The sequence below is a fragment of the Streptomyces sp. ATCC 21386 genome (assembly GCF_018728545.1).
GTDB lineage: Bacteria > Actinomycetota > Actinomycetes > Streptomycetales > Streptomycetaceae > Streptomyces.
Map to the genome: position 1 here is coordinate 1,795,063 of NZ_JAAVVL010000001.1, position 57,671 is coordinate 1,852,733.

Sequence of the window (57,671 nt, forward strand, 5' to 3'; positions counted from 1 at the left end):
GACCGGCCGGACCTGCCGGAGCACAAGGCGAAGCCGGGTCAGCGGGACCTCGCTCGCAAGCAGGCCGCGTACAAGCCGGTGCGCGAGTTCAAGCGGGGTGAGGTCGAGGGGGACGCCCTGATGGACATGGCCACCGCCTTCTCGCACATCCAGGACCCGGAGGAGCAGCAGGCGCACATGTTCGCGCGGCAGCTCGCGCTCACGGTGCCGGGGGACCAGATGGTCTACGGCCCGGAGAAGGAGCTCAAACGGCCCGAACTCCTCCAGAAGAACATCCTCGCCGGGTCGGACATCATCCCGGGGCTCGTCGAGCGCGCGCTCGTGGAGATCATCCGGTTCGAGCAGGCCAACCCGCCGTTGGCTCAGCGGCTCAAGGCCATGAGCGGCGCCGAGCTGATGGACTTCCTGCTCCGGGACCTGCTGCGCCCGCAGGCGATGCTGCCCAACTCGGTGGACATCTCCAGCGCCACGGTCACGAAGGTCAAGGGCAAGGGCTGACCGCCGCCTCACGTCGACCGGGAGCCGGCACCGAGGCTGCCCCTTGAGGCACGGAAGGCTGCCCCGGCGTCTCTGACCCCGCCGCCGGGCACTGCCGTAGCGTCCCGGTGGTGAGCCTTTGGACTTCCCTCGAACCCGCCTCCGCGACCGTGGACCCGGGGAGCAGTACGACCGTACGGCTGCGCCTGCGCAACACCGGCGACGTGGTCGACGAGTACCGCTTCGAGCCGGTCGGTGACATCGCGCCGTGGACGACCGTGGAGCCGCAGACGCTCCGGTTGTACCCGGGGACGACGGGATCGGTGGAGCTGACGTTCGCGCCGCCGCGCACCCCGGACGCGACGGCCGGCCCGAACGCGTACGCGGTGCGGATCCTGCCGACCGAGCATCCGGAGGCGACGACCGTTCCCGAGGGGAACCTGACGATCACGCCGTTCACGGAGGTGCGGGCGGAGCTCGTGCCGCCCACGGTCAAGGGGCGGTTCCGGGGGCGGCCGAAGCTCGCCGTGGACAACCTGGGCAACACGAAGGTCACCGCGTCGGTCAGCGGCAGCGACAACGGCGACCAGTTGTCGTACGACATCCACCCGAGCAATGTGCAGATCGAGCCCGGCCGTGCCGCGTTCGTGAAGGCCACGCTGAAGCCCCGGCAGATCATCTGGTTCGGGTCGAAGGAGGAGCGGCCGTACACCTTCGCGGTGAAGCGGTCGGGGGTGACCCCGCTCGACGTCGAGGGCACCTACGTGCAGCGGAGTTTCCTGCCTGGCTGGCTCGCCACCTGCCTCGGAATCTTTCTGGCGCTCGCCATCACCTTCCTGACGCTGTGGCTGGCCTACCAGCCCAGGGTCGTCAGCGCCACCACGGAGCTGCGGGAGGCGGGCGTCAGCACGCTGGCGCCCTCGCCCACGCCGTCCCTGTCCGCCCCCGCGGAGCCGACGCCCTCCCCTCCGCCGGTCTCGTCGGCGCCCCCGCAGACGGAGGAGCCGAAGAACGACGGCGGCGGTGGGGGCGGTGACGACGGGGGCGGCGGATCGGGCGGCGGGTCCGAGGAGAAGCCGAAGAAGGCGCTGACGGCCGCGACCGCCGTACGGCAGCTCGCCGCGTCCGACCCGGGCGGCCGGCACGTCTGCTACCGCGCCTTCGTGAAGGGCAAGGGCTGGACGGCCCCGGAGTGCGACGGCGACACGGCCGGCACGGTGGGCCAGAGCAGGCCGCTGACGGCCCTCAACATCGCGGTGTCCGGCGTCGGCGGCACCGCCAGCGCCGCCTTCGTCCACAACCCCGACTCGACGAACGGTCAGGGCCATTACGTCGAACCCTGGTCGAACGCGCCCGACGGCCTGGACAACTACATCGGCGACTCCAAGAGGGACGCCCCCAACATGCTGGGCTTCACCATCAACGTCGACGACGGCCGCCGGGGCGTCTGCCAGTCGGTGCACCAGAAGGACCGGGGCTGGCAGAACCTGGCCTGCGACAAGCCCGGCGAGGGGGAGCACTACATCTTCGGCGGCACCCTCGACAACGGCATCTGGCTGGAAGCCGTCAAGTTCACCGTGTGACAAGGCTGTTGGGGCCGAGCCGGGTGGCCTTCGGGGCAGCCCGGCCTGCCCCGGCGGCTCCTGACCGTACGCGCGCGACCGCGTAGCGTCCCTCTGTGAGCCTTTGGACTTCGCTCGAACCCGCCTCCGCGACCGTGGACCCGGGGAGCAGTACGACCGTACGGCTGCGGCTGCGCAACACCGGCGACGTGGTCGACGAGTACCGGTTCGAGCCCGTCGGCGACGTGGCGCCGTGGACGACCGTGGAGCCGCAGACGCTCCGGTTGTACCCGGGGACGACGGGATCGGTGGAGCTGACGTTCGCGCCGCCGCGCACCCCGGCCGCGACGGCCGGGCCGAACCCGTACGCGGTGCGGATCACGCCCACGCAGCACCCGGAGGCCACGACGGTCCCCGAGGGGAACCTGACGATCACGCCCTTCACCGAGGTGCGGGCGGAACTCGTCCCGCCGACCGTGAAGGGGCGCCTGCGGGGCCGTCCGCAGCTCGCCATCGACAACCTCGGCAACACCAAGGTCACCGCCGCCGTCAGCGGCAGCGACAACGGCGATCAGCTGTCGTACGACATCCACCCGAGCAATGTGCAGATCGAGCCCGGCCGTGCCGCGTTCGTGAAGGCCACGCTGAAGCCCCGGCAGATCATCTGGTTCGGGTCCAAGGAGGAGAGACCGTACGCGCTCGCCGTCCAACGGGCGGGCGTGGCACCGCAGTCCGTCGACGGCACCTACGTCCAGCGGGGGTTCCTGCCGGGCTGGCTCGCCACCTGCCTCGGGGTGGCCGTGGCGCTGGCGATCACCTTCGTGACCCTGTGGTTCGCCTACCAGCCGAAGGTCGTCAGCGCCGCGAGCGACCTCCGGCAGGCCGGTACGACCGCCCTGCCGAGCGCCAGCCCGTCGGCGATGGCCCCGGCGCCCACCGTCTCCGCCGCGCCGCTGCCCTCCGAGACGCCGGAGGTTCCCCAGCAGGAGGCGCCCGAGCAGGCGGATCCGGGTTCCGACCCCGACTCCGGTTCGGGCGGGGGCTCCGGTTCCGGATCCGGCGGCTCGGGATCCGGGTCGCAGAAGGAACCGGAGACGAAGGAGACGAAGAAGCCGTCCACCGTGAAGGGCTTCGCGATCATCGGCCAGGGCTCGGACCGCTGTATCGACGTCACGGACGCGCAGAACGGCAAGGGCAAGGACGGCACCCCGCTCCAGATCTGGGACTGCGCCGGCTCGGCCAACCAGAAGTGGGACTTCCGGGGCGACGGCACCGTCCGCTCCCTCGGCCTGTGCATGGACGTCGCCTGGGGCTCCCGGGACGACGGCGCGGTCATCCAGCTGGCCAGGTGCAGCGGCAACCCCGCCCAGCAGTTCGTGCTCAGCACCCAGGGCGACCTGGTCAACCCGCAGGCCGACAAGTGCGTCGACGTGAAGGACAACGCCACCCGCAACGGCGGCGACCTCCAGCTGTGGACGTGCTCGGGCACACCGAACCAGAAGTGGCGTGTGAAGTAGCCACGGTCGAAGCGGCGGGGCCGCCACCGGCGGGCGGGCCCCTGCCGTCCCGGTGGGACGCCCCGCCGCCGGCCCGCCCCGCCGGCCGCCGCCCCGCTACCAGTTGCCCTCGCCCGGCACCAGCCGTCCGGCCTTGCGGTACTCGCGCTCCGCGCCCTCCCGCAGGTCGGCGGAGGTGACGGCCCCGCCGCGTCCGGCGGCGGCATAGGCGGCGGTGACCACCGCGCTGCGGATGGAACCGCCGGCCAGCTCGAAGTCGCGGGCGACCGCCGCCGGATCCGTGTCGTCGGCGCGGGGCACCGCCGCCAGGCTGTGCCGCCACAGCGCCAGCCGCTGGGCGGTGTCGGGGAACGGGAAGTCGACCACCAGATCCAGCCGCCGGGTGAACGCCTCGTCGATGTTGGCCCGCAGATTCGTGGTCAGCAGGGCGATCCCGTCGAAGGACTCCAGCCGCTGGAGGAGATAGGCGCTCTCCATGTTGGCGTACTTGTCGTGGGAGTCCTTGACCTCCGAGCGCTTGCCGAACACCGCGTCGGCCTCGTCGAAGAGCAGCACGGCGTCGGTGCGGTCGGCCTCGGTGAAGATCCGTTCCAGGTTCTTCTCGGTCTCACCGACGTACTTGTCGACCACCGAGGAGAGCTGCACGACATAGAGGTCCAGGCCGAGTTCGGCCGCCACGACCTCCGCCGACAGCGTCTTCCCGGTGCCCGACTCGCCCGCGAACAGCCCGAGCACCCCCCGGCCCCGGCCGCCCCCGGCGCTCAACCGCCAGTCGCCGAGCACCCGGTCCCGATGCCGGGCGCGCAGGGCGAGTTCCCGCAGCTGGGCGAGGGGCTTGTCGGGCAGCACCAGGTCGTCCCAGCCGACGTCGGGCCGGATCCGGCGGGCGTGCCGCTCCAGACCGGAGGCGGACTGCAGACGTGCCGCGAGCCGCAGATGGGCGGCGGTCACCTCGGTGCCGTCGAACGCCGCGAGGTCCACGGCCGCGCGGGCCGCCCGCTCGATCCGGTCACCGCCGAGCCGGTACGGGGCGACCGTGGCCGCCAGGTCGAACCCCGGACCGTCCGCCCCGGCGCCGAGCGCCGCCGACCAGGCGTCCACCGCGCCCGCGGGCGGCCGGGGCACGTCCAGGACCAGCGGATCACGGTCGCACCACTGCGGGTCGTACGGCTGCGGCCCCGCGAACAGCACGGTCACGTCGGCCACCGTCAACGCCCGGAACAACGGCCCCGGTCTCTCCGGCAACGGCGACACCACCACCGCGCACCCGCGCAGCCGGGCCTCGCGCAGCAGGCGGGGCAGGAGCGCGGAGATCTCGTCCTCGGCCGCCGGGGGCGTGAAGTGCAGCGCCCGCGTCCCGGCCGCGTGCAGGGCGGCTCCGGCGCGCAGCAGACCGTCGCCCTCGCGGGCCTCCCGCAGGTGCACGGTGACGGGGGCGGCGGCGAGCCGAGCGGCCAGCCGGGCGGTGAACCCGCCGTCCTCCGCGGACGAGGGCGCGGCCGGGGCCACCGCCGACGGCGACGCGAGCGGACGGACATGGCCGACGAGCGACGCGTCCAGGGTGTCGTCGCCGAGCAGATGCGCGACCAGCCGGTCCGGCACCCGCAACCCGCGCCCGAGGAAGGGACGTTCGGGGTCCTCGACGCTCAGCAGCCCGAGCGCGCTCAGCGGTGCCGAAGGGCTGAACCGGGCCCGCGCCCGCGCGAGGTGCACGGGCAGTCCGCACAGATCGAGCGCGAGCCCGACCGTCGCCCGGCGTCTGCTCACGTCGTCGTTCAGGTACCCGTACAACTGCTCGTAGGAGCGGTCCAGATCGGGCGCTAGGGCGATGAGCAGGATCCGCGTGTCCAGCTCGGTCAGCCCCAGCCGCCCCGCGAGCCGCTCCAGCGGACTGTCGGCGAGGGGTTCCCGGCCGGGTTCCGGGTCCGGCTCAGGCTCCGGCCCCGCTTCCGGCCCCGGCCGCGCGTCGGGGAACACGGACGCGTTCGGCCGCGCGGACGGCTCCAGCAGATGCCGTACGCCCTCCTCGGACAGGTACAGCCCACGCAGCGGATCGCTCGCCGTCGGATCACCGGCACCGCGCTCGGCCACCAACTCGGCCACCCGCTCGCGCAGTCGGGCGAGCCGGAGCAGGAGGGCATCGGTGTCCCGGGCGACGCGCACGGTCACCGCCGCCGCTCCCCGGTGATCGGCGCGGACGCCAACTGCCCCGGCCGGTGCCCGCGTTCCTCCGAGCCCTCCGGGCCGCCGTCGATACCGCGCACCCGGATCGCCGCGCCCTCGGTGACCGGGGGACCGGCGTCGTACTCGGGGAAGGCAGGGAAGGGGACCGTGACGACGAGGTCGAGGGACGGCTTCAGCTCGCCGCCCAGCGCGGACCAGATCTCCGCCAGGGAGCGGGACTCGGTGTGCAGCCCGGCCACCGACAGCGGCAGCGTCAGGCCCAGCGCGCCGAGGGCGCCCGGGAGTTCGTCCGGTGGCAACAGCTCTCGCCGCAACAGGTTGGCCAGCACCGCGGAGAGCAGCCGGTGCTCGTCCTGGGGCTGCTTCGTCCAGGCCGTCACCAGGTACGACAGCCGGAACCAGCGGGGCGGCTGACGGCGGCGCACGACGATGTCGCGCTCGTCCCGCACCGGCATGTGACCGCGCTGGCGGCGCGAGACGTCCTCACGGATGTCGTACAGATAGGTGTTGACGGCGGGCGCGTTGCGCCGGGCCGCCCAGTCGCGGGTCGGGGCCTCGAAGGAGACGTCGATGCCGGAGCCGGCCAGGGCACCACCGCCGATCAGTCCCTTGAGGACCTCGTCCACCTCGTGGATCACGGTCGTGCTCCTGCTGTGTCGGATGTCCGTCCGTCGATCCTGCCCGGCGCGGAGGCCACCTCCGTAGACGCGCCGGGGACGACCGGCGGGCAGAGTGCGGTGCCCAAGTGGCCGGGTCCGGATGCCCGTTCGATCAGATGTAGCCTTCACGCAGGGCATAGGCCACCGCGTGCGCCCGGTTGCGCAAGTGCAGCCGGGTGGTGAGCCCGTGCATCACGTTCTTGACGGTGCGTTCGGAGTAGGAGAGCTTGCTCGCGATCTCGCCGGTGTCCATCCCCTCGGCCACCAGCCGCAGGACGTCGATCTCCCGCGGCACCAGGCCCGACAGCGGCGCCCCGGTGCGCCCGGCCACCGAACGCTGCAACGTCCCCACCTGGTTGATCAGCCGGCCGAGCAGATCGGCGGGCAGATCGCCGTCCCCGCGCGAGGCCGCGAGCACGGCCTGCGCCAGCCGGTGCGCGGTCGCCTCCTGCCGCCACACGATGGCCCCGACCCCGCACTCGATGACATCGAGCAGCTCCGTCTCGCGGATCGTGCTCACCACCAGCACGGCCCGCGCCCCCTCGCTGCGCACCAGCCGGCGCAGCGCGGAGAGCAGCGGCTCGTCCGGGGTGTCCCCGACGAGCACCGCCACAGTGCCCGGCCGTACCTCGGCGTCGTCCACGAGGTCGATCACCGGGTGCCCCCGCAGCTGGCTGAGCACGCCTGCGCGGGAGAGCGGGTCGAGGGTGTGGACCACGACCGGGGTGCGGCGCCGGGTCTCCTGGGACTCCGACATGACGGTGGCCGCGGCCGGGGCCGTCGCCGGGTCCGTGGTCCGGAATGTGCTGCGCAACCGTTTCTCCCGTATGCACGAAATCGCCGCTCCTGCGAGGGGAGTGGCCGATGGGCTCGATTCACACTTCTGTGTGCCGTGTGCGCTGCGCAATCGTGGAGGACCACGAGATACACCACGAGATCGCCGCGGGAGGGACCACGGGACCACCGCGGAAGGGACCGCGGGACCGGCCACGGCGTTTTCACGCCGACCGTCCGCGAACGGTGCACCCCGACGGGCCCTGCCCCGTCTACGGAAGCGGAAAACGACCTTCCACGAAGGAGACAGCGATGTGCCCGCCGGAACCGCTTCTCGAACGCCGTGAGGCCATGGAGCTGCTGACCGCGGAGGCAACCCGTGCCCGAAACGGCGCGGGTCGCCTGGTGCTGCTCCGGGGTGCCACCGGCACCGGCCGCACCGCGCTCCTGGAGTCCGCGGCCGAGCACGCGGCGGGCAACGGCATGCGGGTCCTGCGGGCCCGCTGCTCGCCCGAGCACACCTGCGTGCCGTTCGACACCGTCTTCCAGCTCCTCTCCCACGGGCCGGAGTTCGACCAGGCCGCGGGCGAGGCGCCGGACCCGCCGGGCACCCCGCCGCACCGGGGCAGACCCGCCCGGCTGTGGCGGCTGCTGCGGTCCTACGCGGCCGAGTCCCCCCTCTTCGTCGCCGTGGACGACGTCCACTTCGCCGACCCCGCCTCCCGCCGCTGGCTGGTCGAGGCCGTCCGCCGCATCGACCGGCTGCCGGTCCTTCTGGTGGTCACCGAACGCGGCCAGTACGACATCGACCCTCCGGCGGACGGTCTCGCGCACGCCCTCTCGCCCGCCCTCGTGCACACCCACACCCTTGCCCCGCTGAGCCCGGACGCCGCCGCGCGGCTGGTCCGCACCGTCCACGCCGGTGCCCCGCCGGAACGGGTCGACGCCTGCTTACGCGCGGGCGCGGGCAACCCCCTGTGGCTGCGCGCCCTGCTGTCCGACCTCCGCGACACCGACCCCGGGGCCTTCGAGGCTGCCCTTCCGGACACCTGCGCGGCGCTCTACCCGGGCAATTACGCCGCCGCGGTGTCCTGGTGGCTGGACAGCGCCGGTCCCGCGACCGCCGAGGTCGCCCGCGCTCTCGCCGCGCTGGACGACACGCACTCCCGCGCACCGGGTGACGTACACACCTGCGCACCGGGTGACGAGAACGCCCCCTCGCCCGTCCACGAGGGCACTCCCGTGCCGATCGACGCCGACCTGCTCGCCCGCACGGCCGGTGTCGACGCCGCCCGCGTCCCCGGCTGGCTCACCGCCATGACCGGCCTCGGCCTGCTGAGCCCCGACACCGAGGGCCGGCCGCGCTACGCCCACCCGCTGCTGCGGGACGCCGTGCTCGGCGGCTGGGCCGGCGCCGACCGGCAGGCCGCCCACCGCCGGGCCGCCGAGGCGATGCTGCACCGCGGTGACAGCGCCGCGGCCGTCGCCGGCCAACTGCTGCGCTGCGGCCCAGTGGGCGAGACCTGGGCGGCCGCCGCCCTGCTCGACGCCGCCGACCTCGCCGTCCGCGACGACCGCAGCGACGACGCCCTCGCCCTCCTGCGCCGCGCCCTCGACGAACCGATGCCGCCCGCCCGCCGCACCGTGGTCCTCACCGAACTGGGCTCCCTGGAGTACGCCGCCGTACGGTCCGGCGCGGGCATCCCCCGGCTCGTCGAGGCGATGCGCCAGCCGGGCCCGCCCCGCGAGCGCGTCCAGGCGGCCGTCGCGCTCGGCACCGCCCTGGCCCGGCGCGGTGAGGCCCGTGCCGCCGTCGACGTGCTGCGCGGGCTGCACGACGAACACCTGACGGGCCATCCGGACCTGATCCGCACGGTCCAGACCGCCTCGGCGCTGCTCTCCGACCACGACCAGGGCGTACGCCAGGAGGTCTACCGCCGGCTGCGCGAGACCGCCGAGGCCTCCCCGCACCTGGTCGGCACCCCGGGGCAGGCGCTCCTGGTGCGCTACGAGGCCACCGCCGGCCTGACGTCGGCGGCCGCCGCGATGGACCGCGTCCGGGCCCTGCTCGCCCAGCCGGTCGACCCCGCGGACGAGGTCTTCCTGCTGGGCACGGCCGCCGCGGTCGCCCAGTGGGCCGACCAGCTCGACGAGGCCGAACGGCTGGTACGGCGCGGCCTCGGCGGCCGGCGGACCTCCCTGCTGCACCCCATGCACCTGGCCCTGCGCAACGTCCGCGTCGACATCACCGCCGCGCGCGGCGCATATGAGGAGGTCCTCGCCGACCCCGAGGTCAGGCGCGCGGTCGCGGGCCGCTCCGAGTCCGCCAACGCGCTGGCCCACGCGGTCATCGCCCTCGTGGAGACCGGCCGCACGGACGAGGCCGCGCGCCTGGCCGACGCCTTCGACCTCCAGAACGCCCACGACACCTGGGAGTTGAACCGCTTCCTCTATGCCCGTGGGCTCCTCCGCGCCGCCACCGGCGACCCGGCGGCCGCCCTCGACGACTTCCTCGAATGCGGTCGCCGCCAGGCGGCACGGGACGTGGCGAGCCCGGTCGTCACCCCCTGGCGCACCGCCGCCGCCGAGTGCCACCTCGCCCTCGGCCGCCCCCACGAGGCCCTGGCCCTGGCCGAGCAGGAACTCTCCCTGGCCACCGTCTGGAACACGCCCCGGGTGGTCGGCCGCGCCCTCACCACCCTCGCCACGGCCACCCGGGGCCACCGGGGCCTCCACCTGGCCGACCGGGCGGTGCACCTCCTGCGCCACGGAACGGAGGCCGCCGGGGAGCCCGGGGCCACGGCCGCGCCGTCGGGGACCGCCGCCGCCCACCACGGTCCCGCGCTGTGGGGTGCCGACGCGTCGGGTGACGGCCTGCTGCTGTGGGGTGCGGCGGCCTCGGGCGGAGGGCCGGCGACGGGGGAGGCGTCGAGGGGCGGCGCGACCTCGTGGAGCGCCGCGGCGGCGAGCGGTGGCCCTTCCCTGTGGAGTGCCTCGACGGCGGGCGGCCCGCCCACGAGGGTGACGGCGACGCGCGGCTGGGCACTGGGCGGAGGCCCGCTGCGAGCAGTGGGCGGCTGGGTTGCGGGCGGGACGTCGGCGTTCTCGTCGGCCACCGGCTGGGCGACACCCGAGACACCGGGCGGTGGCCGACCGGCAGCGGAGGCGCCGGGTGGCGGACCGGCGACGGACCCACCCGGCTTCGGACGGGCCGTCGCCGCGGGCGGGCGGTGGACCGCTGCACGGGCGGACGCGGCCCGCACCCCTGATCCCCGAACGACCAGGCCCGCCGCCCCGCACCCGGAACGGCCCGCCACCCCGTCCACGGGCGATGCGGTGCCGCCGGACGGAAACGGTTCCGCGCAGTGGGCCCGCGGCCGGGCCGTGCCGGACGGCGGTGGATCGGTGGCCGCGGACGACCGGTGGGGGATGACGCCCGACTCGTTCGCGCCCGTCGACGTGGAGCTGATACCGGCGCTCGTGGCGCAGGGGCGGGGGCTCGTCGCCGTCGGGGAGCGTGCGCGGGCCCGGGACGCGTTCCGGGAGGCGGCCGAACGCGCCGAGCGCCTCGGCGCCCACCGTATGCGCGCCCTCGCGGAGTCGGCGCTGCGCGAGGGCGGTGCGCGCCGCACGGCGACCCCGCTGACCGGCCCCTCCGCCCTGACCGCCGGCGAGCGCCGTATCGCCGAACTCGCCGCCCAGAACCGCACGAACACCGAGATAGGGCAGCTCCTCCACCTGGCCCGCCGCACCGTCGAGACCCATCTGACCAGCACCTACCGCAAGTTGGGCATCCGCCGCAGATCGGAACTGGGTGCGGCCCTCGCCGACACCGGGGAGGCCCCCTGATCCGCCCCGAAGCATCCGCCCCGTCCCGCCGTACGAGGCCCGCGCCGCGCCCGCGCCGACGTCGGCGCCGAAGTCCGTCGGAAGTCCGCGCCCGATTCCGTGAACCGGACGCCGGGCGGATGCGTAGGAAAACCGGAAGCACCGGAAGCACCCACGCGTAACCGACACACCCGAGGAGCACCCATGAGCAGCCCGCCCCGCCTGAACGACTGGCTGACGGAACGTCAGCCCCTCGTCCTGGGCCTGTTCCGCATCGTTCTGGGCCTGCTGTTCACCAGCGAGGGCGCGGCCACGGTCTTCGGCATCCTGGACCGCAAGGCGAGCCCGGTCGGCGACTGGCCCTTCTGGTACGCCGGAGTCATCGAGCTGACCTGCGGCGTCCTGATCCTTCTCGGCGTGGCGACGCGCGGCGCCGCATTCCTCAGCTCGGGCATCATGGCCTTCGCCTACTTCACGGAACACCAGAAGGACGGCCTCTTCCCCCTCCAGAACGGTGGCCTCGCCCCCGTCCTCTTCTGCTGGGGCTTCCTCCTGCTGGTCTTCGCCGGCCCGGGAGCCCTGTCCCTCTCGGGCCTCACCGGCCGAGAGCCCCGCACCAGCCCCGTACGTGGAACCACGTAGCCCGCTACGGAGCTGCACCGCCCGGACGCGGCAGGAACGAATTTTGAAGCGAGCCGGAATCCCTGAAAGTGCACATCGCTCGGAAGTAGTGGCACGAGTGTTCGTCTCGTGAGACCGGAGGCGGCGCGGCGGATCGAGGTGGTGTATAGGTCTAGTTATAATAACTGCACCCATATGTAGGAGCTGGTCTGTGGACAAGCCCGCCGAGATGTTCGACCGTGGTTTCGAATGGGGCGAGCTGACTCGGTTCGCCACCCTGCCGGGCCCGCGGGCCACGCTGGGCGTGATCTCCGGTCGCCGTCGACAGGGCAAGACCTTCCTGCTCGACGCCGTCGCTCGTGCCAGTGGCGGCTTCATGTTCACCGCCACCGAGACCACCGAGGCCGACGCCCTGCGTCAGTTCGGTGAGGCACTGGCCCGCTATCGCGGGCAGTCCACTCCGTTCCGATTCGCGCACTGGGACGAGGCGGTCGCGGAACTCATGCGCATCGCTGACGCGGGCGGCCCCACCGTGGCGGTCATCGACGAGTTCCCCTTCCTCGCCAAGGCGTCTCCCTCCCTGCCTTCGATCATCCAGCGTGCTCTGGACCCTGCTGCCCAGCACACCAACACTCCCGTGCGCCTGCTGCTGTGCGGCTCCGCACTGTCGTTCATGGGACGGTTGCTGTCCGGTAACGCTCCGCTGCGTGGCCGGGCCGGCCTCGAACTCGTGGTCCCGACCCTGGACTTCCGGCTCGCGGCCGAGTTCTGGCAGATCGACGACCCGCGCACCGCGCTGTTGACCAATGCCATCGTCGGCGGCACGCCCGCCTACCGCCGTGAGTTCACCCAGGGCGACACCCCGGCCGGGCCGGACGACTTCGACGACTGGGTCGTCCGAGCCGTCCTCAACCCGGCGCGTCCGCTCTTCCGAGAAGCCCGCTACCTTCTCGCCGAGGAGCCCGAACTTCACGACACCGCGTTGTACCACTCGGTACTGGCAGCCATCGCCGCCGGTAACGCCGCTCGTGGCGGCATCGCCGACTACCTGGGACGCAAGTCCACCGACCTCGCTCACCCGTTGAGCGTTCTTCAGGACGTCGGCATGATCACCCACGAAGCCGATGCCTTTCGCCGTAACCGCTCCGCCTACCGCATCGCCGAACCGCTCGTCACCTTCTACCACGCGGTCATGCGCCCGGCCTGGGGCGATCTGGAACGCCCCGGGCGGGCGTCCGACGTATGGCGCCGGACCCGGTCCACCTTCCGCAGCAAAGTCGTCGGTCCGCACTTCGAGCAGGTCTGCCGGGAATGGGCCCGCTGGCATGCGGCACCCGAGACTCAGGGAGGACACGTCACACGCGTCGCCGGCGGAACTGTCAACGACCCGGCTGCCAGGACCAGTCACGAGGTCGATGTCGCCGTCCACGGCGAGAGCCAAGAGGGTCGGCAGGTGCTGCTCGCCATCGGCGAAGCGAAGTGGAGTGAGGTGATGGGAGCCGGCCACCTGGAACGCCTCCGGCACATCCGTTCCCTCCTGATCAAGAACGGCACGGCTACCGAGGCGACGAGGCTCTACTGCTTCAGCGGCACGGGCTTCACCGATGAGCTGAATCACCTGGTAAAGAGCGACCCCATGATTCAACTGATCGACCTGCCCCGCCTCTACCACGGAGAGTGACTCCCGATGGGCAGCGCGGGGGACCGGCCGACCGCACCGGCCGGCGGACCCGCATGAGGAGTCCGGGCTGACCAGCCCGTCACCCTTTCCAGGGACTTTCCGCCGCGTAAGCAGGGAAGGCCCCGACAGCGCTGAAAGACACGAACGCACTGGTCAGGGCCTCTTTGCTCAGCACTCGATGATGTTGACCGCCAAGCCCCCGCGCGCCGTCTCCTTGTACTTGACGCTCATGTCGGCGCCCGTGTCCTTCATCGTCTTGATGACCTTGTCGAGGGACACCTTGTGGGTGCCGTCGCCCCGCATCGCCATCCGCGCGGCGGTGACGGCCTTCACCGCCGCCATGCCGTTGCGTTCGATGCACGGGATCTGGACGAGGCCGCCGACGGGGTCGCAGGTCAGGCCGAGGTTGTGCTCCATGCCGATCTCGGCGGCGTTCTCGACCTGTTCGGGGGAACCGCCCAGCACCTCCGCCAGCGCGCCCGCCGCCATGGAGCAGGCGGAGCCGACCTCGCCCTGGCAGCCGACCTCGGCTCCGGAGATGGAGGCGTTCTCCTTGAAGAGCATGCCGATGGCGCCGGCCGCGAGCAGGAAGCGCACGACGCCGTCCTCGTCCGCGCCGGGCACGAAGTTGATGTAGTAGTGGAGGACGGCGGGGATGATGCCGGCCGCGCCGTTCGTCGGGGCGGTGACGACCCGGCCGCCGGCGGCGTTCTCCTCGTTCACGGCCATCGCGTAGAGCGTGATCCACTCCATGGCGTGGGCCAACGGGTCGCCCTCGGCGCGCAGTTGACGGGCGGAGACGGCCGCGCGGCGGCGGACCTTCAGACCGCCCGGGAGGATCCCCTCACGGGTCATGCCGCGGGAGACACAGGCCTGCATCACCCCCCAGATGTCCAGGAGCCCGGAGCGGATCTCCTCCTCCGTGCGCCAGGCCCGCTCGTTCTCCAGCATCAGCGCGGAGATGGACAGGCCGGTCTCCCGGGTCAGGCGCAGCAGTTCGTCGCCCGTGCGGAAGGGGTACTTCAGGACCGTGTCGTCGAGTTTGATGCGGTCCGCCCCGACCGCCTCCTCGTCGACGACGAAGCCGCCGCCCACCGAGTAGTAGGTCTTGGACAGGAGTTCGGCGCCGTCCGCGTCGTGGGCCCAGATCGTCATGCCGTTGGCGTGGTAGGGCAGCGTCTTGCGCCGGTGCAGGACGAGGTCCTCGTCGAAGGCGAACGGGATCTCGTGGTCGTCGAGGAGACGGATGCGACCCGATTCCTTGATCTCTTCCACCCGGCCGTCGGCGGACTCGACGTCCACCGTGCGCGGTGAGGCGCCCTCCAGTCCCAGCAGCACGGCCTTGGGGGTGCCATGGCCGTGACCGGTCGCGCCCAGCGAGCCGTACAGCTCCACGCGTACGGAGGCGACGCCCGCGAGCAGTTCCTCGTTGCGCAGCCGGCGGGCGAACATCCGGGCGGCCCGCATCGGGCCGACCGTGTGGGAGCTGGACGGGCCGATGCCGATCGAGAACAGGTCGAAGACCGAGATGGCCACGGTGACTCCTCAGAACGGGGGAGGGTTGTGCAGGGGGTGGGGCACCGCGCTCACTCCCCAGTGTGCGCGGTGCCCCGAAAGAGCGGGACTACGGACCGGTGAACCCCGGGTTACTTCCCCAGCCCCGGGTAGAGCGGGTGCTTGTCGGCGAGTGCCTTGACCCGGGTCTTGAGCGCCTCGGCGTCGTAGGCCGGCTTCAGCGCCTCGGCGATGACGTCGGCGACCTCGGTGAAGTCCTCGGCGGTGAAGCCGCGGGTGGCCAGGGCGGGCGTGCCGATGCGCAGGCCGGAGGTCACCATCGGCGGACGCGGGTCGTTGGGGACGGCGTTGCGGTTGACGGTGATGCCGACCTCGTGGAGGCGGTCCTCGGCCTGCTGTCCGTCCAACTCGGAGTTGCGCAGGTCGACCAGGATCAGGTGCACGTCGGTGCCGCCGGAGAGCACGTCGACACCGGCCTCGCGGGCGTCCGGGGCCGTCAGCCGCTCGGCGAGGATCTTCGCGCCCTCGACCGTGCGCCGCTGGCGCTCCTTGAACTCCTCCGACGCGGCGACCTTGAAGGACACCGCCTTCGCGGCGATGACATGCTCCAGCGGACCGCCCTGGAAGCCGGGGAACACCGAGGAGTTCAGCTTCTTCGCGAACTCCTTCTTCGCCAGGATGATGCCGCCGCGCGGTCCGCCGAGCGTCTTGTGGGTGGTCGAGGTGACCACGTCGGCGTGGGGCACCGGGTTGGGGTGCAGCCCGGCCGCGACCAGACCCGCGAAGTGCGCCATGTCCACCCACAGACGGGCACCGACCTCGTCGGCGATGCGGCGGAACTCCGCGAAGTCCAGCTGACGCGGGTACGCCGACCAGCCCGCGATGATCACCTTGGGCCGGTGCTCCTTGGCGAGGCGCTCCAGCTCCGCCATGTCGACCAGACCGGTCGCGGTGTCCACGTGGTAGGCGACGACCTCGAACTGCTTGCCCGAGAAGTTCAGCCGCATGCCGTGGGTGAGGTGGCCGCCGTGCGCCAGGTCCAGCCCGAGGATCGTGTCGCCGGGCTGGGCGAGGGCGAACAGCGCCGCCTGGTTGGCCGAGGCGCCCGAGTGCGGCTGGACGTTGGCGTACTCGGCGCCGAACAGGTCCTTCACCCGGTCGATGGCGATCTGCTCGGCGACGTCGACGTGCTCACAGCCGCCGTAGTAGCGGCGGCCCGGGTAGCCCTCGGCGTACTTGTTGGTCAGGACCGAACCCTGTGCCTCCATGACCGCCACCGGAGCGAAGTTCTCCGAGGCGATCATCTCCAGGGTGGACTGCTGACGGTGCAGCTCGGCGTCGAGGGCGGCGGCGACGTCCGGGTCCAACTCGTGCAGGGGCGTGTTCAGAAGCGACATGCGTACGACCTCGTCTTCTCAGCCGGCGGTGTGGGCGACGTACTCGTCGGCGGAGAGCAGGTCGTCCGGCTCCTCCGCGACGCGCACCTTGAACAGCCACCCGCCCTCGAAGGGGGCGGTGTTCACCAGCGACGGGTCGCTCACGACGTCCTCGTTGATCTCGGTGATCTCACCGGAGACCGGCGAGTACAGGTCGCTGACCGACTTCGTGGACTCCAGTTCGCCACAGGTCTCGCCCGCGGTCACCGTGGAGCCCACCTCGGGGAGCTGGGCGTAGACGACATCGCCGAGCGCGTTCGCCGCGAACTCCGTGATGCCGACCGTCGAGACGCCGTCCTCGGCGACCGACAGCCACTCGTGCTCCTTGCTGTAGCGCAGCTGCTGGGGGTTGCTCATGGCCTGAATTCTCCTGTACGCGAGGGAGTGGTGATGAATGGGGGACTGCTGAAACCGCTGTTGAGCAGCGCGAATGTGCCCAGTGTCACGCTCGGGCCGGGCGGCCGCGCGCCCAGTGTCTACTTCTGGCGCTTGTAGAAGGGCAGCGCCACGACCTCGTACGGCTCGTGGCTGCCCCGGATGTCCACGCCCACACCGGCCGTACCCGGCGCGGAGTGCGCGGCGTCGACGTACGCCATGGCGATCGGCTTGCCCAGCGTGGGGGAGGGGGCGCCGGAGGTGACCTCGCCGATCACCTGGCCGTCGGCGACGACCGGGTACCCGGCGCGCGGCACCCGGCGGCCCTCGGCGACCAGCCCGACGAGGACGCGGGGCGGGGCGGAGGCGGCGCGCTCGGCGGCCTCGGCGAGGGCCGCGCGCCCGACGAAGTCGCCCTCCTTCTCGAACTTCACGACCCGCCCGAGCCCGGCGTCGAAGGGCGTCAGCGCGGTCGACAGCTCGTGCCCGTACAGCGGCATGCCCGCCTCCAGACGCAGCGTGTCCCGGCAGGAGAGCCCGCACGGCACCAGGCCGACGCCCTCGCCCGCCTTCGTCAGCGCCTGCCACAGCTCGACCGCGTGCTCCGGCTTCACGAACAGCTCGAAGCCGTCCTCGCCGGTGTAGCCGGTGCGGGCGATCAGCGCGGGCACCCCGGCGACCGTGCCGGGCAGCCCCGCGTAGTACTTCAGACCGTCGAGGTCGGCGTCGGTGAGGGAGGCCAGGATCCCGGGCGACTCGGGGCCCTGCACGGCCAGCAGCGCGTAGGCGTCCCGGTCGTCGCGCACCTCGGCGTCGAAGCCGGCGGAACGCTCCACGAGCGCGTCCAGCACCACCTGGGCGTTGGAGGCGTTCGCGACGACCAGGTACTCGGTCTCGCCCAGCCGGTAGACGATCAGGTCGTCGAGGATGCCGCCGTCCTCGCGGCAGATCATGGTGTAGCGGGCGCGGCCGACGCCGACGCTGCCGATGTTGCCCACGAGGGCGTGGTTCAACAGGGCCGCGGCCTGCGGTCCGGTCACCGTGATCTCGCCCATGTGGGAGAGGTCGAAGAGGCCGGCCCTCGTGCGGACGGCGATGTGCTCGTCCCGCTCGGAGCCGTAGCGCAGGGGCATGTCCCAGCCCGCGAAGTCGGTCATCGTTGCGCCGAGCGAGCGGTGCAGGGCGTCGAGCGCGGTACGGCGCGGTTCAGTGGTGGAGCTGCTGCTCATCGGATTCTGCTCCCAGTGCAAGACAGGCGACAGGCGAGGGGAAGTCCTCCCCATCTGTCATCGGAACCTGAGAGGTTCACCACGACCGTACGTACCGGTGGTCGTGACTTGCACCGTGGGTGGAGCCGACCCCCGAAGGAGAGGTACGGCCCGCTTTTCAGATGTGCCTCGCCCGCGCGGTATCTGGGCCTGAGAGATTCAAGGGAGGTACTTGCTCCTTCGGCGCCCCAGCGATCGACTGCTGGGAGCTCTCCCGCGCGGATTCAAGCGGCCGGTATGCAGTTGGCGCGGACATCATTGCACGCATCGACGCGTGGCGGCAGGGGGAGCTTCGAGAGGTGGGGGACGACGGAGGGGAGACGGACACAGCGGTCCGTAGCACTCTTGTGGCCATACGAGGACTGAACCAGGAGGGATCGGGCATTACCTTTTCTTTACGGTCTGTGGGGATGGGACCTCCATACCCCTGGGGAGGACGATCACGGTGAACAGGACCACGGCGTACGCGACGACCTCGGGGGTCGCGATGCCCAAGCAGCCCGTCGCACCGGCCGGTGCGGCCTGCGGCCCGTTCCCGAGGGCGGTCGTCCGCGACCTCCGGGGGCGGTCCGGGCGCAGTCCCCACGAGCTGTCCTTCGGGCCGGACGACCTGGTGGTCGTCACCGGGCTCCCCGGCAGCGGCAAGTCGACCCTGATGCGGCGGGCCGTGCCCGGCACCCGCATCGATTCCCAGGACACGCGCGACCGCTTCGACGCCCGCTTCGCCCGCCGGCTGCCGTACGCCGTCTACCGCCCCCTCGTGCGCCTCGCGCACTACGCCGGGCTGCGACGCGCCCTCCGCTCGGGGGAGGGCGTGGTCGTGCACGACTGCGGCGCACAGGCGTGGGTGCGCAACTGGCTCGCGCGCGAGGCCCGCCGCCGGGGCGGCACGCTGCACCTGCTGTTGCTCGACGTCACTCCCGGCGAGGCGCGGGACGGACAGCGGGAGCGGGGCCGGGGCGTCTCCCGGTACGCGTTCGCCCGGCACCGGGGGGCGATGACCCGGCTGCTGCGGGCGGTGGAGAAGGGGAGACTGCCCAAGGGGTGCGGGGCGGCCGTCCTCATCGACCGGGCCGCCGCCGATGTCCTGAAGCGGATCTACTTCCCGCGCTCCTGAAGGGCGCGCCCCCGCCCCGGGAGCAATTAAGGTGCAGGGACAACAGCATCACGGAGCAAAGCGGTAGGCAGCAGATGGACTTCCCGGCGGACTTTCCTGCACAGGCGTATCCCCATGGGCACGGCGGATGGCCCGGCAACGAGCTGGAGGAGGTGCTGTCCGCCTCGCTCGGTGTGCCCCAGGCCGGGGCGCGGATCGTGGAGGTGCTGGCCCGCAGCTTCGTGTGGGTGCCGCTGCCGGAGGGCGGCGGCCCGCAGAGCGGTCAGCTCGACCTGCCGACCATGGAGTTCGACGGGCAGGCGTACGTGCCGGTCTTCAGCTCCGAGGAGCAGTTCCGGCAGGTCGTCGGCAACCACATGTCGTACACGATCGCCCCGGCCGTCGAGTTCGCGCGGGGCCTGCCCCCGCAGATCGGGCTCGCCCTCAACCCCGACGGTGTCGTGGGCATCCCGCTGCCGCCGCCCGCCGTTGCCGAGCTGTGCCGGGCCGGCCGGACCCCGCTGGACGGATCGGCGAGCGGTGCGCGGGTCCGCCTCTTCGAACCGGACTGGCAGGACGACCCGGTGGACTTCCTGGCCGCGGCCTCCGCCGAGTTCGCCGGCACCGGAGTCGTCCTCTCCGCCCGCCGCTGCCTCGCCACCATCGAGACCGCCGACCCCGTGATGTTCATCGGCGTCGAACTTCTCTCCTGGGAGGCGGACCGCTCCCTCCCCCTCGCCGCCCTCGGCCGGGTCCTCACCAAGGCCCCCGTCCCCTGGCCGGTCAACATGGTCTTCCTCGACGTGGCCCAGGACCCGGTGGGCGACTGGCTCCGCGAGAAGGTACGACCCTTCTATCAGCAGGGGTACTGACCGGCGCCCGAAAGGGGCGCGGGGCCATGTCCCCATGCGGCTCCGCCGCGTGGGCGCGATCGACCCGGCACCACCCGCAGTCCGCAGGTCACCGCAACCTCCGAGCCCTGATCGGCTCGACCGGCACACCACCTAAGCTGTTCCCAAAACCAAGGTCCAACACCGAAGGGCGGCCAACGTGAGCGGCAGCGGCAACGTCGAGCACATGCTGCGCCAGGTGACGCCGGGGCGTTACGACGCCTACGAGGCACTGCTGCGTGCCGTCGCCACCCCGTCCTCCGGCCAGATCTGGATGCTGCTCTGGCACGGCCAGGCGGGCTCCCCGGACGCCCAGTACGGGAACATGGAGGTCGACGGGTTCAACTACGCCCCGTGCGTGACCTCCGCCCAGGAACTCTCCGCCAGCGGCTGGAACCGCAGTTACGAGGTGGTCGACGGCCTCGACGTGGCCCGCACCCTCTACCCCGACCACTACGGCCTCTGGCTCAACCCGCACGCGCCGGGCGGCGGCGTCGGCATCCCCTGGCTCGATCTGCGCCGGATCGCGACCGGCTTGGAGCGCCAGCCCGCGGGTCCCCTCAGACTGTCCGAACCGGCCATCGAGATCCCGCAGTTCTACGCCCTGCTGACCCAGAACGCCCACCGCACGCCCGCCGTGCGCTCGCTGCGCCGCGCCTGGGTGCAGCCCGCGCTCGGCGCGCCGTACCTGGCCATCGGCCTCGACGTGTACGACACCTCGCCGCCGGCCGTCGACTCGGTGCGGGCGATGATGCAGCAGTCCATCGGCGCGGTCCCGGACGGTCTGCCCGTCTCCACCGTCGCGATGTCCGACGAGTACGACCCGGTCGCCATGTGGCTGCGTGCGGGCGCCCGCCCCTTCTACGACCGCGAGGCCCACGGCGCGGCCCCCGCCCAGGCCCCGGCCGCCGGGTACGGCTACCCGGGCCCACCGTCGTACTGACGCTCCCCGGGCTTCCGCCGGGAGTGCGTGCTCTTCGCTCACGCATCGTTCCCCCAGGTGTTCCCTGCTTGTGTTCACCGCGCGCCCCGGCGTCCCGACTGCCCGCGCGGCTCCGGTGTGCAGGGGGCATCGTTCGCACACTCGGCCGCGCCCGCGAGGCGCCCGCAGGTTTGCACAGGTGAAGGTCGGTGCGGTTTGTCGGGGTCCGGCGTGCGCCCGGGGTGACGCGGATGCGCTCTCCGGCCTGTGAGACGCGATCTTCTCCTTGACGCACTCTTCGCGCGTAGAGGGCTGCGGATAGCGGTGGATTATGGCTATTCGTGCCGTATGCCCCGACTGTCTCCCGTCCGAGAGTCGCTACCCGGTGTTCGGATAACGGAATCCCCGGCGCCGCATCACGGTTGTGCATACTTTCCCCGCCAGATCTGGCGGGTGATCGCGGCGACGTTGAAGACTCCCCCAGTCAGATGCGGGATCGACGGATCCCGTGATCGATGGAAAGTCGACAAAGCCGTAATCCGCGGCGGGTGTAGGCCGGTTACCGCCGGCGAGGAGGGTCGGGTCACTGTGACCGCACCGATCGAGACCACTGGGGCGCAGACCGACGCTCAGCCCGAAGCCGTGCTGGAAGGTGTCGAGGCCAAGAAGATCGAGGGCCGTTCGCTCGGCCAGATCGCCTGGACCCGCTTCAAGCGCGACAAGGTGGCGGTCGCCGGCGGCATCATCGTCGTCCTGCTGATCCTGATCGCGGCCCTCTCCCGGCCCCTGCAGTCGATGCTCGGGCTCGACCCCAACGCCTTCAACCAGGACCTGATCGACCCCAACACCTCCCTCCCCAAGGGCGACTTCGGTGGGATGAGCTGGGACCACCCGCTCGGCGTCGAGCCGAAGTTCGGACGCGACATCCTCGCCCGCATCCTGGAGGGCTCCTGGGTCTCCCTGGTGGTGGCCTTCGGCGCGACGCTCCTGTCGAACGCCATCGGAGTGGTGCTCGGACTGGTCGCCGGTTACTACGGCGGCCGGGTCGACACGATCGTGAGCCGGCTGATGGACACCTTCCTGGCGTTCCCGCTGCTGCTGTTCGCCATCGCCATCTCCGCGACGCTCCAGGGCGGCGCCTTCGGCCTCGAAGGACTGCCGCTGCACATCTCGGTGCTGATCTTCGTCATCGGTTTCTTCAACTGGCCGTACATGGGGCGCATCGTGCGCGGTCAGACCCTGGCGCTGCGCGAGCGGGAGTTCATCGACGCCTCGCGCGGGATGGGCGCCGGCGGCCCGTACGTCCTGTTCAAGGAACTGCTGCCCAACCTCGTCGCGCCGATCATCGTCTACTCGACGCTGCTCATCCCGACCAACATCATCTTCGAGGCGTCGCTCAGCTTCCTCGGGGTCGGGATCCAGCCGCCGCAGGCCTCCTGGGGCGGCATGCTCAACCAGGCGGTCGACTTCTTCGAGGTCGACCCGCAGTACATGATCGTTCCCGGCCTCGCGATCTTCATCACGGTGCTGGCCTTCAACCTTCTCGGTGACGGCCTCCGGGACGCCCTCGACCCCCGCAGCCGCTGACGTCTGCGGCCGTCGTCCCACACAACTGTCCAACTACGAAGGGGAAACCGACCATCATGCGAAGGTCAGCAATGGCCGCTGTCGCGGTTGTGAGCAGCGCCGGCCTGCTCCTGTCCGCCTGCAGCAAGGCGGAAGACGGTACGGACACCCCCAAGGGCGCCGGCGCCAACGCCGCGACCAAGGGTGTCGTCAACGAGTCCACGCACAAGGGCGGCACGGTCACGTACGCCAGCTCCGACGCTCCCGAGTCCCTCGACCCGGGCAACATGTACTACGCGTACGGCTTCAACTTCAGCCGCCTCTACGCGCGTCCTCTGATGACGTTCAAGCCCGGTCCCGGTGAGAAGGGCAACGAGCTCGTCCCCGACCTGGCGGAGAGCGCGGGCACGCCCAGCGACGGCGGCAAGACCTGGACGTACAAGATCCGCCAGGGCGTCAAGTTCGAGGACGGCACCCCGGTCACGTCCAAGGACGTCAAGTACGCCGTGGAGCGCTCGAACTTCGCGCGTGACGTGCTCTCGCTCGGCCCGAACTACTTCCAGCAGATGCTGGACGACCCGAAGAAGTACAAGGGTCCCTACGCCGACAAGAGCGACAAGGGCATCTCCTCCATAGAGACCCCGGACGACCACACGATCGTCTTCAAGCTCAACAAGGCGTTCTCGGAGTTCGACTACCTGGCGAGCATGCCGCAGACGGCTCCGGTGCCGAAGGCCAAGGACACCGGCGTCGACTACACCAAGAAGGTCGTCTCCACCGGCTCGTACAAGTTCCAGAAGTACGAAGAGGGCAAGCAGATCGTCCTGGTCCGCAACCCCGAGTGGGACGCCAAGACGGACCCGCTGCGCAAGCAGTACCCGGACAAGATCGTGGTGAACCTGAAGGTCAACAAGGCCACCATCGACAAGGACGTCATGTCCGGCGACACCATGATCGACATCCAGGGCACCGGTGTCGACGCCCAGACCCAGGCCCAGGTCCTCAAGGACAAGGACCAGGAGGCCAACACCGACAACGCGCTCGGCGGCCGTCTCGTCTACACGGCGATCAACACCAAGGTCGCGCCGTTCGACAACGTCGAGTGCCGCAAGGCCGTCCAGTACGCGATCGACAAGGTCGCCGTGCAGACCGCCATGGGCGGCCCGATCCGCGGTGACATCGCCTCCACCGTGCTGCCGACCGACGTCTCGGGCTACGAGAAGGCCGACATGTACGCCACCCCGGACAGCAAGGGTGACGTCACCAAGGCCAAGGAGCACCTGAAGGCCTGCGGCAAGGAGGGCGGCTTCAAGACCTCCATCTCCGCCCGTACCGACCGTCAGGGCGAGGTCGACGCGGCCACCGCGGTCGTCGAGGCGCTGAAGAAGGTCGGCATCGAGGCCGACATCAAGCAGTACCCGTCGGGCAAGTACTTCTCCGACTACGCGGGTGTGCCGTCCTTCAACAAGAAGAACAACATCGGCCTGATCATGATGCAGTGGGGCGCCGACTGGCCCACCGGCTACGGCTTCCTGCAGCAGATCGTGCACGGCAAGGCCATCGGCCAGTCCGGCAACACCAACCTGTCGGAGCTGAACGACCCCGCGATCAACAAGCTGCTCGACGACGCGATCGGCAACACCGACGAGGCCGCCCGCACCGCCGCGTACACCGAGGTCGACAAGAAGGTCATGGAGCAGGCCGCCATCGTGCCGCTGACCTACTTCAAGGTCCTGCTGTACCGCTCGCCGTACGCCACCAACCTGGTGTCCTCCTCGGCGTTCAGCGGCCAGTACGACTACCTCAACGTCGGTACCTCGGAAAAGAAGTAGCCCCGGAAGGCAGGTGAAGGCATTGGCGCCCGCGGGTGAGCACACCCGCGGGCGCCGGCGCCGGTCCTCGTGATCTCGTACATCATCCGCCGGACGATCGCGGCGGTGATCCTGCTGCTCGTCGTCACCGCGGTCACCTTCGGCATCTTCTTCATCCTGCCGAAGCTCGCCGGGCAGACGGTCGACCAGCTGGCACAGCAGTACATCGGCAAGAACCCTTCGCCCGAGGACATCGCGGCGGTCAAGCGGAACCTCGGCCTGGACCAGCCGGTCTACGAGCAGTACTGGAACTTCCTCAAGGGGATCGTCTCCGGTGCCACGTACGACCTCGGGCCCACCACCGTCCGCTGCGACGCGCCCTGCTTCGGCTACTCCTTCAAGGACCACCTGGAGGTCTGGCCGCAGCTCACCGGCCGCCTTCCGGTGACCATCTCGCTCGCCGCCGGAGCCGCCGTGCTGTGGCTGGTCGGCGGTATCACGGCCGGCGTCATCTCGGCCCTGAAGCCCGGGTCGATCTTCGACCGCTCCGCGATGGGTGTGGCGCTCGCGGGCGTCTCCCTGCCCATGTTCTTCACCGGTCAGCTGGCCCTGCTGCTGTTCAGCTACCAGCTGGAGATCTTCGGCAGGACCTACGTCCCCTTCACCGAGAACCCCTCGCAGTGGGCCAACACCCTCTTCCTGCCCTGGTGTTCGCTGGCGCTCCTCTACTCGGCCATCTACGCCCGGCTCACCCGCTCGGGCATGCTGGAGACGATGAACGAGGACTACATCCGCACCGCGCGGGCCAAGGGCCTGCGGGAGCGCAAGGTCGTCGTCAAGCACGGCCTGCGGGCCGCGCTGACCCCGCTGGTGACGGTCTTCGGCATGGATGTCGGTCTGCTCCTCGGCGGCGCCCTCATCACCGAGACCGTGTTCTCCCTGCACGGCATCGGCGAGTACGCGGTCCAGTCGATCACCACCAACGACCTGCCCCCGATCCTCGGGGTGACCCTGCTCGCGGCGTTCTTCGTCGTCTTCATGAACCTTGTGGTGGACCTGCTGTACGCCACGATCGACCCGCGGGTGAGGCTCTCGTGACCGAACTGTCCAAGACCGGGGCCGCCGTCGGCGAGCCCGCACGCGCCGGGGACGCCCCCCAGGCGTTCCTCGAAGTGCGCGACCTCAAGGTGCACTTCCCCACCGACGACGGCCTGGTCAAGTCCGTCGACGGTCTCTCCTTCCAGCTGGAGAAGGGCAAGACCCTCGGCATCGTGGGCGAGTCCGGCTCGGGCAAGTCGGTGACCTCGCTGGCGATCATGGGCCTGCACCGGCTCGGCGCGCGCGGCAAGAACGTGCGGATGTCCGGCGAGATCTGGCTCGACGGCAAGGAACTCGTCGGGGCGAGCCCCGACGAGGTGCGCCGGCTGCGCGGCCGCGACATGGCGATGATCTTCCAGGACCCGCTGTCCGCGATGCACCCGTACTACAAGGTCGGCAGCCAGATCGTCGAGGCGTACCGGGTCCACCACGACGTCAGCAAGAAGGTCGCCCGCAAGCGCGCCATCGAACTCCTCGACCGCGTCGGCATCCCGGAGCCCCACAAGCGGGTCGACGGCTACCCGCACGAGTTCTCCGGCGGTATGCGCCAGCGCGCCATGATCGCCATGGCCCTGGTCAACAACCCGGAACTGCTGATCGCCGACGAGCCCACCACCGCGCTCGACGTGACCGTGCAGGCGCAGATCCTCGACCTGATCCGGGATCTGCAGAAGGAGTTCGGCTCCGCGGTCATCATCATCACGCACGATCTCGGCGTGGTCGCCGAGATCGCCGACGACATCCTCGTGATGTACGGCGGCCGTTGTGTGGAGCGCGGCCCGGTCGACGACATCTTCCACCAGCCCCAGCACCCCTACACCTGGGGCCTGCTCGGCTCGATGCCGCGCATCGACCGCGCGCAGACCGACCGGCTCATCCCGGTCAAGGGTCAGCCGCCGAGCCTCATCAACGTCCCCTCCGGCTGCGCCTTCAACCCGCGCTGCCCCTACGCGGACGTCCCCAAGGACAACATCACCCGCACCGAGCGCCCCGAGCTGCGCGAGGTCGGCGGCCGCCACTTCACCGCCTGCCACCTGTCGCAGGAGGACCGTACGCGGATCTGGACCGAAGAGATTGCGCCGAAGCTGTGAGCGAGACTGAGACCCGGGCCGCCGTGCCGGCCCCGCGCGCCGACGCCGACGAGAAACCGCTGCTCAGGGTCGAGGGCCTGGTCAAGCACTTCCCCATCAAGAAGGGCCTGCTCCAGCGGCAGGTCGGGGCGGTCAAGGCCGTCGACGGCATCGACTTCGAGGTCCGCCGTGGCGAGACCCTCGGCGTCGTCGGGGAGTCCGGCTGTGGCAAGTCGACCATGGGCCGGCTCATCACCCGGCTGCTCGAACCCTCCGGCGGGAAGATCGAGTTCGACGGTACGGACATCACGCACCTCAAGACGGCCGGCATGCGTCCGCTGCGCCGCGACGTGCAGATGATCTTCCAGGACCCGTACGGCTCGCTGAACCCCCGGCACACCATCGGCACCATCGTCTCGGCGCCCTTCAAGCTCCAGGGCGTGGAGCCCGAGGGCGGCGTGAAGAAGGAGGTCCAGCGCCTCCTGGAGCTGGTGGGCCTGAGCCCCGAGCACTACAACCGCTACCCGCACGAATTCTCCGGCGGTCAGCGCCAGCGCATCGGCATCGCCCGTGCGCTCGCCCTCAAGCCCCGGATGGTCGTCGCGGACGAGCCGGTCTCCGCGCTCGACGTCTCGATCCAGGCCCAGGTCGTCAACCTCATGGACGACCTCCAGGACGAGCTCGGTCTGACGTACGTGATCATCGCGCACGACCTCTCCGTCGTCCGCCACGTCTCCGACCGCATCGCGGTGATGTACCTCGGCAAGATCGTCGAGCTGGCCGACCGGGACTCGCTGTACGCGGCGCCGATGCACCCGTACACCAAGGCGCTGCTGTCGGCCGTGCCGATCCCGGACCCGTCGCGCCGGGGCGCCAAGAGCGAGCGCATCCTGCTCAAGGGCGACGTGCCCTCGCCGATCGCGCCGCCGAGCGGCTGCCGCTTCCACACCCGGTGCTGGAAGGCCACGCAGGTCTGCAAGACCACCGAGCCGCCGCTCGCCGAGCTGAAGCCCGGCCAGCGGGTGGCCTGCCACCACCCGGAGAACTTCGAGGACCAGCAGCCGCAGGACGTCGTCCTGCTGACGGCCGCCAAAGAGGCGGGCGAACTGGTACCGGACACGGTGAAGAAGACGGAGACGCCGACGGAGCCCGAGACGTCGGCGGAGCCGGAGACGCCCAAGTCACCGGAGACGCCCAAGTCACCGGAGGCCGCGGCGGACCCGGCGGATCCGGAAGAGCCCGCGGAGCCCGAGAAGCCCGAGGGGCCCGGTAAAGACTGACGCCGGACGGTGTGCGCCTTGCATTGCAAGGCGCACACCTGTTTACGGGGCAGAATGTACGGGTGTCCCCATACCCGCTCGACCTGATCGGCATCTTCGTCTTCGCCATCTCCGGCGCACTGCTGGCCGTCCGCAAGAACTTCGACATCTTCGGCATCGCCGTCCTCGCCGAGGTCACCGCGCTCGGCGGCGGGCTGTTCCGTGACCTGATCATCGGCGCCGTACCGCCGGCCGCCTTCACCGACCTCGGCTACTTCCTCACCCCGCTGCTCGCCGCCCTCCTCGTCTTCTTCCTCCATCCGCACGTGGAGCGCATCCAGACCGGCGTGAACGTCTTCGACGCGGCCGGACTCGGCCTCTTCTGCGTCGCGGGCACGATGAAGGCGTACGACCACGGCCTCGGCCTGACCGCGTCCGCCACGCTCGGCCTCGCCACGGCCGTCGGCGGCGGTGTGCTGCGGGACGTGCTCGCCAACGAGGTGCCCTCCCTGCTGCGCTGGGACCGGGACCTGTACGCCGTGCCCGCGATGGTCGGTGCCGCGACGGTGGTCCTGTGCATCCAGCTCGACGCCCTCACCCCGCTCACCTCCGCCCTCGCCGCGATCGCCGCGTTCGTGCTGCGCCTGCTGGCGATGCGCTACCACTGGCGGGCCCCGAGGGCGTGGAACCGGCGGTCGTCGGCCGTGGAGGGGGAGGCGTAAGGGGCCTGGGCCGCGGCATAAAGCTACCGCTTAGTAATGAGCTGTTGTACGGTTCATCCATGCCCGAAGCAGCTTCCGTGCAGGCCACCGTCGGCGACAGCGAGTTCGACCGGGACACCGCGGTCACCCGACGGGCGCCCGGCGTCTACGACATCGACCTCTCCGCCGGCTGGACGATCATCGGCGCCGTCAACGGCGGCTATCTCCTGGCCGTCCTCGGTCGCGCGCTCGCCGACGCGCTCCCGCACGGCGACCCGTTCACGATCTCCGCGCACTACCTGACCGCGTCCCAGCCCGGCCCCGCGGTCGTCCGCACGGACGTCGTCCGCACCGGCCGGACCCTGTCGACCGGCCAGGCATCCCTCCTCCAGTACGACGACGAGGGCCGCGAGACCGAGCGGATACGCGTCCTCGCCTCCTACGGCGACCTGGACTCCCTCCCGGACGACGTCCGGACGACGGCGAAGCCGCCCGCGATCCCTCCGATGGAGCAGTGCTTCGGCCCGCAGGACGCCCCCGGCCCCGTGCCCGGCGGCTCCGCGATCGCCGACCGGCTGTTCCTGAAGCTCGACCCGGCCACGCTGGGCTGGGCCCTGGGTGCGCCCTCCGGCAAGGGTGAGATGCGGTCCTGGTTCGGGCTCGCCGACGGCCGTGACGCCGACCCGTTCTCCCTGCTCCTCGCGGTGGACGCGCTGCCGCCGACCGCCTTCGAGATGGGCCTGAAGGGCTGGGTGCCGACGGTCGAGCTGACCGCGCACATCCGGTGTCGCCCGGCGCCGGGACCGCTACGGGTCGCCATCACCACCCGCAATCTCGCCGGGGGCTTCCTGGAGGAGGACGCCGAGGTCTGGGACAGCGCGGACCGACTGGTCGCCCAGTCACGTCAGTTGGCGAGGGCCAGGCTGTCGGACTGAGCAGTCGGCCTCCGGGTGCCGAGCTCCTTGTGCCCAAGAGGCCCCCGGGCAGGGGCGATTCGATGAGGGCGCGCCCCGAACACGGGGGCGCGCCCTCCCTGGCGCGTACGCGCGCCGCGGAGGAGTGTCAGTCCAGCCAGTGGCGACAGCCGATGCTGATCAGCCGCATCCGTCGGCCCGCCAGCCGGGTCACCCGCAGGCGTTCCTCCTCCGGCTGCCCCTGGGCCCCCAGGAACAGCGAGGCGGTCATCAGCATCTGGTCGACGTACAGGCCCGCGAGCATCAGCCGGTCGTCGTCGGTCCACCCCTCGGTCTCCGGCCGCCTGGCCAGCTCGCCGCGCACCTCCTCGGCGAACCGGGCCAGTTGGTCCTGGATGGCGTCCCGCACCGGCTGGACCCCGCTGTGCCGTTCGCGCGCGATGAACCGGACGTGCGCGTGGTACCCGTCGACATGGCGGGCGATCAGCTCCACGGCGCGCTCGACGAGTTCGTCACTGTCGCCCACCGCCGACATCAGATCCGCCAGCACGGGATGCAGACTGCCGAGCGCCTCCTCGACCAGCGCGACACCGAGGTCCGCGGTCGACCGGAAGTGTCGGTAGAACGCGGTGGGGGCGACGCCCACGGCGCGGGTGACCTCGCGCAGTCCCAGGCTGCTGAGGCTCTGCTCCTCCAGCAGGGCGAGCGCGGCGTCCATGAGCGCCCGCCGGGTCTTCTGCTTCTGCACCTGCCGGACGCCGAAAGTGTGACTCATGCCATGCAGTTAACAACTGTTCTCCGTAATTGCAAAGCCGGGCGGCGCGCTAGACTTGGGAGTCAGTGAACAATTGTAACTACAACCGTTCACCCAACTGTAACGAGAGGCGTTCCCACGATGTTGTTCCTCGTCGCCGCACTTCTGCTGCTGGGTGTCGTCCTGGGCACCGTGGCTCATGTGCCGCCGGCCGTCTCGACCGTCCTGGCCGTCGGCATCGCCCTCTGGCTGGCGATCTTCGCGTACCGCGAGCGTCATGCCCGCCGTGGCCGCGGCACGCACTGACCCTCCGGCGCCAGCGCCACAGCCGCCGTCACCGTCGAACGACCATCCGTCGAGAACCCGTTGGGAGCAGATCGACCATGCAGCTCACCGCCGCACGCCGGCAGACCGGAACCACCACGGCCCGTCCCCGGGGCCGGGACGCCGACGGCATGGCCGTCGCCTCCTTCGTCCTCGGCCTGTTGGGTCTCCTCGTGCTCAACCTCTTCCTCGGCCCGATCGCGATCGTCCTCGCGGCGGTGGCCCTCAAGCGCGGCACGACACGACGGGGCCGCGCCTTCCTGGGCCTCGGCCTGGGCGTCGCCGACCTGATCGTCCTCGCCACCCTGATGCAGACGACGAACACGGTCTCCTGGAGCATCTGACGGTCGAGGCCGAGAGCGCGGCCGGGGGTGGCAGGTGCTCTTACGGCCAAGTCCGGGCCGCACCCTGAGGCCGGCCGAACACGGCCCCGTAGAATCGGCTCACCATGGCTTACCTCGACCACGCGGCGACCACCCCGATGCTCCCCGAGGCGGCAGAGGCCCTGACCGCCCAGCTGAGCGTCACCGGCAACGCCTCCTCGCTGCATGCCTCCGGCCGCCGAGCGCGGCGCACCGTCGAGGAGGCCCGCGAGACCCTCGCCGAGGCCCTCGGGGCCCGTCCCAGCGAGGTGGTCCTCACCTCCGGAGGCACCGAGGCCGACAACCTCGCCGTGAAGGGGCTCTACTGGTCCCGCCGCGACGCCGACCCGGCCCGCACCCGGGTCCTGGCCAGTCCGGTCGAACACCACGCGGTCCTCGACGCCGTCCACTGGCTCGGCGACCACGAGGGCGCCACCGTCGAGTACCTCCCGGTCGACACCTACGGACGCGTCCACCCCGAAGCCCTCCGCGAGGCCGTCGCCCGCAACCCCGACGACGTCGCCCTGGCCACCGTGATGTGGGCCAACAACGAGATCGGCACGATCATGCCGGTCCGCGAACTCGCCGACGTGGCCGCGGAGTTCGACGTCCCGCTGCACGCCGACGCGGTCCAGGCGTTCGGTCAGGTTCCGGTCGACTTCGAGGCCTCCGGGCTCGCCGCGATGACCGTCTCCGGCCACAAGATCGGCGGCCCGTACGGCATCGGCGCGCTGCTGCTGGGCCGCGAGTACAGCCCCGTGCCCGTGCTGCACGGCGGGGGCCAGGAGCGCCATGTCCGCTCCGGCACCCTCGACGTCCCGGCCGTCGCCTCCTTCGCGGTCGCCGGCCGGCTGGCCGCCGAGCAGCGCGAGTGGTTCGCCCGGGAGATCGGCACCCTGCGCGACGCCCTCGTCGAGGCGGTCCGTACGGCGGTGCCGGACGCCGTGCTGGGCGGTGACCCGTCCCCCGCGGGCCGCCTTCCGGCCAACGCGCACTTCACGTTCCCCGGCTGCGAGGGCGACTCGTTGCTGCTGCTGCTCGACGCCCAGGGCATCGAGTGCTCCACGGGTTCCGCCTGCACGGCCGGCGTCGCCCAGCCCAGCCATGTCCTCCTCGCCACCGGCACCGACCCCGACCTGGCCCGCGGCACCCTCCGCTTCTCCCTCGGCCACACCTCCACGGAGGCCGACGTCGACGCGGTCGCCAAGGCGATCGGCCCGGTGGTGGAACGCGCCCGCACGGCGGGTCTGAGCTGAGCAGGTCAGGACCCGGAACCGGGCGCGGGCCCGTCGAGGCTCAGGCCGGCGTCGACGCCCCGGCCTTCGCCGCCGCGCGCACCAGCTTCATGTAGCGGTCCCAGTCCCAGCCCTCACCGGGGTCCGTGTGGTCCGTCCCCGGGACCTCGACATGGCCGAGGATGTGCTCACGGTCGAGCGGGATGTCGTACCGCGCGCAGATCCGGGCCGTCAGCCGCGCGGAGGCCTCGTACATCTCGTCGGTGAAGTCCTCGGGCTTCTCGACGAAACCCTCGTGCTCGATGCCGATGCTCCGCTCGTTGTAGTCGCGGTTGCCCGCGTGGTACGCCACGTCGAGCTCGCGGATCATCTGGGTGACATGGCCGTCCTTGCGCACGATGTAGTGCGCCGCCGCGCCGTGCGCCGGGTCCTGGAAGACCTTCACCGCGCTGTCGAAGCTGCCCTGGGTGACATGGATGATCACCATGTCTATGCCGAAGTCGTCCGGCCGGTCCGCCAGTCGCCAGTTCGCGTCCGACGCCGCGACCCACTTCGCGCCCGTGTAGTCGACCTCGCCGTCCTTGCGCGGCTTCGCCACCCCCGGCACCCGCCACCACGCGCGCGTCAGCTCGTCCCGCGCCACCACGGCCGTGCCGACGGCGGCCACGGCCGTGCCGACGAGCAGCGCGCGGCGGCCGACGCGGCGGTCCGCGTCCTTGCCGCCGGAGGCGCTCGCTCCGGCCGCGCCGGAACCGTTCTTCGAAGCCCTTCTCGTTCCCACGAGACCGTCAACGGATACTCGCGGGTTCCGGTTCCCGGCGCCCCGTACCCTGGAAGGGTTATGACTGAGACCTCGCAGCGCACCCGCCCCCTCCGTGTCCTCGCCGCCATGTCCGGCGGGGTCGACTCCGCCGTGGCCGCCGCCCGCGCGGCGGAAGCCGGGCACGACGTGACGGGCGTCCATCTGGCGCTCTCCGCGAACCCGCAGTCCTTCCGGACCGGCGCGCGCGGCTGCTGCACGATCGAGGACTCCCGGGACGCCCGCCGCGCCGCGGACGTCATCGGCATCCCCTTCTACGTCTGGGACCTCGCCGAGCGCTTCCGCGAGGACGTCGTCGAGGACTTCATCGCCGAGTACGAGGCGGGGCGGACCCCGAACCCCTGCCTGCGCTGCAACGAGAAGATCAAGTTCGCGGCCCTGCTCGACAAGGCCCTCGCCCTGGGCTTCGACGCCGTCTGCACGGGTCACTACGCCCAGGTGATCGTGCGGGAGGACGGCACGCGGGAGCTGCACCGCGCCTCCGACATGGCCAAGGACCAGTCGTACGTCCTCGGCGTGCTCGACGACCGGCAGCTCGCCCACGCCCTGTTCCCCCTCGGCGACACGGTGACGACGAAGGACGAGATCCGCGCGGAGGCCGAGCGCAGGGGACTGGCGGTCGCCAAGAAGCCCGACTCCCACGACATCTGCTTCATCGCCGACGGCGACACCCAGGGCTTCCTCGCGAACCGGCTGGGCCGCTCCGAGGGCGACATCCTCGACGAGTCCGGCAACGTCCTGGGCACCCATGAGGGCGCCTACGGCTACACCATCGGCCAGCGCAAGGGCCTGCGCATCGGCACGCCCGCCCCCGACGGCAAGCCGCGCTACGTCCTCGACATCTCCCCGGTGGACAACACGGTGACGGTCGGCCCGGCTGCCGCCCTCGACGTCGACGCCCTGACCGCGATCCGCCCCCGCTGGTGCGGCGCGGCACCCACCGGCCCCGGCACCTACACGGCCCAGCTGCGCGCCCACGGCGGCGAGACCGAGGTCCGCGCGGAGCTGGTCGACGACGAGCTCCAGGTCCGCTTCACCGAGCCGGTCCGGGGCGTCGCCCCCGGCCAGGCGATCGTCCTGTACGACGGCACGCGCGTGGTGGGGTCGGCGACGATCGCGTCGACGACGCGTGCGCGGGCGGGCGCGGTGTAGCCCCTCGGCCCCGATCGTCCCCCTCCGGGTAGCCGTCCGCGCGTGCGCGGCGCAGGCTGCTTGGTGGGCTCGTCGAGCCCAGCCGGAGGCCTCACGGGGCCGCAGGGGGACGTAGGAGGCCGTGATGACAGCCATAGATCCGTCCGGGCAGCCGGGAAACCCGTCCGAGCGGCCCGGGGATCCGTCCGAGCGGCCCGGGGATCCGTCCGGGCCGTCCGGAAGTCCGTCCGGGCTGGGCGGGAATCGGTCCGGGAGGGATTCCGGACGCGCGTCCAGGAACCGGCGGAGTCTCACCCACCGCGTCCGCTACGCGCTGCGTCACCCCCGGCGCGTGCCCGCGCACGCCCGGCGGGTCGCGCGGGACACCTGGCTCCAGCTCAAGCACCGCGACCACATCTCCTACTACCGGGCCGTCATGGCCGCCGACACGGCGCGCAGCCCGGAGGCCGCCGTCGGGCACAACCCGTCGGTCGAGAAGTGGGAACGCATGGGCCGGATGCAGTTCGAGTACCTCCTGCGGCACGGCCTGGAACCACGGCACCGGATGCTGGAGATCGGCTGCGGGAACCTGCGGGCCGGGCGGCTGTTCATCGACCACCTGGACACCGGCAACTACTACGGCATCGACATCTCGCCGGCCATCCTCATGGAGGCGCAGCGCACCCTCGCCCGGGAGGGTCTGCAGGCCAAGCTGCCGCACCTGGCGCTCGTCGCCGACCTCACCTTCTCCTTCCTGCCCGCCGGGTACTTCGACGTCGTCCACGCGCACAGCGTGTTCTCCCACTCGCCGCCGCACGTCATCGAGCAGTGCCTCGCCCACGTCGGCCGTGTCCTCGCCCCGGGCGGCTTCTTCGACTTCACCTTCGGCCGCACCGAGGGCACCGAACACCAGGTGCTGCACGAGGACTTCTACTACCGGACCGAGACCCTCGTCGAACTCGCCCGGAAACACGGCCTGTCCGCCCGACTGATGGACGACTGGGAGGACCTGCCGCACCGCCAGTCGAAGATCCGCGTGACCGTGGCGGAGGAGACCGGCGGACCAGCGGCCCCCGATGTCGGTGCCGCCCCCTAACGTGGACGCATGAACATCTGTGTCTTCCTCTCCGCCGCCGACCTCGCCGACCGCTACACGGGCCCCGCGAAGGACTTCGCCAAAGCTGATCGGCAAGGGCGGACACACCCTGGTGTGGGGCGGTTCGGACGTCGGGTTGATGAAGGTGGTCGCAGACGGTGTGCAGGAGGCGGGCGGGAGACTGCTGGGCGTCTCGGTCGAGTTCCTGTCGGCGAAGGCACGGCCCGGCACCGACGAGATGGTGGTCGCGAGGGACCTCGCCGAGCGGAAGCGGCTGCTCCTGGAGAAGGCCGACGCGGTCGTCATCATGGTCGGCGGCACCGGCACGCTCGACGAGGCGACCGAGATCCTGGAGCTGAAGAAGCACGGCCACACCGAGATGCCGGTGGTCCTGCTGAACACCGCCGGGTTCTACGACGGGCTGAAGGAGCAGTTCCGGCGCATGGAGGACGAGGGCTTCCTGCCCCGCCCGCTGACCGACCTGGTCTTCTTCGCGGAGGAGCCGGTGGGGGCGATGGCGTATCTGGAGGAGAGCCGGGGCGTCGCCTGAGGCCGGGTGAGCCTGCGGCGGGGGCAGCGTGGGGTCGGGTGGGCGTGAGGGTGCGCCCCGAATGATGCGAGCATGACCGCATGGCTACTCATGTGATCACCGGGGCGGGTTCCGGCATCGGCGCGGCCGTCGCCCGACGGCTGCACGAGCGCGGGGACGACCTCGTGCTGCACGCGCGCGACGCGGGGCGGGCGAAGGAACTGGCGGCTCAGTTCCCGGGGGCGCGGACCCTGGTCGGCGATCTGGCGGACCCGGACAAGCTGTCCTGGGCCTTCTCCCACCAGACCCTGCCCGACCGGGTGGACTCGCTGCTGCACATCGCGGGTGTGGTCGACCTCGGCGCGGTGGGCGACCTGACGCCGAAGACCTGGCGGCACCAGCTCAACGTCAACCTCGTCTCGCCCGCCGAGCTGACCCGCCACTTCCTGCCCCAACTGCGGGCCGCACGAGGGCACGTGGTGTTCGTCAACTCGGGCGCGGGGCTCAACGCGCACGCGGACTGGTCCGCCTACGCGGCCTCCAAGCACGGGCTCAAGGCACTCGCCGACTCCCTGCGCTGGGAGGAGCACGGCAACGGGGTCCGGGTGACCACGGTCTACCCCGGGCGCACCGCCAGTCCCATGCAGGCGAAGGTCCACCAGCAGGAGGGCAAGGAGTACGACCCCGCGCGGTGGATCGCCCCGGAGTCGGTCGCCACGACGATCCTCATGGCCCTGGACCTCCCCCGGGACGCGGAGGTGAACGACCTGACGGTCCGGCCGGGCGCCTGAAAGGCGACCGGGGCTGCGGGCCTGAAAAGCAAGGGGCGCAGCCCCTGCTTTACAGGGGCGCGGGGAACTGCGCGAGAAGTCCCCACCGGACCCGCACTCGACAACACCCCACCCGACAACACACCCACCCGGCCAAGCCCCCCGCAGCGGAGCCGTACGCTTCGGGGCGTGAGCGAAGACTTCAGTTTCGGCCCGGCCACCGGCGTGGGATCCATGCCGGGCGGGGACGCCCGAGAAGCCGCCAAGACAGTCACCGGCACCTTCGAGTGGCCGGAGACAGGCATGGCGCACCTCCCCGAACTCCCCGCCCGAGGCCCCGGCGCCGACATGATCGGCAGAACCGCCGGCCTGCTCGTCGAGTTGTACGCCCGCGTGGAGCCCAGCGGCTGGCGCATCGGCGACCGCCCCGGCCGGGACACCAAGCGGGCCAGGTCGTGGCTGGGCGAGGACCTGGACGCACTGGAGGAGTTCACCCAGGGGTACGAGGGCCCGCTGAAGGTCCAGGCCGTCGGCCCCTGGACCCTCGCCGCCGCGCTGGAGCTGAAGAACGGCGAGGCCGCCCTCTCCGACCCCGGCGCCTGCCGCGACCTCGCCGGCTCGCTCGCCGAGGGCCTGCGCCAGCACCTCGCCGAGGTCCGGCGACGCGTCCCCGGCGCCCGGATCGTGCTCCAGCTCGACGAGCCGTCCCTCATCGCCGTCCTGCGCGGCCAGGTCAAGAGCGCCAGTGGCTACCGCACCCACCGCGCCGTGGACCGCCAGCTCGTCGAGGCCACCCTCAGGGACGTCATCGGCGTCCACGCGGAGCACGGGCCCGTCGTCGTGCACTCCTGCGCCCCCGACGTGCCCTTCGCGCTCCTGCGCCGCGCCGGTGCCACCGGTATCTCCTTCGACTTCACCTTGCTCACTGAGCGTGACGACGACATGATCGGGGAAGCGGTGGAAGGAGGCACGAAGCTGCTCGTCGGCGTCGTGCCGACCACCGAGGGGGCATTGTCAGAGGCTGCCGGTAGCGTCATGGGGGTCAGGACGCTGTGGCGCAGGCTGGGACTGCATCCGGGGCTGCTCGCGGACGCGGTCACGGTCACTCCGACGTGCGGGCTCGCGGGGGTCTCCCCGGCGAACGCACGCCGGGCGCTCGCCCACTGCGTCAAGGCGGCGAGATCCCTCGCGGACAACCCAGAGTGACGGAGGACAACACGGTGGCCGGCGACAAGGACGCACAGCCCACATCGGTACCCGCCGAGGCAGCGGTGCCCGCCGAGGCCCGCGAGAAGCACGCGCGGCTCGCCGAACAGATCGAGGAGCACCGCTTCCGGTACTACGTGAAGGACGACCCGATCGTCAGCGACGCGGAGTTCGACGAACTGCTGCGCACGCTGGAGGCGTTGGAGGACGAGTACAGCGAGCTGCGCACCCCGGACTCGCCGACGCAGAAGGTGGCCGTCGAGTACGAGACCGACCTCGCCGAGGTGGAGCACCGCGAGCGCATGCTCTCCCTCGACAACGTCTTCGACGACGAAGGGCTCGCCGCCTGGGCCGAGCGCGTCGCCAAGGACGTGGGCACGTCCGACTACCACCTGCTGTGCGAGCTCAAGATCGACGGCCTCGCGGTGAACCTGACGTACGAGGACGGCAGGCTCACCCGAGCCGCCACCCGGGGCACCGGCAGGACCGGCGAGGACATCACGCCCAACGTCATGACGATCGCCGAGATCCCGCACCGGCTGAAGGGCGACCGCGTCCCCCGCCTGGTCGAGATCCGGGGCGAGGTCTACTTCCCGATGGAGGCCTTCCAGGGCCTCAACGAACGCCGCGTGGCGGCCGGTGAGAAGCCGTACGCCAACCCCCGCAACTCCGCCTCGGGTTCACTGCGCCAGAAGGACCCCAAGGTCACCGCCACCCTGCCGCTGCACATGGTCGTCCACGGCATCGGTGCCCTGGAGGGCTTCGACGGCGGCTTCACCCGCCTCTCCCAGGCCTACGACCTCCTCAAGTCGTGGGGCCTGCCCACCGCCGAGCACAACAGGGTGGTCGACGACCTCGACGGCGTACGGGAGTTCATCGCCTACTACGGCGAGCACCGCCACTCCGTGGCGCACGAGATCGACGGCGCGGTCGTCAAGCTCGACGAGATCCGGCTCCAGGGCCGCCTCGGGTCGACGGCCCGCGCACCCCGTTGGGCGATCGCCTACAAGTACGCGCCGGAAGAGGTCAACACCAAGCTCATCGACATCAAGGTGGGCGTCGGCCGCACCGGCCGGGTCACCCCGTACGCCCAGGTCGAGCCGGTCACGGTGGCCGGCTCCGAGGTCGAGTTCGCCACCCTGCACAACCAGGAGGTCGTCAAGGCGAAGAACGTCCTCATCGGCGACACGGTAGTCATCCGCAAGGCCGGTGACGTCATCCCCGAGATCCTCGGGCCGGTCGTGGCGCTGCGCGACGAGAACGAGACGCGTCCCTTCGTGATGCCGAGCGAGTGCCCGGAGTGCGGGACGCCGCTGCGCGCGATGAAGGAGGGCGACATCGATCTGCGGTGCCCCAACGCCCGCAGCTGCCCAGCCCAGTTGAGAGAGCGCGTCTCGTACCTGGCGGGCCGGGAGTGCCTGGACATCGAGCACTTCGGCGGTGTCGCCGCCGCGGCCCTGACCCGCCCGCTGGAGCCGGCCGACCCGCCCCTGGTCGACGAGGGCGACCTCTTCGACCTCACCGTGGAGAAGCTGCTCCCCATCAAGGCGTACGTCCTGGACGCGGACAGCGGCCTGCCCAAGCACGACCCGAAGACGGGCGAACCGAAGATCGCCACGCCCTTCGCCAACAAGGAGGGTGGGCCCCGGAAGAACACGCTCGCGCTGCTCCAGAAGATCGAGGAGGCCAAGAGCCGTCCGCTCGCCCGCTTCCTCAACGGGCTCTCCATCCGCCATGTCGGACCGGTCGCCGCCCAGGCCCTGGCCCGCGAATTCCGTTCGATCGAGCGGATCGAGCAGGCCACGGAGGAGGAACTCACCGCGGTCGACGGGGTCGGCGCCATCGTCGCCGCGGCGCTCAAGGAGTGGTTCGCCGAGGAGTGGCACCGGGAGATCATCCGTAAGTGGAAGGCGGCCGGAGTTCCCCTGGAGGACAAGGGTGCCGGCGAGGACGAAGGTCCCAGGCCCCTCGAAGGGCTGACGGTCGTCGTGACCGGCACACTCGAACACCACACGCGCGACGGGGCCAAGGAGGCGCTGCAGAGCCGGGGCGCCAAGGTGACCGGCTCGGTGTCGAAGAAGACCTCCTTCGTCGTGGTCGGTGAGAACCCGGGCTCCAAGTTCGACAAGGCGATGCAGCTCAAGGTGCCCGTCCTGAACGAGGACGGCTTCGCCGTCCTGCTCGAACAGGGACCGGACGCGGCCGCGGAAGTCGCGCTCCCGATCGAGGAGTAGGGGTTGAAGGCCACCCGTTCGGCGCATACCAGATGCATACGGGTGGCCGGTCGCATTCGGGTAACCGACACCGACCGCTGCCCGTGGAAGCCTTGTGCGGCCTACTGTTGAGATGTGCGCCTGCCGTGCCCGGACGCGTGGCGGGTTCTCGGACGCGGTGTGGCCCCGGGTAGTCCGGGAGCAACGGGCCGCGTGGCGTGGGCACCGCCGGCTGTGAGAGGGACGGGAATGGAACCGACCGAGAGCGTCGCCCCGGACTCGCGGCTGCGCCGGGTCTCCGGGGCCTGGCGATGGGGCCGCTCCCTGTTCATGGGAGGACGCCCGTTCGAGGGAACCGGGGAGTCCGGACTTCGGGAGCCGGGCGGCCGGGGACCCGCGAGCCCCGATCAGGGGAGCCGGGAACGGGGACCCGGCCGGGCGACGCGGACGGAGCCCAGGACCGGGGTCACCTGGCCGCCGGGCCGTGCGGGTTCGAGCGCACGGCGCCCGCTCGTACCCGGCCCGGCACAGCTCACCTCCGGCACTGCGGTCGACGTGGGCGGGGCACCCGCCCTCACCGGCGCTCTCGGTGAGAGCCGCGGCCACGCGCTACCGGGCCACGAAGCCGACCGCCACCTGTCCTGGCCCGCACTGCCCGCCCTGATCGTGGGCCTGGCCGGCGCCATCCTGGGCGCCGGGTTCTACCGGGCGTTCGCGGGACAGCACGCCCTCTTCCCGGCCGGAGCGGTCGGCTGGTCCCTCGCCCTGCTCACCGGCATCATCGTCGGCCACCTCGTCGCCATGGGCCGCGCCCGCTGGTGGGGCGGCACCGGCTCCGGAGCCGCCCTCACCCTCGCCGTCCTGCTGCTCTACGGCTGGGTGGCCGCCGGCATGGTCAGCCTCACGGTCGTCGTGCTCGTCGGCGTCGCCCGCCGGGGGCGCTGGCGCCAGGGCGTGCTGCACGGCGCGGTCGACATCCTCGGCATCGGTGCCGCCGCGCTCGTCCTGCGGGTCTTCGGCCGCGTCCCCTCGGTGGAACAGCCCTGGGACCCGGACAGCTGGAACCTCTACTCGGCCCCCCAGGTGGCCCTGGTCGCCCTCGCCTATCTCGTGGTCAGCCGCGTCCTGCTCTGGTACCTGGCCGCACCGCGCGGCGGTCTGCCCACCGTCGCGCGCACGGCCCTGGTCAGACAGGGTCTCGTCGCCGTCGCGCTGCTCGGCATCGCCCCGCTGGTCTGCGTCGTCGCCCTCGCCCAGCCGCTGCTGCTGCCGCTCTTCGCCATCCCCCTCATCGCGCTCGACTCCACCCTGTGGATCGCTCGCGCCCGGGCCGAGGAACAGCTGCGCGACCCGCTCACCGGACTGCCGAACCGTCAGTGGCTGCTGGAACGCACCTGGAGCGCCCTGGACGACGCCGAACGCATCGGCGCGAGATCGGCACTGATGCTGATCGACCTCGACCGTTTCCGGTCCGTCAACGACACGCTCGGGCACCTCGCGGGTGACCGGCTGCTCTTGCAGATAGCCGACCGGCTGCGGGTCGCCCTGCCCCGCGGAGCGGAGGCCGCGCGACTCGGTGGTGACGAGTTCGCCGTCCTGCTGCCCGTCGCGGACTCCACCACGTCCGCGTCGCGCGTCGCCCGCAACCTCGTCGCCGCGCTCGGCTCACCGCTCGACCTCGACGGGCTCACCCTCGTCCTGGAGGCCAGCGCCGGACTCGCCGTCTTCCCGGACCACGCGCTCGACGCGGAGGGGCTGCTGCGGCGGGCGGACGTGGCGATGTACCAGGCGAAGCGGGACCGCACGGGCGTCGAGGTCTACGAGTCAAAGCGGGACTCCAACACCCCGGACCGGCTCGGTCTGCTCGGCGACCTGCGGCGCGCCCTGGACGCGCACGAGGTCGAGCTGCACTACCAGCCCAAGGTCCGCTTCGACGGGCAGGTCGCCGGTCTGGAGGCGCTGGTGCGCTGGGTGCATCCCGAGCGGGGGAAGGTACCGCCGGACGAGTTCATAGCGATCGCCGAGTCGTCCGGGCTGATGCCGCACCTGACGGAGTACGTCCTGGAGACGGCGCTCGGGCAGGTGGCGAGATGGCGGGCACAGGGGCTGCACGTGCCCGTCGCGGTGAACGTGTCCCCGCGTGACGTCCACACCCCCGGGTTCGCGGGTGCGGTGGCCGCGCGGCTGGCCCGGCACGGGGTGCCGGCCGGGGCGTTGCAGCTGGAGATAACGGAACACGTGCTCCTGGAGGACCCGCAACGGGCCGCGGACACGCTCGCCGGGCTGACCGGGCACGGGGTGAAGATGTCGCTCGACGACTTCGGGACCGGATATTCGTCGCTGGTGCACCTGCGGCGGCTGCCGGTGAGCGAGCTGAAGATCGACCGGTCGTTCGTGGCGCGGCTGGCCATCGACAACGAGGACGCGGAGATCGTGCGTTGCACGGTCGATCTCGCGCACTCGCTGGGGCTGCTCGTCGTGGCGGAGGGTGTCGAGGACGACGAGACGTGGGAGCGGTTGCGGGATCTGGGGTGCGATGCGGTGCAGGGGTGGCTCGTTGCTGCGGCGATGCCTCCCGAGGAGGCCACGGCGTGGCTGCGGGCGCGGGGGTCTCGGGGGTGGCAGCGGCCGGCGGCGGCGCTGCCGGCGGCGGCCGAGGAGTAGCGGGGGGGCGCCTGACAGCTCGGGGGTGCGGGTGCCTGGCGGGTGCGGCTCCGGTGGGGCTTCCCGGGCCGAAAAAGCAGGGCGCAGCCCGCTTTTTCAGGGGCGCGGGGAACTGCGCGAACAGCCCCCACCGGGCGGACGTGTGGGGGTCGAAGGGGCGCAGCCCCTGGGGGACGGGACGGGTAGGGGCGGCGGGGGCGAAGAACCCGTGCGCGGACAACGCCCCGCGCCCCATAGGATTGGCGCCAAACCACACACACTCACCCCAGAGGATCGCTGCATGCCTGGCATCACGCGCGAGGAGGTCGCCCACCTCGCACGGCTGGCGCGTCTGGAGCTGAAGCCCGAAGAACTCGAACACTTCGCGGGCCAGCTGGACGACATCATCGGCGCGGTCGCCCGCGTCAGCGAGGTCGCCGACCAAGATGTACCGCCGACCTCTCACCCGCTGCCGCTGACGAACGTCATGCGCGCGGACGAGGTCCGTCCGTCGCTCACCCCCGAGCAGGCGCTGTCCGCCGCCCCGGCCCAGGAGCAGCAGCGTTTCAAGGTGCCGCAGATCCTGGGGGAGGACTGATCACGTCATGACCGACAGCATCATCAAGCTCACCGCGGCCGAGATCGCCGCGAAGATCGCCGCCGGCGACCTCACCGCCGTCCAGGTCACCGAGGCGCATCTCGCCCGGATCGAGGCCGTCGACGAGAAGGTGCACGCCTTCCTGCACGTCGACCGCGAGGGCGCCCTCGCGCAGGCCCGTGCCGTCGACGAGAAGAAGGCCCGGGGCGAGAAGCTCGGGCCGCTCGCCGGTGTTCCCCTCGCGCTCAAGGACATCTTCACCACGGTCGGGGTTCCCACCACCGTCGGTTCGAAGATCCTGGAGGGCTGGATCCCGCCGTACGACGCCACCCTCACCAAGCGGCTGAAGGACGCGGACGTCGTCATCCTCGGCAAGACCAACATGGACGAGTTCGCCATGGGGTCCTCCACCGAGAACAGCGCCTACGGGCCGACCGGCAACCCCTGGGACCTCACCCGCATCCCCGGCGGCTCCGGCGGCGGTTCCTCCGCCTCGCTCGCCTCCTACCAGGCGCCCCTCGCCATCGGCACCGACACCGGCGGTTCCATCCGCCAGCCGGCCGCCGTCACCGGCACGGTCGGCGTCAAGCCGACGTACGGCGCGGTCTCCCGCTACGGCATGGTGGCGTTCTCCTCCTCCCTCGACCAGGGCGGGCCCTGCGCCCGCACGGTCCTGGACGCGGCGCTGCTGCACGAGGTGATCGCCGGCCACGACCCGCTGGACTCCACCTCCATCGACGCCCCGGTCCCGCCGGTCGTCGAGGCCGCCCGCAACGGCAGCGTCGCCGGGATGCGCGTCGGTGTCGTCAAGCAGTTCCGCGGCGAGGGCTACCAGGCCGGTGTCGTGCAGCGGTTCGACGAGTCCGTCGAGCTGCTGAAGGAGCTGGGCGCCGAGATCGTCGAGCTGGACTGCCCGTCGTTCGACCTGGCGCTGGCCGCGTACTACCTGATCGCGCCGAGCGAGTGTTCGAGCAACCTCGCCCGCTTCGACGGCCTGCGCTACGGCCTGCGGACCGGCGACGACGGCACCAACTCCGCCGAGGCCGTCACCTCCCTCACCCGTGAGGCGGGCTTCGGCCCCGAGGTGAAGCGCCGCATCATGCTCGGCACGTACGCGCTCAGCTCCGGCTACTACGACGCGTACTACGGCAGCGCCCAGAAGGTCCGTACGCTCATCACGCGGGACTTCGAGAAGTCGTTCGAGAAGGTCGACGTCATCGTGTCGCCGACCACGCCGACCACCGCCTTCCCGATCGGCGAGCGCGCCGACGACCCGATGGCGATGTACCTGGCGGACCTCTGCACCATCCCGACCAACCTCGCGGGCAACGCCGCGATGTCCCTGCCCTGCGGCCTCGCGCCGGAGGACGGGCTGCCGGTCGGGCTGCAGATCATCGCCCCGGCGCTGAAGGACGACCGTCTTTACAAGGTCGGCGCCGCCGTCGAGGCCGCCTTCGTGGAAAAGTGGGGGCACCCGCTCCTGGAGGAGGCTCCGTCGCTGTGAGCAACGCACTGTCCAAGGCCAAGGACTTCCAGAAGTCCAAGTCCGGTACGTACGTGTCCATCGCCACCACCGCCTTCGGCGCGTGGGGCATCGCCAAGCGGATCAAGAAGGCTCGCGCCGATCAGGACACGCTGCGGCTGATCGACGCGTCCGTGGCCGCCATCGGCATCGTCACCGGCCTCGCCGTCCTCTACCGCGAACTGAAGCGGCTGGGCGACGACGACGTCCTGCTGGGCTGAGACAGCGTGCCGGGACCGTTCCATCAGGGTCCGGTCCCGGCCCCGTCCGCACCGTCCCGAGGGGCGAGGGGGTCCGCCTCCCTCGGGCAGGCACACGACCAACGACAGACGAGGTACACCAGGGAGGTGGCGCAAGATGATCACGCATATGGAGATCGAGGGGTTCCGGTCCTTCCGTGACGCGGCGTTCGACCTCTCGCCGTTCACCGTCCTCGTCGGCCCGAACGGCTCCGGCAAGACCAATCTCCTGGAAGCGGTCGACCTGGCGTCCCAGATGTGCAAGGACGCCATGCTGGGCAGCTGGGGTATCGACAAGGAGTCGCTCTTCTTCTTCACCGATCTGCGCCCCGGGGACGAGCGCCGGGGCCGGGTGCTCGACCTCTTCCACCGGGACGGCGAGGGCTCCACCACCGGCCGAATCCGGTTGGTCATCTGCTTCCTGCAGTCCCACCGCGAGGAACTGAGCCATCTGCGCCTGGAACTCCGCGCGGAGCTCGGCGACAAACGCTCTCCGAGCGTCGCCGGCCGGGTCACCCTGCTGACGGAGCCACCGGTGGGCTGGGACCTCACCCCTGGCCAGCGCGCGCACATCGCGGAGACCGCCCGGAGGGGAATCCACGCCTTCCGTTCCCTCCCCGGCGGGCGTTGGACCTGGCTGGTCCCTGAACCCGCGCTGATGCGCACCCCTCCGGACCTGACGGACGAGCGCCGGCTGGCGCGCGACGGCCACAATCTCGCGGCCGTCCTCGGCCGCCTGTTGACCGACCCCGACCGGGACCGGCACCGGGAGTTGCTGCTGCGCGCCGACGCCGCGGCCGTGCTCCCTGGCCTCGTCGACCTGCGGCCCACACCCGACCCGCACAGTGGTGTGTGGGACCTGGACCTGATCTATCGCGACGCGCCACCCGTGCCAGTCCGGCTGGCTTCGTACGGGACCCTGCATGTACTGGCCCTGCTGACCGCGGCCCACGCGGGGCTCACGGTGCCGCCCCGGAGCCGCTCGAAGTCCTCCGGCCACGGGCCCAACCACTGTTCCACACTGATGATCGAGGACGTCGAGAACGGACTGCACCCGGCTCTGGTCCGGGAACTGGTCCGACGGCTGCGGCGCTGCACCGGCGAGGGACAGACCCAGCAGCTGATTGTCACCACCCACTCCCCGGTGGTGCTGTCCGCCGTCTACGACGACCACCCTGCGGACGTGTTCTTCGTGGACACCGTCAGCCGCGTCGGCGGGGGCGGCCCGCCCTCCCGGCACAGCAGGGTGCGGTCGCTGGCCGAGTCCGGCCCGCGCGGGACGTTCGTGCCGGCCCGGGAGGCCCGCCGGTACCTGGAGAGCGCGGTGGCGAGCGGAGCGTGACCCGTTACCTGACCCTGGGGCTGCTCGCCGAGGGCCCCGAGGACGAGATCTTTCTCTCCACGCTGGCGATACGCCAGCTGACCCGGCTGGCCGCGCGAGCACCCATGCCGTTCGACGTCGCCGACACGGTCCAGCGCGGGGAGGCCAGCACCGCGCGCACGGCGCACGTGCGGCTCTGCGAGGAGGCACAGGACCTGGCCACCACCTGTGACCTGCTGCTGGTGCACAACGACCACCGTGAGCGGGGCAAGATCGACAAGCTGAGGCAGGACGCCGCACCGCCCTTCGACTGCCGTATGGTCGCCGTCGTGCCCGTGCGGGAGACAGAGGCGTGGCTGCTCGCCGACTGCGGCCTGCTGCGCTCGCTGCCGGGGGCGGTGACCTCCGCCCTGCCGTGGGCCGGCGAGCCCACGGGTGCACAGGTCGAGCGGGTGCCCGACCCCAAGGCGCTGCTGGCCGCCGTCCTGCCCGGGTACGACACCCGCACGCTCGCGGAACTGCTCGGCCAGCGCGTCGACCTCGACCGTCTCCACACTCTTCCCGGGTACCAGCGGTGGTGCGCGGAGCTGACCAACGCACTGAAGGAGTTGCACTTCCTGTGACCACGACCGACCTCGTGTCGTACGAGGACGCCCTGGCGTCTTACGACCCCGTCATGGGCCTCGAGGTCCATGTCGAACTCGGCACCAAGACCAAGATGTTCTGCGGCTGTTCGACCGAGCTCGGTCAGGGCGCCAACACGCAGACCTGCCCCACCTGCCTCGGCCTGCCCGGCGCGCTCCCGGTCGTCAACGCGATCGGCGTCGAGTCGGCGATCAAGATCGGTCTCGCGCTGAACTGCGAGATCGCCGAGTGGTGCCGCTTCGCCCGGAAGAACTACTTCTATCCGGACATGCCGAAGAACTTCCAGACCTCCCAGTACGACGAGCCCATCGCCTTCAACGGCTACCTCGACGTGCAGCTGGAGGACGGCGAGACCTTCCGCGTGGAGATCGAGCGCGCCCACATGGAGGAGGACACCGGCAAGTCGACGCACGTCGGCGGTGCCACCGGCCGCATCCACGGCGCCTCGCACTCGCTGCTCGACTACAACCGCGCGGGCATCCCGCTCATCGAGATCGTCACCAAGCCGATCGAGGGCGCGGGCGAGCGGGCCCCCGAGGTCGCCAAGGCGTACGTCCGGGAGCTGCGCGAGGTCATCAAGGCCCTCGGCGTCTCGGAGGCCCGGATGGAGATGGGCCAGATGCGCTGCGACGTGAACCTGTCGCTGCGCCCGAACGGCACCGAGAAGTTCGGTACGCGTTCGGAGACGAAGAACGTCAACTCGCTGCGGTCCGTCGAGCGCGCCGCCCGCTTCGAGATCCAGCGGCACGCGGCCGTGCTGTCGTCCGGGGGGACGATCATCCAGGAGACCCGGCACTTCCACGAGGACACGGGGTCCACGACCTCGGGCCGGGTGAAGGAGGAGGCCGAGGACTACCGGTACTTCCCCGAGCCGGACCTCGTACCGGTGGCTCCCTCGCGCGAGTGGGTCGAGGAGCTGCGGGCCGCGCTGCCCGAGCTGCCGCTGGTCCGCCGCAACCGGCTCCGTGAGGAGTGGGGCATCAGCGGCACCGACATGCAGGCCATCCTCAATGCCGGTGCGCTGGAGCCGATCGTCGCCACCATCGAGGCCGGGGCGGACGCCGCCTCCGCCCGCAAGTGGTGGATGGGCGAGCTGGCCCGCAGCGCGAACGAGTCGGGCAAGGCGTTGGACGAGCTGGCCATCACGCCGCAGCAGGTCGCCCGCGTCACCGAGCTGGTCACCAAGGGCGACCTGAACGACAAGCTCGCCCGGCAGGTCATCGAGGGCGTCCTCGCGGGCGAAGGCACCCCGGACGAGGTCGTCGACAAGCGCGGTCTGAAGGTCGTCTCCGACGAGGGCGCCCTGACGACGGCGGTCGAGGAGGCCATCGCGGGCAACCCGGCCATCGCGGACAAGATCCGCGGCGGCAAGGTGGCCGCGGCCGGTGCCCTGGTCGGCGCGGTCATGAAGGCCACGCGCGGTCAGGCGGACGCGGCCCGCGTCAAGGAGCTGATCCTGGAGAAGCTGGGCGTCAGCGAGGGCTGAACGCGACAGCGGCTCCCCGCGTATCCCTGAGGGCGGCACATCACTGCGATGGGCCGCCCTCAGGCGTGTCACGGCAGTGACGCGGGGCGACAGAGTGCCGCCGTTTGTCTTGTGAGGTGCCTCGCATCCCGTGTGAGGAGGCCCTCAAAGGGACCAAACGATCAGATTGTGGTGCAAGAGTTGCCAGGAATTGTCCATGTCTCCCCTCCCCAGGAGCACAATCCGTGGCAGCCCTCGCGCGCTGGTGTGTCCGGCACCGTCTTGTCGCCGTCCTCCTGTGGCTTCTCGCCCTCGCCGGCACGGCCGCCGGCGCCGCCGTCGCGGGAGCCGCGTACTCGAACGACTACAAGACCCCCGGAACCGAGTCCAGCCACGCCACCGAGCTGCTGAACGAGGGCTTCCCGGGCGTCGGCGGGGACAGCGCCACCGTCGTCTGGCACACGAGCGACCGGGCCGGGAGCGTGCGGGCCGCCGCCGTCGAGCAGACGATGACCCGCACCCTCGACGAGATCGCCGACCTGCCCGGCGTCGCCGCCGTGACCGACCCCTACGACGGCGCCGACGGCGGCCGGATCAGCGAGGACGGCCGCACGGCGTACGCCACCGTCACCTTCGACCAGCCGGCCGAGGACATCGACAAGGCGCAGGCCGAGGCCGTCGTCGACACGGCGAAGTCCGCCGAGAACGACGGGCTCCAGGTGGAGCTGGGCGGTACGTCGATCGGGCTCACCGAGACCTCCGGCGGGCATCTCGCCGAGATCGTCGGGGTGCTGGTCGCCGCCGTGGTCCTCTTCCTGGCGTTCGGTTCGCTCGCCGCCAGTCTGCTGCCGCTCGCGACCGCCCTGGTCAGCGTGGGCACCGCCTATGCCGGGATCACCCTGCTCGGGCACGCGATGACGGTCGCCGACTTCGCGCCGATGCTGGGCACCCTCATCGGCCTCGGCGTCGGCATCGACTACGCGCTGTTCATCGTGACCCGGCACCGCCGAGGGCTGAAGCGGGGCCTGTCCGTCGAGGAGGCCGCGCGCAGCGCCGTCGCGACCACCGGACGGGCCGTGGTCTTCGCCGGCGCCACGGTCTGCATAGCCCTGCTCGGGATGCTGATCCTGCGGCTCGGCTTCCTCAACGGTGTCGCGATCGCCGCCTCCCTCACCGTGGTCCTCACCGTCGCCGCCTCCGTGACACTGCTGCCGGCCCTGCTGTCGTTCATCGGCATGCGGGCGCTGAGCCGCCGCGAACGCCGCCGCCTCGCCGAGCACGGCCCCGAACCCGAGCTGCCCACGGGCTTCGCCGCCCGCTGGTCCGCCTTCGTCGAACGGCACCCCAAGAAGCTCGGCGCCATCGCGCTCGTCGTCATGACCCTGCTGGCCCTGCCCACGCTCGGACTGCGCCTCGGCACCTCCGACCAGGGCAACGACCCGAAGACGACGACCACCCGCCAGGCCTACGACCTCCTCGCCGGGGGCTTCGGGCCGGGCGTGAACGGCCCTCTGACCCTGGTCACCGAGGTCGACGGCGCCGCCGACAAGCTCGCGCTCGACCACCTCGACACCACACTCAGGGCCACCGAGGGCGTCTCGGTGGTGACCCCGGTGACCTTCAGCGCCGACGGCGACACCGCGTACCTCACCGTCGTACCCGACTCCTCCCCGCAGTCCGCGAGGACCAGCGAGCTGGTCGAACGACTGCGCGACGAGGTGCTGCCGCGCGCCGAGACCGGCACCTCCCTCGATCTGCACGTCGGCGGGGTGACCGCCGGATACGACGACTTCGCGGACGTCATCGTCGGCAAGCTCCCGCTGTTCGTCGGCGTCGTCATCGGCCTCGGCTGTCTGCTGCTCCTGCTCGCCTTCCGGTCCGTCGGGATACCGCTCAAGGCCGCCGCGATGAACGTGGCCGCCGTCGCCGCCGCGTTCGGCGTGGTCGTCGCGATCTTCCAGTGGGGCTGGGGGAGCGAGCTGCTCGGCCTCGGCCGGGCCGGGCCCATCGAACCCTTCCTCCCCGTGATCATGGTCTCGGTCCTCTTCGGGCTCTCCATGGACTACCAGGTCTTCCTGGTCAGCCGGATGTACGAGGAGTGGCTGGAGACCGGCGACAACCGGCGCGCGGTCCGGGTCGGCCTCGCCGAGACCAGCCGGGTGATCAACTCCGCGGCGGTCATCATGATCTCCGTCTTCCTCGCCTTCGTGCTCAGCGGCGACCGTGTGATCGCCATGTTCGGCATCGCGCTCGCCGCCGCCGTCGCCCTGGACGCCTTCGTCCTGCGTACGCTCCTCGTCCCCGCCCTCATGCACCTGCTCGGCGGCGCCAACTGGTGGCTGCCGCGCTGGCTCGACCGCCGCATGCCCCGCATCAGCATCGAGCCGCCCGAGACCCGCGCCGCCCATGAGAGGCTCGCGGACGTCGTGGTGGAAGACGTGGAGAAGGAGCGGCCGACGGATGTACGCGATATCCCTGGGTGACGACGGAGCCCAACTGCGGCCCCTGGAGCCCTGGCACGCCGAGGAGTTCCTCGCCCACCTGGAGCGGGGACGGGACTTCATCAACCAGTACGTCCCCTTCGGACAGAGCGCCACGGACGTCGAGGGCGCGCGCGCCGTCCTCCAGCGGTACGCCGACATGCGCTCCGCCGACACCGGCTCCCTGCACGGGATCTGGCTGGACGGCAAGCTCGTCGGCGGGGTCCTCTTCCTCAACTTCGACGCGGAGAACGCCAACTGCGAGGTCGGCTGCTGGCTGGAGCCCGCCGGCACCGGACGGGGACTGGTCACCCGCGCGATGCGGATCCTCATCGACTGGGCCGTCGACGTCCGCGCGATCCACCGCGTCGAGTGGATCGCGGCCTCCGGCAATACGCCGAGCCTGAACGTGGCGCGGCGGCTCGGCATGGTCAGGGACGGTGTGCAGCGGGAGAGGTATCCCCATCGGGGCGTCCGGCACGACTTGGAGATATGGTCCGTCCTGGCGCCCGAATGGCGTGCGGCACGCGCTCGCGACGGTCACAGCGAGCGTTAAGAAACCTCTCAGACAACATTCGTACGGTGCGAGGTATGGGAACCAAGACAGTTGACGAGACCGGGGCCGACACGGGCGCCGAGGCCAGGAACGACGACGAGTCGGTGAAGGGCACCGACGTCACCAAGGAGGACGCGGCCCGGGAGGAGACCGCGACGCCGGCCGGCGACTCGGTCGAGACCGACGGCGCCGACGCCTCCGACGAGGCCGGAGAGTTCGACGAGGAGTTCCCGCCGGCCACCGCGAAGGCGACGCCGGGCGTCGGTCAGGGTGCCGCCGGCATTGTGTCGGTGGTGCTGGGCCTCGTCTCCCTGACGGGCGGCTGGGTCGGCACCGTCGCCTCCGCGCGTGAGGAGATCACCGGGCAGCTGGAGATGCAGGCCGCGACGAACGCGACCGTCGCCACCCAGCTCCAGGCCGTCTACGGCGACGCCTGGCAGGCCTCCGCCCTGTGGGGCGGCGTCTTCGCGCTGGTCGGCCTGATCGTCGGCGTGGCCGTACTGGTGCGGCCCGCGTTCGGCGACCCCGACCAGGTACAGGCACCGTGGATCAAGTCGGTCGCCTGGGCCGGTGTCTCGGTCGGTTTCATCGGGCTGGTGCTGGCCGCTCTGAAGTACTCCGACCTCCTGCTCGCACTGCCTAAGACCTGACGCGCCCGCCCGGTCCGGGCGGAGCGACTGCTTCTGAGGGGCCTTAGGCCCGCCGTAGGTATGCCTACGGCGGGCCTAAGGCCCTTCCGGCGTTCAAGATGCGGAACTCTCCCGATGTGACGCACCCCCCTCACGGACGAAGGTTGAGGCATCGCGGCAAGCGAGCCGAGACCGACGCTTCACGAGGGGTAACAGATGTTCGAGTACGAGCTCCAGCAGATCCGTTCCGCCGAGCTGATCCGCGAGGCGGAGCAGTACCGCCGGGTCCGCGAGGCCCGCCGCGCCCGGCGCGAGGAACGCGACATGGAACACGGAGGGCAGGGTGAACGCCCACGCAAGCTCCGTTTCCTCCGCGCCGCGTGAACGCGGGGCGTGGGGGAGATGGGGCGTGAGCCCATGCTGCTGAGGGGTGCGGGGAACCGCGCGAGCGACCCCGCACCACCCACGGCCGCCCCACAACCGGACTTCCCGGGCTCTGCTGAGGGAATATTCGGTGCCCGAGTGTCCGAGGGCCGTGCAATGCTCGGCGCTGTGGAGACCAGGTCCGTCAGTCCGGTGTTCGTGGGGCGTACCGACGAACTGAAGGTGCTGCGCGAGGCATTGACCCGCGCCGATGGAGGCGCCGCGAACGCGGCGGGAAACAGGGGAGACAGAGGAGACGGGGGCGCAGGCCCGCAGGCACTGCTGCTCGGCGGGGAGGCCGGGGTCGGCAAGACCCGCCTGGTCGAGGAGTTCACCGGCGAGGCCGCGCGCGGGGGCGCGGTCGTCGCCCTCGGCGGCTGCGTCGAGATCGGTGCAGACGGCCTGCCCTACGCACCCTTCTCCACCGCACTGCGCGCCCTGCGCCGCAGCCTGCCCGACGAACTCGCCGCCGCGGCCGCCGGCCAGGAACAGGAACTGGCCCGGCTGCTGCCCGAGTTGGGCGAGACTCCGCGCGCACGGCACGACGAGGAGGGCACCGCGCGCCTCTTCGAACTCACCGCCCGCCTGCTGGAACGCCTCGCCGCCGACCGCACGATCGTCCTCGTCCTGGAGGACCTGCACTGGGCCGACGCCTCCACGCGCCACCTCCTCTCCTACCTCCTGCGCACGCTGCGCACCGGCCGCCTCGTCGTCCTCGCCACCTACCGCTCCGACGACATCCACCGCCGCCACCCGCTGCGCCCCCTCCTCGCCGAACTCGACCGCCTGCGCACCGTCCGCCGCGTCGAACTGCCCCGCTTCAACCGCGCCGAGGTCGGCCACCAACTCGCCGGCATCCTCGCCACCGAACCCGAACCGGAGCGCGTGGACGAGATCTTCGACCGCTCCGACGGCAACGCCTTCTTCGTCGAGGAACTCGCCGTCGCCGTCCACGACGGCGGCTGCCCCGGCCTCACCGACTCCCTGCGCGACCTGCTCCTCGTCCGCGTCGAACGGCTCCCCGAGGACGCCCAACGGATCGCCCGCATCGTCGCCGAGGGCGGCTCCACCGTGGAGTACGCCCTGCTCGCGGCAGTGGCCGGGCTCCCCGAGGACGACCTCATCGAGGCCCTGAGGGCCGCTGTCGGCGCCAACATCCTGCTCGCCGCCCCCGCCGGCGACGGCTACCGCTTCCGCCACTCCCTGGTCCGCGAGGCCGTCAGCGACGACCTGCTGCCCGGCGAACGCTCCCGCCTCAACCGCCGCTACGCCGAGGCCCTGGAGGCCGACCCGGCCCTCGTCCCCACCGACGGCCGAGCCACCCGCCTGGCCAGCTACTGGTACCACGCCCACGACGCCGCCAAGGCCCTGCCGGCCGTCCTCGTCGCCTCCGCCGAGGCCCGCTCCCGGCACGCCCATGCCGAGCAACTACGCCTCCTGGAGCGGGCGATGGAGCTCTGGGACACCGCCCCCGAGCCCGTACGCGCTTCCCTCCGCCCCGTCGACTACACCGAGGTCTACCCGCCCTGCGGCTGCGACCCCGCCACCACCCCGCTGCGCTACCTCGACCTCATGGCCGAGGCCGCGGTCGCCGGACGGCTGTGCGGAGAGCGGGAACGGGCCATGCGGATCACCCGGCGCGCACTGGATCTGCTCGCGGACGGGAGCGACCCGCTGCGCACCGCCTGGTTCTGGGTCCAGCGCTCCATGCTGACCGAGGGGCTCGCCCGGGGCGACGGCTGGAAGGAACTCGCCACCGCCCAGGACCTCGTCCGCGGCCTGCCGCCCTCCGAGGTGCACGCCGAGGTGCTCTCCCGGGTGGCCGGCTGGTCCATGCTGCACGCCCCCGGCCCCGACGCCCTCTCCGACGCCCAGCGCGCCGTCGACTACGCCCGGATGGTGGGCGCCGAGGACATCGAGCTCAACGCCCGCCTCACCCTCGGCGGTCTGATGGTCGACGCCGGTGACGTCGAGACGGGCATCGAGGTCATGGAGGAGGTCCGCCGCCGCGCCCTCGAACGCGGCCCCGCCGCCGTCGTCGGCCGCTCCTATGTGAACATCCCGTCCTGCCTGGAAGGCATCGGACGCTCCCAGGACGCCGTGCGCCTGCTGAAGGAAGGCATCGACGTCACCCGACGCCGCGGCCTGCTGGAGTCCGAGGCCTGGGTCTGGGGCAACCTCGCCGAGTCCCTGCTCTCCCTGGGCCGCTGGGACGAGGCTCTGGAATCGGTGCGCATGGCCCAGAGCGTCGTCTCCAGCCACAAGCCCCGAGGCCTCAGCACCCTCATCCACGCCTCCGTCGCCCTCGCCCGCGGTGACATCGCCGAGGCCCGCGGTCAACTGGCCGCCGCCCGCGGCCATTACGGCCACCACAACCCCATGCCCCAGAACGACCTGCCGCTCTCCTTCCTCACCCTCGGCATCGCCGCCGCCGAGGGCCGACTTGACGACGCCCGCACGGAACTGACCCGCGTACTCGACACCGGCTTCTCCGTCGGCACCCAGCGCTACGCCTGGCCCTTGCTCCTCACCGCCGCCACCGCCGAGGCCGACGCCCGCGCCCTGCCGGCCGCCGGGCCCGGCCGCGCCGAGATCCTCGACCGCATCTTCACCGCGGTCAAGAAGCTCACCACCGGCTCACCGATCTGGCTCGCCCACGAGTGCTGGGTGCGCGCCGAACTCCAGCGCGCCGAGGGCACCACGGCCCCCGACGTCTGGTCCGACGTCGTCACCGCCTTCGAGCCCCTGGAACGGCCCTACGACCTCGCCCGCGTCCGGCACCGCCTCGCCGAGGCCCTGCTGGCCGGCGGCACCGACGACGAGGCCCGGGATCGCGCGACCGAACTCCTGCGGCTGGCCGCCGCCGTCGCCGACCATCTCGGCGCCCGCCCCCTCGCCGACGAGGTCGCCCTCCTCGCCCGCCGGGCCCGCCTCGCCCTGAGCCGCGCCCCCGAGCCGGCTCTCACCCCCGCCGACCCCGTGGCCGCGCTCGGCCTCACCGACCGGGAGGACGACGTCCTCCGCCTGGTGGCCGCCGGCCGCACCAACCGCCAGATAGCCGAGGAACTCTTCATCTCCCCGAAGACGGCGAGCGTCCACGTCTCCAACATCCTCGCCAAGCTCGGCGTCTCCAGCCGGGGCGAGGCGGCGGCGGTGGCCCATCGTGTCGGGCTGGCTCCGGCGGGGGACGGAGAACGGCTGGCAGCGCGATGATGGTGGGGAGGACCGTCGAGGCTCCGCTGTTCGACCGGGACCGACCGCCCGCCGCCTCGTGGCCCTGGGGAGGGAACACGGTGTTCAACGCTTTCGAGGAACTGTTCGCACCTGGCCGCAAGCACACCCGTGACGAGGAGAACCGGCTGGCACTGACCCGCGAGGACGTCGGGGACAACGATCCGGGACGCGGACCGATAGACCTCGCGTCCGGGAAGGTCGTCGTACGCCCGCCCGAGCCCGTGGAAAAAGAGGCCGAGTCCGCCACGGCGGCCGAGGAGTAGCACGGCGGCCGAGGAGTAGGGGGAGGCCTACGACACCTTCAGCTCCAGGATCTTGTCGTCACCCCCCTCGGGGGAACCACGGCCGTCCGTCTCGCTGGTCACCAGCCAGAGCTTGTCACCGCCGGCGGAGACCACCGTGCGGAGTCGGCCGTGGTCGCCCTCCAGGAAGGCCTGCGGTTCGGCGGCGGTCTCGGTGCCGTCGAGGGGGATGCGCCACAGCCGCTGGCCACGCAGGCCCGCCATCCAGACCGAACCCTCCGCTATGGCGATCCCGCTCGGGGAGGCCTCCTCCGTGCTCCACACGGCCACCGGGTCGACATAGCCGGACTTGCCGCCCTCGCCCTCCACCTCCGGCCAGCCGTAGTTCCCACCGGGGCGGATGTGGTTCAGCTCGTCCCAGGTGTTCTGGCCGAACTCCGAGGCGAACAGGCGCTGTTCGGAGTCCCACGCGAGGCCCTGCACATTGCGGTGGCCGTACGAGTAGACGACGGAGTCGTCGAAGGGGTTGCCCGGAGCGGGCTGTCCCTCCGGGGTCATGCGGAGGATCTTGCCGCCGAGGGACTTCTTGTCCTGGGCCAGGGGGCCCTCGTACCGCTCGCCCGTGCTCGCGTACAGCATCCGGTCGGGGCCGAAGGCGAGACGGCCGCCGTTGTGGTTGGTGCCCTTGGGGATGCCGCGGAGGATGGTGTCGGGGGCGCCGAGCTGTTCGCCGGCCGGTTTCTGGGGGTCGTACAGCATCCGCACGATGCGGTTGTCGGACTCCGAGGTGAAGTACGCGTAGATCATGTGGTCGGAGGCGTACTCCGGGGAGACGGCGATGCCCATGAGGCCGCCCTCGCCGGCCGGGGCGACGCCGGGCACCTCGCCGAGCTCGGTCCGCTTGCCGGTCTTCTCGTCGATTCTGCTGATCGTGCCCTCGTCACGGGAGGAGACGAGGAGGCCGCCCTCGGGGAGGGGCGCGAGGCCCCAGGGGGTGTCGAGGTCCTCGGCGACGGTGCGGACCACCTTCACCGACCCCTTCGCCGGGGGCGCCTCGTCCGCCGCCCGGTCGGGTGGGGACGAACCGGCGCTGCTGCTGCTCGGGGGTGAGCTGCCGGCCGCGTCCGGCTTCTCTCCGTCGTCGGAGGAGCAGCCGGTCGTCACCAGGAGCACGGCTGCGGCCAACGCGGCCGTCACCACTCGACGTTGCACCATCACGATCCCTTCGGCGTGGAACTTCTACTTGTCTTACACCGCGAGCGCCCCACAAGTTCCACCTCCGCCCGAACCAGCGGATCTTTCTGCCGATGCCGATGCCGATGCCGATGCCGATGCCGATGCCGATGCCGATGCCGATGCCGACGCCCGTGCCAAGCCTGGGGCGGGCCTCAGTCCCAGGATCCCCGCGCGGGCGGAAGGCCCGCCACCTCGGCCAGGTCCTCCGGGGTCAGGCGCAGCGCGTGGGCCGCCGCGTTCTCCGTCACCCACCGCGCCTGCTTCGTGCCCGGCACCGGGACCACATGGGGCCCGAGGGACAGGATCCAAGCCAGGGCGACCTGGGCCGGGGTCACCTCCGCCCCGTGCCGGGCCGCGACCCGGCGCAGGCCGACGACGAGGGGCTGGTTGGCCGCCATCATCTCCGCGGTGAACCGGGGGTGGCGGGCCCGGAGGTCGTCCGGCTCGAAGCCCCCGCCCGGTGTCAGGGTGCCGGTGAGGAAACCGTTCCCCAGAGGCATGGCGGCGAGAAAACCGATGCCGCGGGCCACGCACCAGGGGAGGAGGGCGTCCAGGGCCTCCCGCGACCAGACCGACAACTCCGCCTGCACCGCGCTCACCGGGAAGACCTGCTGGACCCGCTGGAGCTGGCGCAGCGTGGTGTCGTGCACGCCCGCCCCCGGCCGGCGGCCCGCCCGCGCGCCCACCGCGCAGAGGCCCAACGCCCGCACCTTCCCGGCCTGGACGAGTTCCGCCATCGCACCCCACGTCTCCTCCACGGGCACCTCGGGGTCC

At 71.5% G+C, this 57,671-nt stretch carries 48 protein-coding genes, 1 pseudogene and 1 riboswitch (2 of these 50 only partly in view); of the genes and pseudogenes, 38 read left to right on the top strand and 11 right to left on the bottom strand.

Translation table 11 applies throughout. The features are described 5' to 3' along the window. The 3 genes from GWK25_RS44490 to GWK25_RS07915 all read left to right on the top strand — a co-directional run. Positions 1-498 carry the 3' portion of a DUF4157 domain-containing protein gene (locus GWK25_RS44490; RefSeq protein WP_308404187.1) on the top strand. The gene continues 1,539 nt to the left of window position 1, outside the view, so the window shows 498 of its 2,037 coding nt (coding positions 1,540-2,037); its start codon lies beyond the left edge, outside the window; it ends in the stop codon at positions 496-498. Between the two features lie 110 nt (positions 499-608). Next, positions 609-2,060, top strand: a complete 1,452-nt coding sequence (locus GWK25_RS07910) for a hydrolase (RefSeq protein ID WP_215449110.1) — start codon at positions 609-611, stop codon at positions 2,058-2,060. A gap of 95 nt (positions 2,061-2,155) precedes the next feature. Next, complete coding sequence (locus GWK25_RS07915; RefSeq protein ID WP_215449111.1) at positions 2,156-3,556, top strand: RICIN domain-containing protein; 1,401 nt, start codon at positions 2,156-2,158, stop codon at positions 3,554-3,556. 96 nt (positions 3,557-3,652) lie between these two features. On the opposite strand, the gene GWK25_RS07920 is transcribed toward GWK25_RS07915, so the two are convergent. The 3 genes from GWK25_RS07920 to GWK25_RS07930 all read right to left on the bottom strand — a co-directional run bounded on the left by GWK25_RS07920 (position 3,653) and on the right by GWK25_RS07930 (position 7,213). Continuing rightward, a complete protein-coding gene (locus tag GWK25_RS07920) occupies positions 3,653-5,725 on the bottom strand; it encodes an ATP-binding protein (RefSeq protein WP_308404188.1) in 2,073 nt (690 codons plus the stop codon). Continuing rightward, the gene (locus tag GWK25_RS07925; protein ID WP_215449112.1) at positions 5,722-6,378 is read right to left on the bottom strand and encodes a DUF4255 domain-containing protein; all 657 of its coding nucleotides are present in this window, start codon (positions 6,376-6,378) and stop codon (positions 5,722-5,724) included. Before GWK25_RS07925 ends, GWK25_RS07920 begins: the two co-directional genes overlap by 4 nt. Before the next feature lie 133 nt (positions 6,379-6,511). Further along, on the bottom strand, positions 6,512-7,213 hold the full coding sequence (locus GWK25_RS07930; RefSeq protein WP_374105912.1) for a LuxR C-terminal-related transcriptional regulator: 702 nt from the start codon (positions 7,211-7,213) through the stop codon (positions 6,512-6,514). A gap of 272 nt (positions 7,214-7,485) precedes the next feature. Between GWK25_RS07930 and GWK25_RS07935 the strand changes: the two genes are divergently transcribed. From GWK25_RS07935 to GWK25_RS07950, 3 genes are all read left to right on the top strand, one after another. Next, positions 7,486-11,022, top strand: a complete 3,537-nt coding sequence (locus tag GWK25_RS07935) for an AAA family ATPase (RefSeq protein WP_251828767.1) — start codon at positions 7,486-7,488, stop codon at positions 11,020-11,022. Positions 11,023-11,205: 183 nt separating this feature from the next. Further along, entirely contained in the window at positions 11,206-11,643 is a 438-nt protein-coding gene (locus GWK25_RS07945; RefSeq protein ID WP_215449113.1) for a DoxX family protein, read from the top strand. A 208-nt stretch (positions 11,644-11,851) separates the two neighbouring features. Continuing rightward, a complete protein-coding gene (locus tag GWK25_RS07950; RefSeq protein WP_215457260.1) occupies positions 11,852-13,303 on the top strand; it encodes an ATP-binding protein in 1,452 nt (483 codons plus the stop codon). Positions 13,304-13,471: 168 nt separating this feature from the next. Here the strand turns inward: GWK25_RS07950 and GWK25_RS07955 are convergent, their stop codons facing one another. The 4 genes from GWK25_RS07955 to gcvT form a co-directional block, all read right to left on the bottom strand. After that, positions 13,472-14,839, bottom strand: coding sequence for an L-serine ammonia-lyase (locus tag GWK25_RS07955; protein ID WP_215449114.1), 1,368 nt, complete (start codon positions 14,837-14,839; stop codon positions 13,472-13,474). A 110-nt stretch (positions 14,840-14,949) separates the two neighbouring features. After that, complete coding sequence (gene glyA, locus GWK25_RS07960; RefSeq protein ID WP_215449115.1) at positions 14,950-16,215, bottom strand: serine hydroxymethyltransferase; 1,266 nt, start codon at positions 16,213-16,215, stop codon at positions 14,950-14,952. A gap of 18 nt (positions 16,216-16,233) precedes the next feature. Beyond that, positions 16,234-16,611 carry a glycine cleavage system protein GcvH gene (gcvH, locus tag GWK25_RS07965; protein WP_045562486.1) on the bottom strand — a complete coding sequence of 126 codons (378 nt, stop codon included), beginning with the start codon at positions 16,609-16,611 and terminating at the stop codon, positions 16,234-16,236. Positions 16,612-16,730: 119 nt separating this feature from the next. Continuing rightward, positions 16,731-17,858, bottom strand: coding sequence for a glycine cleavage system aminomethyltransferase GcvT (gcvT, locus tag GWK25_RS07970; protein WP_215449116.1), 1,128 nt, complete (start codon positions 17,856-17,858; stop codon positions 16,731-16,733). A 167-nt stretch (positions 17,859-18,025) separates the two neighbouring features. Further along, positions 18,026-18,124, bottom strand: a riboswitch (glycine riboswitch). A gap of 212 nt (positions 18,125-18,336) precedes the next feature. Between gcvT and GWK25_RS07975 the strand changes: the two genes are divergently transcribed. The 10 genes from GWK25_RS07975 (at position 18,337) to GWK25_RS08020 (ending at position 29,245) form a co-directional block, all read left to right on the top strand. Further along, positions 18,337-19,014 carry an AAA family ATPase gene (locus GWK25_RS07975; protein ID WP_215457261.1) on the top strand — a complete coding sequence of 226 codons (678 nt, stop codon included), beginning with the start codon at positions 18,337-18,339 and terminating at the stop codon, positions 19,012-19,014. A gap of 74 nt (positions 19,015-19,088) precedes the next feature. After that, positions 19,089-19,865, top strand: a complete 777-nt coding sequence (locus GWK25_RS07980) for an enhanced serine sensitivity protein SseB (RefSeq protein WP_215449117.1) — start codon at positions 19,089-19,091, stop codon at positions 19,863-19,865. A gap of 205 nt (positions 19,866-20,070) precedes the next feature. Further along, a complete protein-coding gene (locus tag GWK25_RS07985; RefSeq protein WP_215457262.1) occupies positions 20,071-20,826 on the top strand; it encodes an enhanced serine sensitivity protein SseB C-terminal domain-containing protein in 756 nt (251 codons plus the stop codon). Between the two features lie 567 nt (positions 20,827-21,393). Then, positions 21,394-22,392: an ABC transporter permease gene (locus GWK25_RS07990; RefSeq protein ID WP_215449118.1), complete on the top strand. Its 999-nt coding sequence runs from the start codon at positions 21,394-21,396 to the stop codon at positions 22,390-22,392. A 56-nt stretch (positions 22,393-22,448) separates the two neighbouring features. Beyond that, positions 22,449-24,203, top strand: a complete 1,755-nt coding sequence (locus GWK25_RS07995; RefSeq protein ID WP_251828768.1) for an ABC transporter substrate-binding protein — start codon at positions 22,449-22,451, stop codon at positions 24,201-24,203. Between the two features lie 69 nt (positions 24,204-24,272). Further along, complete coding sequence (locus GWK25_RS08000; RefSeq protein WP_215449119.1) at positions 24,273-25,280, top strand: ABC transporter permease; 1,008 nt, start codon at positions 24,273-24,275, stop codon at positions 25,278-25,280. Then, positions 25,277-26,371 carry an ABC transporter ATP-binding protein gene (locus tag GWK25_RS08005; protein WP_215449120.1) on the top strand — a complete coding sequence of 365 codons (1,095 nt, stop codon included), beginning with the start codon at positions 25,277-25,279 and terminating at the stop codon, positions 26,369-26,371. The genes GWK25_RS08000 and GWK25_RS08005 overlap by 4 nt, the downstream gene beginning before the upstream one ends. Beyond that, a complete protein-coding gene (locus GWK25_RS08010) occupies positions 26,368-27,630 on the top strand; it encodes an ABC transporter ATP-binding protein (RefSeq protein ID WP_215449121.1) in 1,263 nt (420 codons plus the stop codon). Before GWK25_RS08005 ends, GWK25_RS08010 begins: the two co-directional genes overlap by 4 nt. Positions 27,631-27,692: 62 nt before the next feature. Beyond that, entirely contained in the window at positions 27,693-28,331 is a 639-nt protein-coding gene (locus tag GWK25_RS08015) for a trimeric intracellular cation channel family protein (protein ID WP_308011118.1), read from the top strand. Between the two features lie 59 nt (positions 28,332-28,390). After that, a complete protein-coding gene (locus tag GWK25_RS08020) occupies positions 28,391-29,245 on the top strand; it encodes a thioesterase family protein (protein ID WP_215449122.1) in 855 nt (284 codons plus the stop codon). A 127-nt stretch (positions 29,246-29,372) separates the two neighbouring features. Here GWK25_RS08020 and GWK25_RS08025 read toward each other — a convergent pair whose 3' ends face one another. Next, the gene (locus tag GWK25_RS08025) at positions 29,373-29,999 is read right to left on the bottom strand and encodes a TetR/AcrR family transcriptional regulator (RefSeq protein WP_215449123.1); all 627 of its coding nucleotides are present in this window, start codon (positions 29,997-29,999) and stop codon (positions 29,373-29,375) included. A gap of 120 nt (positions 30,000-30,119) precedes the next feature. On the opposite strand from GWK25_RS08025, the gene GWK25_RS08030 reads away from it, so the two are divergent. The 3 genes from GWK25_RS08030 (at position 30,120) to GWK25_RS08040 (ending at position 31,920) form a co-directional block, all read left to right on the top strand. After that, positions 30,120-30,284 (top strand): hypothetical protein, encoded by a 165-nt coding sequence (locus GWK25_RS08030; RefSeq protein ID WP_184899684.1) that lies wholly within the window; start codon positions 30,120-30,122, stop codon positions 30,282-30,284. 77 nt (positions 30,285-30,361) lie between these two features. Next, positions 30,362-30,646, top strand: a complete 285-nt coding sequence (locus GWK25_RS08035) for a DUF4190 domain-containing protein (protein ID WP_215449124.1) — start codon at positions 30,362-30,364, stop codon at positions 30,644-30,646. Positions 30,647-30,750: 104 nt separating this feature from the next. After that, positions 30,751-31,920, top strand: coding sequence for a cysteine desulfurase family protein (locus tag GWK25_RS08040; RefSeq protein ID WP_215449125.1), 1,170 nt, complete (start codon positions 30,751-30,753; stop codon positions 31,918-31,920). A 40-nt stretch (positions 31,921-31,960) separates the two neighbouring features. Here the strand turns inward: GWK25_RS08040 and GWK25_RS08045 are convergent, their stop codons facing one another. After that, complete coding sequence (locus GWK25_RS08045; protein WP_215449126.1) at positions 31,961-32,680, bottom strand: N-acetylmuramoyl-L-alanine amidase; 720 nt, start codon at positions 32,678-32,680, stop codon at positions 31,961-31,963. Between the two features lie 60 nt (positions 32,681-32,740). Between GWK25_RS08045 and mnmA the strand changes: the two genes are divergently transcribed. From mnmA to GWK25_RS08140, 19 genes and pseudogenes are all read left to right on the top strand, one after another. Next, entirely contained in the window at positions 32,741-33,871 is a 1,131-nt protein-coding gene (gene mnmA, locus GWK25_RS08050; RefSeq protein ID WP_215449127.1) for a tRNA 2-thiouridine(34) synthase MnmA, read from the top strand. A 313-nt stretch (positions 33,872-34,184) separates the two neighbouring features. Beyond that, on the top strand, positions 34,185-34,946 hold the full coding sequence (locus GWK25_RS08055; protein ID WP_251829558.1) for a class I SAM-dependent methyltransferase: 762 nt from the start codon (positions 34,185-34,187) through the stop codon (positions 34,944-34,946). A gap of 9 nt (positions 34,947-34,955) precedes the next feature. Beyond that, positions 34,956-35,496 (top strand): annotated as a pseudogene (locus GWK25_RS08060) (TIGR00730 family Rossman fold protein). A gap of 80 nt (positions 35,497-35,576) precedes the next feature. Beyond that, positions 35,577-36,266, top strand: coding sequence for an SDR family oxidoreductase (locus GWK25_RS08065; RefSeq protein WP_215449128.1), 690 nt, complete (start codon positions 35,577-35,579; stop codon positions 36,264-36,266). 168 nt (positions 36,267-36,434) lie between these two features. Beyond that, on the top strand, positions 36,435-37,451 hold the full coding sequence (locus GWK25_RS08070; RefSeq protein WP_215449129.1) for a methionine synthase: 1,017 nt from the start codon (positions 36,435-36,437) through the stop codon (positions 37,449-37,451). Positions 37,452-37,465: 14 nt separating this feature from the next. Continuing rightward, positions 37,466-39,685, top strand: coding sequence for an NAD-dependent DNA ligase LigA (ligA, locus tag GWK25_RS08075; RefSeq protein ID WP_215457266.1), 2,220 nt, complete (start codon positions 37,466-37,468; stop codon positions 39,683-39,685). 228 nt (positions 39,686-39,913) lie between these two features. Then, positions 39,914-42,328 carry a bifunctional diguanylate cyclase/phosphodiesterase gene (locus GWK25_RS08080; protein WP_215449130.1) on the top strand — a complete coding sequence of 805 codons (2,415 nt, stop codon included), beginning with the start codon at positions 39,914-39,916 and terminating at the stop codon, positions 42,326-42,328. A 280-nt stretch (positions 42,329-42,608) separates the two neighbouring features. Next, positions 42,609-42,905 carry an Asp-tRNA(Asn)/Glu-tRNA(Gln) amidotransferase subunit GatC gene (gatC, locus tag GWK25_RS08085; protein WP_005480000.1) on the top strand — a complete coding sequence of 99 codons (297 nt, stop codon included), beginning with the start codon at positions 42,609-42,611 and terminating at the stop codon, positions 42,903-42,905. 7 nt (positions 42,906-42,912) lie between these two features. Further along, the gene (gene gatA / locus GWK25_RS08090) at positions 42,913-44,409 is read left to right on the top strand and encodes an Asp-tRNA(Asn)/Glu-tRNA(Gln) amidotransferase subunit GatA (protein ID WP_215449131.1); all 1,497 of its coding nucleotides are present in this window, start codon (positions 42,913-42,915) and stop codon (positions 44,407-44,409) included. Continuing rightward, complete coding sequence (locus GWK25_RS08095) at positions 44,406-44,648, top strand: hypothetical protein (RefSeq protein ID WP_215449132.1); 243 nt, start codon at positions 44,406-44,408, stop codon at positions 44,646-44,648. The genes gatA and GWK25_RS08095 overlap by 4 nt, the downstream gene beginning before the upstream one ends. A 136-nt stretch (positions 44,649-44,784) precedes the next feature. After that, a complete protein-coding gene (locus tag GWK25_RS08100) occupies positions 44,785-46,008 on the top strand; it encodes an AAA family ATPase (protein ID WP_215449133.1) in 1,224 nt (407 codons plus the stop codon). After that, entirely contained in the window at positions 46,005-46,610 is a 606-nt protein-coding gene (locus GWK25_RS08105; RefSeq protein WP_215449134.1) for a DUF4276 family protein, read from the top strand. Before GWK25_RS08100 ends, GWK25_RS08105 begins: the two co-directional genes overlap by 4 nt. After that, on the top strand, positions 46,607-48,118 hold the full coding sequence (gatB, locus tag GWK25_RS08110) for an Asp-tRNA(Asn)/Glu-tRNA(Gln) amidotransferase subunit GatB (protein WP_215449135.1): 1,512 nt from the start codon (positions 46,607-46,609) through the stop codon (positions 48,116-48,118). The genes GWK25_RS08105 and gatB overlap by 4 nt, the downstream gene beginning before the upstream one ends. Before the next feature lie 224 nt (positions 48,119-48,342). Further along, entirely contained in the window at positions 48,343-50,580 is a 2,238-nt protein-coding gene (locus GWK25_RS08115) for an MMPL family transporter (RefSeq protein WP_215449136.1), read from the top strand. Beyond that, on the top strand, positions 50,558-51,133 hold the full coding sequence (locus GWK25_RS08120; RefSeq protein WP_215449137.1) for a GNAT family N-acetyltransferase: 576 nt from the start codon (positions 50,558-50,560) through the stop codon (positions 51,131-51,133). The genes GWK25_RS08115 and GWK25_RS08120 overlap by 23 nt, the downstream gene beginning before the upstream one ends. A 35-nt stretch (positions 51,134-51,168) precedes the next feature. Beyond that, positions 51,169-51,783, top strand: coding sequence for a hypothetical protein (locus tag GWK25_RS08125; RefSeq protein WP_215449138.1), 615 nt, complete (start codon positions 51,169-51,171; stop codon positions 51,781-51,783). 195 nt (positions 51,784-51,978) lie between these two features. After that, positions 51,979-52,146, top strand: coding sequence for a hypothetical protein (locus GWK25_RS08130; RefSeq protein WP_215449139.1), 168 nt, complete (start codon positions 51,979-51,981; stop codon positions 52,144-52,146). A 156-nt stretch (positions 52,147-52,302) separates the two neighbouring features. Next, positions 52,303-55,398 (top strand): helix-turn-helix transcriptional regulator, encoded by a 3,096-nt coding sequence (locus GWK25_RS08135; protein WP_215449140.1) that lies wholly within the window; start codon positions 52,303-52,305, stop codon positions 55,396-55,398. An 80-nt stretch (positions 55,399-55,478) separates the two neighbouring features. Beyond that, positions 55,479-55,682 (top strand): DUF6191 domain-containing protein, encoded by a 204-nt coding sequence (locus tag GWK25_RS08140; protein ID WP_215449141.1) that lies wholly within the window; start codon positions 55,479-55,481, stop codon positions 55,680-55,682. 27 nt (positions 55,683-55,709) lie between these two features. On the opposite strand, the gene GWK25_RS08145 is transcribed toward GWK25_RS08140, so the two are convergent. After that, a complete protein-coding gene (locus GWK25_RS08145; protein WP_215449142.1) occupies positions 55,710-56,876 on the bottom strand; it encodes a sorbosone dehydrogenase family protein in 1,167 nt (388 codons plus the stop codon). 173 nt (positions 56,877-57,049) lie between these two features. Continuing rightward, positions 57,050-57,671, bottom strand: partial view of an aldo/keto reductase gene (locus GWK25_RS08150; protein WP_215449143.1) — the 3' portion only. Its footprint extends 377 nt past the window's final position; 622 of the gene's 999 nt are visible here — the last part of the coding sequence; its start codon lies beyond the right edge, outside the window; its stop codon occupies positions 57,050-57,052.

Bases quoted from the DNA above. Each gene is read 5' to 3' on its own strand.
- GWK25_RS07935 (WP_251828767.1), top strand. From the start codon at position 7,486: ATGTGCCCGCCGGAACCGCTTCTCGAACGCCGTGAGGCCATGGAGCTG.
- GWK25_RS07995 (WP_251828768.1), top strand. From the start codon at position 22,449: ATGCGAAGGTCAGCAATGGCCGCTGTCGCGGTTGTGAGCAGCGCCGGC.
- gatC (WP_005480000.1), top strand. From the start codon at position 42,609: ATGCCTGGCATCACGCGCGAGGAGGTCGCCCACCTCGCACGGCTGGCG.
- gcvH (WP_045562486.1), bottom strand. From the start codon at position 16,611: ATGAGCAACCCCCAGCAGCTGCGCTACAGCAAGGAGCACGAGTGGCTG.
- GWK25_RS08120 (WP_215449137.1), top strand. From the start codon at position 50,558: ATGTACGCGATATCCCTGGGTGACGACGGAGCCCAACTGCGGCCCCTG.
- GWK25_RS08135 (WP_215449140.1), top strand. From the start codon at position 52,303: ATGCTCGGCGCTGTGGAGACCAGGTCCGTCAGTCCGGTGTTCGTGGGG.
- GWK25_RS07985 (WP_215457262.1), top strand. From the start codon at position 20,071: ATGCTGCGCCAGGTGACGCCGGGGCGTTACGACGCCTACGAGGCACTG.
- GWK25_RS08040 (WP_215449125.1), top strand. From the start codon at position 30,751: ATGGCTTACCTCGACCACGCGGCGACCACCCCGATGCTCCCCGAGGCG.
- GWK25_RS08020 (WP_215449122.1), top strand. From the start codon at position 28,391: ATGCCCGAAGCAGCTTCCGTGCAGGCCACCGTCGGCGACAGCGAGTTC.
- gatA (WP_215449131.1), top strand. From the start codon at position 42,913: ATGACCGACAGCATCATCAAGCTCACCGCGGCCGAGATCGCCGCGAAG.
- GWK25_RS08100 (WP_215449133.1), top strand. From the start codon at position 44,785: ATGATCACGCATATGGAGATCGAGGGGTTCCGGTCCTTCCGTGACGCG.
- glyA (WP_215449115.1), bottom strand. From the start codon at position 16,215: ATGTCGCTTCTGAACACGCCCCTGCACGAGTTGGACCCGGACGTCGCC.
- gcvT (WP_215449116.1), bottom strand. From the start codon at position 17,858: ATGAGCAGCAGCTCCACCACTGAACCGCGCCGTACCGCGCTCGACGCC.
- GWK25_RS08080 (WP_215449130.1), top strand. From the start codon at position 39,914: ATGGAACCGACCGAGAGCGTCGCCCCGGACTCGCGGCTGCGCCGGGTC.
- GWK25_RS08125 (WP_215449138.1), top strand. From the start codon at position 51,169: ATGGGAACCAAGACAGTTGACGAGACCGGGGCCGACACGGGCGCCGAG.
- GWK25_RS08030 (WP_184899684.1), top strand. From the start codon at position 30,120: ATGTTGTTCCTCGTCGCCGCACTTCTGCTGCTGGGTGTCGTCCTGGGC.
- GWK25_RS08065 (WP_215449128.1), top strand. From the start codon at position 35,577: ATGGCTACTCATGTGATCACCGGGGCGGGTTCCGGCATCGGCGCGGCC.
- GWK25_RS07945 (WP_215449113.1), top strand. From the start codon at position 11,206: ATGAGCAGCCCGCCCCGCCTGAACGACTGGCTGACGGAACGTCAGCCC.
- GWK25_RS08035 (WP_215449124.1), top strand. From the start codon at position 30,362: ATGCAGCTCACCGCCGCACGCCGGCAGACCGGAACCACCACGGCCCGT.
- GWK25_RS08145 (WP_215449142.1), bottom strand. From the start codon at position 56,876: ATGGTGCAACGTCGAGTGGTGACGGCCGCGTTGGCCGCAGCCGTGCTC.
- mnmA (WP_215449127.1), top strand. From the start codon at position 32,741: ATGACTGAGACCTCGCAGCGCACCCGCCCCCTCCGTGTCCTCGCCGCC.
- GWK25_RS07980 (WP_215449117.1), top strand. From the start codon at position 19,089: ATGGACTTCCCGGCGGACTTTCCTGCACAGGCGTATCCCCATGGGCAC.
- GWK25_RS07950 (WP_215457260.1), top strand. From the start codon at position 11,852: ATGTTCGACCGTGGTTTCGAATGGGGCGAGCTGACTCGGTTCGCCACC.
- GWK25_RS08025 (WP_215449123.1), bottom strand. From the start codon at position 29,999: ATGAGTCACACTTTCGGCGTCCGGCAGGTGCAGAAGCAGAAGACCCGG.
- GWK25_RS08130 (WP_215449139.1), top strand. From the start codon at position 51,979: ATGTTCGAGTACGAGCTCCAGCAGATCCGTTCCGCCGAGCTGATCCGC.